Source organism: Nocardia sp. NPDC059154 (assembly GCF_042755705.1).
Classification (GTDB): Bacteria; Actinomycetota; Actinomycetes; order Mycobacteriales; family Mycobacteriaceae; genus Nocardia.
In genome coordinates, this window is sequence record NZ_JBHZCS010000029.1 from 56063 (window position 1) to 113733 (window position 57671).

The window sequence follows — 57671 nt, forward strand, 5'->3', positions numbered from 1 at the left end:
ACGGCACGGCCTCCACCCAGGAGATGGACCGGGCTCGCGCTGAGCTCACGGAGGTACTGCGCCGCCACGGCGTGGCCGGCAGCGCGCGCCTGCGGCTCACCCAAGGTGCCCGCGTCGACGGCACGTCGGTCGCGCAGGTCAACCTGTGCGTCGCCGGGAATCCGGTGCGTTGCCAGATCGACGGCCCCGGCACTCTCGTTGTCCGCTTCGCCGCCGAACGCCTCGGCCGCGCGCTGAATCGCCAACTGGCGCAAGCACCCCCGCGCTGGGCGCCCGACCCGGCCCGCGCGCCACTGGTCACAGTCGGCGCGGAACGCCCCATCGTCCGCCGCAAGCACTGCGTGCCACACCGGTGCGACCCGGCGGCCGCCGTCGCGACCATGGACGCCCTGGACTACGACGCCCACCTCTTCACCGACCTCGACACCGGCGAGGACGCCATCGTATATTGGGCCGGGCCCCTGGGCGTCCGGATGGCCCGCCAGCGCCGGGCATGCCCGCCTCGCGATTTCGAGCATCTCCCGCTGACCATGAACCCCCACCCGACCCGCATCCTCACCGAGTCGGCCGCCGCCCTCCGCCTGTGCGGCTACGGCCTGCCCTTCCTCTTCTTCACCGACGCCGAGGATGGCCGCGGCCGCCTGCTCTACCGCCGCTACGACGGCGACCTCGGCCTTGTGGTCGCGACGTCCGCTCTGCCGGTCTCGTAGCGGCGGCCCGCACCGGGTCGGGCCATCGATCACAGCGTCCTCTCAGCGCTGTTCCGCTAAACCTCGAGTACGGACTCGTAGGCTCACCGCCGACGTCACGACAGGAGAGTGCGGATCATCATGGGACCCACGACCATCAATGGGCTGCCGGCCCACGTTCTGTTCGTTCACGCTGTGGTCGTGCTGGTGCCGGTGACCGCATTACTCGTCGTGGCCGCGGTGCTGTGGCCCTCGGCGCGGCGCCGGATCGGCGTGCTGTTGCCGGTGGTCGCCTTCCTCACCCTGGTGTTCGTGCCGTTGACCACCCACTCCGGTGAATGGCTCGAACACCGCACGCCGCGAGATCCGCTGTTGCGCATCCACACTCACCTCGGTGACGATCTGCTCGTCTGGTCGGCGGCGACGTTCGTGTTCGCCACCGTGTGGTGGGCGATGCACAGTGAGCGCGCGCGGGACCTCCTGCGGCGGCGGGTGCCGCGGGTCGACGCTGTCTCCGGTCGCCGGGCGATCGCGGCCATGGTCGCGGTGGCTGCCCTCGCCGTGTCCATCGGATCCGTCGTGCAGGTCTATCGCATCGGGGACAGCGGGGCGAAGGCCGCCTGGCACGATCGAACCGCCTCCCAGGCCAGGTGATCCCCGGTGGCCCGGCATGTCAGGGGGCGACGCGGCCGAAGAGGACGGACTCCATGAGGCGGATCACCCACCGGCGCGGGTAGATTCGCTCGTCGTCGCCGAAGACGCGGCCGTAGTCGACAACCAGCCCGAGGGCGGCGTGCACGAGAATCTGCCCCTCGGCGCGACTGAGCTCGGGGCGGACCCGAGCCAGCAGGGTCGCCCACTCGGCGACGACCAGGCGTTGCACGACACGCAGTGTCGCGAGTTCGTCGTCGGGGACGTGGCCGAATTCGGCGAAGTAGACGAAGATCAGTTCGCGTTCGTCGAACGCTCCGGCCACGTACATGTCGACGAGTTTGGCCAGAGCGTCGGCGGGACCGGAGGATTCGGCCAGGGTCGGGCCGATGACCGCCGACATGCGGTCGGCGGCCCGGCGGAACGCGGCATTGAGCAGGTCGCTCTTGCCGCGGTAGTAGCGGTAGACCGCCGAGGGCGAGGGCAGGCCCGCCGCGGTGGCGATGTCCTCGACGCTGACATTCGGGTAGCCGCGCTCGTAGAACAGCCGGATCGCCCGATGCAGCAGCAGTTCGTGCTTGAGTATCGGCGGCACCTCCACCGCGCGCGGCGCGGCCGCCGGGAGTCCGGGCGCGGGCAGATCGGCCTCGACCAGCGCCCAGCAGGACGAATTCAGCAGGGCGGCCGTGGCTTTCGCGCCGAGGGCGATGCGGTGATCGCCCAGGCCGCTCGCGGTGCTGAAGACGCCCACCGCCCGGACCCGCCGCTCGTGATCGGACAGCTCGGGCCGCACCTCACCCATCAGACCGCCGAGCGCGGTGAGAGCAGTCGCGAAATGCCCGTCCACCGTGCGCTTGTCGGCGTCGTCGAGGTAGCGGAAATCCCAGCGCGCCAGCCCGACCGTGGTCCGGTTGGCGATGGTGCCCGCGATGATCCCGTCGATGGCGTGCCTGAGCCGCCGCCGGGCGGGCCAGGCCCCGGCCTCCGGCGGCAGGCGCACCGCGGCCACGGTCAGTGCGCCCAGCCGCAGCAGTTCGCTCGCGAACAGTGCGTACTTGCTCGGGTAGTGCCGGTACAGCGCCGTGGAGGTGATCCCGAGCCGGGCCGCGATATCCTCCATGCTCACCCGGTGATACCCGAGTGCGGCGAACTCGGCCGCGGACACCGCGGCGATCTGGGCCCGCCGGTTCTTGGGGCGTCGCCGCACCGCCCGCGCTCCCGGGTCGGAGGCGGGCGTGGTGGCGCGGTTCACGACTGCGGCTGTTGTGCCAGCGGCGAATTCACCTTGTTCACCAGCCACCGGTCGCCGGACCGCTCCAGCCGCATGACCATGGACAGCTGCCCGGGCGCGGGCTTGCCCTGGGTGCCGAGGCTGGTGATGGTCTGCCCGATCACCACGATGGCCTGGGCGGAATCGCGGTCGGCAGTGCGGACCGCGCACTGCACGTCGGTGGCCTTGGAAACCACCTGGCCCTGGGTGAGCACGTCCCGCAGATCCTTGCTGGTGGAATCGAATTGCTTGCGCCAGTCACCGGTCGCGCCGTCCAGGACAGCGGTGAAGTAGGCGTCGAGGTTCTTGGCGTCGTAGGTGGCCAGCAGCGGCGCGTACTTGCAGGCCGCGGCCCGGGCCTGCTCCTGGGCGGTGAGCAGATCGCGGTGGTGCGCGTCCTGCTGGTGGAAGACGATGCTCGAGCCGATCGACCCCGCGAGCGCGAGCACGACGGCGGCCCGGGCCACGATGCGGCCGCGCTTGCCCGGTGCGGGTACGGAGACTCGCGGCAGCCGCGACTTCTTCAGGCGCGCGGCGGCTTTCGGAGCGTCGACGGGCTCCTGCGTCGCCTCGGTCTCCGCAGGCCCGGCCTGCTCTGCTTCTACGGTGGCCTTGTCCGCAGCATCGCTGACGGTCTCGGTATCCGGTTCGATGGTCGCAGCGCTCGTTTGCGCGGCGTCGGTGCTCATTTCGACGTTCTCGGCGCTCGCCCGGTCGGCTTCCGCAGCCGTATTGTGCTGAATCATGTTCTCGCTCATGGGAAGTCTCCTATCGGGGGACAGGCTGGGACATTTCGTTGCCGGTGGCCCCCGGCGGCTTGGTCACCCCGTTGTCGGGCACGTCGGGCCGTGGCGCGTCGGCCGAGCCGCGGATCTGTAGTGCCGGATTCGAGGTGACGCAGTAGTTGTAGAGCCGGACCCGGGTATCGGCCTGGACATCGGTCGGCACCACCGGGATGGTGTCGTAGTCGCAACTCGGCCGGGGCCAGGGGTCGACCAGGGTGTTGTACGCGCCGTCGTGCGCGGGGATCCCGAGCGCCTCGGTGCCCACCCGCAGGGCGGGGAACAGCGCGGCGATGGCCGGAGCGCGCAGCTTGGCGGCCTTGGTGACGGCCACGAAGTTGGTCACCAGATTGGTGATCGGGTCCTGGGTCTGGGTGATGAACCCGCTGAGGGTGGCCAGCTGTCCCGGCCCGTGCTGGAGCAGTGTGCGCAATTCCTGGTCGGCGGAGGCGAACTGGTCGAACAGCACGCTGCCCGCCTTGGTCAGCGTGCCCAGGTCGGGCTGGGCGTGCTGGGTGGTGCCCGCGATGACCTCGAGGTTCTCGATGAGCTGGCGGGTCTGGGGGAGCAGGTCGTCGAGCCCGTTCATGGCCCGGCTGATGCCGGAGATCATGTTGCGCAGCCGATCCGGGCCGCCGGTCAGCGCCTTGTCGAGCTCGTCGATGATGGCGTCGAGCCGGTCCGGGTTCATGCCGCCGATCAGATCGCTGAGATTGGTGAACACCGACTGGATCGGCGCGGGCACGCTGGTGCGCGCCCGCTCGACCAGCGAGCCGTCGTGCAGATAGGGCCCGGTGTCGGAGTCGGGCCGGAAATCCAGGTACTGCTCGCCGGCCGCCGAGAGTCGCCCGACCGCGACGGTGCCGCCGATGGGAAGCTTGGCGCTGTCGTCGATCTCGGCGACCGCGGTCACACCGTCCCCGGCGACGTGCACGTCGGTGACCTTGCCGATCCGGCTGCCCCGGAAGGTGGCGTCATTGCCGGGCAGCAGCCCGCCCGAGGAAGCCAGCTCGACGGTCACCTTGTAGGTGTGCGGAATCGGGTTGAACCGCAGCACATATCCGCCGATATACCCCGACCCGAGCACCAGCACGACGACGAGCCCGATGTTCGCGAGGGCGATGCGATGCCGCACCACCCACTGCCACAGTGGCGGATTCATCGATCCCCTCCCTGCTGCGCCGGGCCGGGCTGCGCGTCGGGCTGCCCGGGTGGGCTGGTGAGCCGGCCGAACACCTTCTCCAGCACCTGCGCCAGGCTGCCGATGAACTGCCCGGCGTCGCCGAGTTCGGGCCAGCGGCTGCCGCTGGGGTCGGTGAGCGCGCCGACGCTCAGATACGACACGGTCGCCGCGACCGCCAGCGCGGGTCCGCGCAGGCTGGCCATGAGCGACGGGTAGATGGTGTGCAGCCCGTCCAGCGCCCCGGTCAGCTGATCGCTCTGCGCGAATCCGGACATGAGCGCCTGAATGCTGTTGAACAGGCTCACGAAATCCCCGCCGCTGGTGTCGGCGAAGTCGCCGAGCGCGTCGGTGGTGGTGGCCACCTTCGACAGCAGGTCCACGATCTGCTGATTGTTCTCGGTCAGCAGGGCGATCAGCGCGGGAAAGGTGTCGGCGGCGGCGCCGAGTTGCGCCTTGCGCCGGGCCAATTCGCCCGAGAGCGAGTTCATCCCGCCCAGCACCTGGTCGATATCCCCGGTGCGGGCATTGAGCGCTGCGATGGCGGCGGTCATCTCGGTGATCAGATGGGACAGCTCCGGCGCCCGGCCCGCGAACATGGAGTTCATCTCACCGGTGATCTTGGCGGCCTGATTGATGCCGCCGCCGTTGAGCAGCAGCGAGATCGACATCATGAGCTGCTCCACCGACGCGCCCGCCGCGGTGTGATCGGTGCCGATGGTGTCGCCGTCGCGCAGCGGATCCCCGGCCTCCTGCGCGGAGGGCAGCGTCATGGCCACGAACATGTCACCGAGCGGGGTCGCCTGCCGCAGCTCGACCGTGGTGCCCTTCGGGAGCCGGATGTCGTCGCGGATGAGCATCTGCACGTCGCCGATGAAGTTCGTGCTCTTGATCCTGGTGACCACGCCGATATCGGTGCCGCCGATCTTGACGTGCGCGTGGTCGGGCAGATTCAGCGCATCGGCGAAGGCCGCGTGAATCGTGTACCCGGGCGCGCCCAGGCCGGGCTTGGGCATGGGGAGCGTGTCCACCGTGACCGCGCACCCGGTGGTGGCGAGCAGGGTGGCGGCGGTGAGCAGTCCGCCGAGAGCTGTTGTGCGTAGTCTCATTTCAGGTTCGCGATTCCCAGTAGTGCGGCGGTGAGGCCGAAGTCGGGGCCGAAGTCCTGGACCTTGCCGGTGCGGCAGCCATCGAGGCGCATCTGGATGCGCTCGCAGAAGGTCGACAGGATCTCGCCGTCGAGCAGCGACTTGTCGAGCAGGCCGTGCAACCGCAGTGCCTGATCCTCCTTGCTGGTGGCCTTGGCGATGTTCTGGAACAGCAGCGGCCCGACGTCCACGATCTCGGTGAGGCCGCGGGCATTGGCGCGCATCTGATCGGTGATGGCCACGAAGCGGGTGAGCGCCCCGGCCAGCTGATCCCTGTTCTGCCCCACCAGGGTCGAGGTATTGGTGACGAAGTCGTCGAGCTGCCGCAGCACCGCGTCGATGCCGGGAGCCTGGTCGCCCATGAGGTTCACCAGCTCGGTGAGCCGCCCGCTGAAGTCCCGCACCGTCTGATCGTTGGCGGCGATGACCTGGGTGATGTCATTGAGTTCGATGATGGTGTTGGAGATCTGGTCCTTGTTGGCGAAGGTCACCTCGAAGGCCGAGGACAGCTGGTCGAGGGTTTCGCGCAGCTTGTCGCCATTGCCGTTGAGCAGCGGGAACAGCACCCGGCTGGCCATCGGGCCGGTGGTGTTGTCGCCCTTCAGCGCCTCGCCGAGCTGGGAGAAGGTCGCGAGGATGCGATCCAGTTCGACCGGAACCCTGGTGCGCTGCAACGGAATGTAGGCGCCATCGGTCAGGGTGGGGCCGTCGCCGGTGTAGGCCGGGGCCAGCTCCACGTGACGATTCGTGATCAGCTGCGGATTCACCAGTGCCGCAATCGCGTCGGCGGGAATCTTGACATCCCGGTCCAGCGACATGGTGACCTGGACGTAACTGCCCTTGGGCGTGACGGTTTCGACGGTCCCGACCGGAACCCCGAGCACCGCAACGTCATTGCCCGCGTACAGGCCCGCCACGTTCTCGAAGTCCGCGGTGACCTTCATCTGCCCGCCGAGATACTCCTTCGACAGCGAGGACACCGAATCGGGCAGCATGCCGCACGCCGAGGCGAGCAGGAGCGCGCCGCAGGCCGCGGCCAGCTTCATTCGTCCGCGAAGTGTCATCACTTGCACCCCTGCACGGCCTGCGCGAAGCACAGTCAGTTGTCCGGGAACAGCCACGGCGCGTACACATTTCCGTACGGGCCGTCGCCGAGCACATTGTTGAACTGCCGCAAGGTCACCGGCATGATCTGGTACAGCCGGTCGAGGTTGCCCTTGTTCTTCTCCAGGCCCTCCGACATGGTGTTCAGGTCGGTGATGAGCGGGCCGAGCTGGTTGTTGTTCTCCAACCCCATCTGCTGCAACAGCTTCGACAGCGACGCCACATTGTCCAGCAGCTGCTTCAGCAGCGTCTGGCGCTGCTGCACCGCGCTGCCGATGGCCTCCCCGCGGGTGAGCAGCAACAGCACGCTGTTCTGGTTGTCGGCGGTCAGCTGCGAGACGGTGTCCATGCTCTTCAGCAGGGTGTCCACCTCGTCGCGGCGGTCATTGATCACCTTCGCCAGCGCGCCCACACTGTCGAGTGCCTGCACGGTCAGCTCGGGGGAATTGCCCATCTGCTGATCCACCAGATCCAGCGCCTGCCGCAGCTTCTGCGGATCCAGCTTCTCGAGGCGCTCGAAGCTGTTCTTGTACTGCGGATCCTGGATGACCTTGCCCAGGTTGTAGGGCACCGAGGTGTGGTCGAGCTTGATCCGGTCGCCGGGCAGGGCCCGGCCGGCGCCGGGCGTCAGATCCACGTGCAACCGGCCCAGGATCGTCGACATCTTGATGGCCGCGCGCGCCTCGTCGCCGAGTCGGATGTCGCGGTGCACCCGCATGTCCACCACCACCTTGCCGTTGTCGAGCTCGACCGCGCTGACCTGACCGACCTCGATGCCCGACACGTCCACGGTCGCGCCCGGCCGCAACCCGGCGGCCTGGGCGAACTCGGCGTGAATCGTCTTGTCGCCCAGCTGCGCCTGCTCGATCAGGGTGGAGCCGACCAGCAGCAGCGCCACGAACGCCGAGGCGAGCAGACCCAGCCGCAGATAGCGGTTGCGCAGGAAGCCGGGATAGCGGATCGAGGGCCGGCGCAGCGCCGGAACGCGTGGCCTCCTCATCGGCACACCTCCGAATGGGATTGGCCGCCGATCTGATCGAACAGACCGGGCGGGAGCAGCACGCCCCACAGCGAGACGTCGAGGCTGCACAGGTAGGCATTGCCGTACGCGCCGTAGCTGCTGAAACGCGCGACGCCATTGAGCATGTCGGGCAGTTCGACGGCCGCCTTGTCCAGTGAGGCGCCGTTGAGCAGCAGCAGGGCGACACCGGCGGAGGCGTCGGTCTGGGCCTCGGCCGCGCCGGGCTTCACCTGGGCGAGCACGTTCACCAGCGAATTCGTCGCCGTCGCAACGCGTTCCACCGACGACTTCAGCGTGGAGCCCTGCGTGTACAGCGCCTCGGTGAGTGCCCGCGCCTGGGTGATCAGCGTTTCCAGCTCGTTGCTGCGGTGGGCCAGCCCGGAGATGACGCTGCTGAGATTGCCGACCACCTGTCCGAGAATCTCGTCGCGCTGGCCGAACGTACTGGCCAGCTGTGCGGACTGGGTCACCAGCGCGCTCAGCGAGACGCCATTGCCCTGCAGGGCCTGAATCAGGGTCTCCGACAGCGAATTCACCTGATCCGGTTGCAGCACGCTGAACAGCGGCTCGAAACCGGACAGCAGCGAGGAGACATCGAAGGAGGGTTCGGTGCGCTCGATCGGGATCTGCCCGCCCGGCGCCATCGGCTCACCGGCGTCCTTGCCGGGCATCAGCGCGATATAGCGCTGCCCGATGAGGTTCTGGTACCGCACCAGCGCCTTGGTCGTGGTGGTCGGATGCTGGTCGTCCTCGATGCGGAAGCCGACCCGGGCGCGGTAGCCGTCGGTGAACTCGATCTTGTCGACCCGGCCGACGCGCACCCCCGCCATGCGGATGTCGTCGCCGATCCGCAGCCCGAGGACATCGGAGAACACGGCGGAGTAGTCGTGTGTGCGGCCGGGCACCGAGCGCTGCAGCGTGGACCACATGGTGTAGGTCAGCACGATCGCCACCACGGCGAAAAGGCTGAATCCCGCCAGGGCTTTTCCGGATTTCACGAGGCGCCTCCGGTCTCGGCGGGAACCAGGGATCCACCGGCCAGAATGGGTGTGAGCAGCAGGACCTGTGCGGCATTGGGCCTTCCGCCGACCAGGGCGGCGATGGCGTCGGTGCCGCGCAGCCCGGCGGGCTGGGCCGCGGCCGGATTCGTCTCGGTGGCCGCGGCCGGTGCGGTGAGCCCCGGGATCGCCGGTAGACCGGGAATCGCGGGCAGGCCCGGCATCGCGGGCAGGCCGGGTGCCGCCGGCTGGGTGGCCTCGACGGGCGCGGGCCCCGCGGCCTCGAGTCGCTTGGGTATGAGCTGCCGCGGAAACTCCTGTGCGGGAGCGGTTTCCGGCACGGTCGCACCGCCGCAGCGGGGCCCGGCGAGGTCACCGTAGTGCGGGCAGTCCGCCGCGCTGTATTGCTGGAACGGCGTGAAGGTCACGTCCATCCGCCAGACCATCTGCTTCTTCGGGCCGAAGGTGAACGTGCCCTGCAGACGCTGCAGCGCCGTATCGAGATTGGCGATGGCGGTCGGAATCGCCTGCGGGTCCTGGGCCAGGCTGCCGAACAGCTGGTCGAGGCCCGACACCAGGAACTTGCCGGAGTCGGGATTGCGGGCGAAGAGCCCGTTCACCGTGTCCACGGCGGTGCCGCCGCTGGTGAGCAGGTCCATGAGCGCCGCGCGCTGCTCGGTGAGGGTGCGCGCGGTGGTCACCGACTTCGCCAGTGTCCCCACCAGATCCGGGGCCGACTCGCTCAGGGCGGTGGCCGCGCGACCGAGATTGCCCAGCAGATCCCCGATGCCCTCGATGCCGCGCACCTCGGTGATCCAGTGATCGAGCCGCTCCACGGTGGAACCGGGCACGCGCGCCGACGGATCCAGCGCCGCGGACAGCGTGGACAGCACGCGGCCCAGCTTCTCCGGCTGAATGTTGGTCAGCACCGTGCGCAGCACATTGAGCGTGGTCTGCAGCTGCACGGTCGCGCTGCTGGCGTCCTCGGGAATGGTCGCGCCCGCCCGCAGGGTGTCCCCGGTGGGCGTGGTGTCGACCAGCTCGACGGCGGTCACCCCGAACAGGTTGTCGGGAATGACCCGCGCCGCCACGGTCGCCGGAATCATGCCCGCCACTTGCGGTTTCAGCGCCAGCGCGGCCCGCTGCCGCTCACCCTTGGCCACCACCGACACCTCCTCGACGCGGCCGACGACCATGCCGCGGAATTTCACGTCGGCGTGGTCGGGCAGCCCGTCGCCGGTGCTGGTGAGTTCGGCGGTGACCGCCACCTTGGCCTCGAAGCGGCCGTTGTAACGCATCGCCAGCAGATACAGCAGCAGCGATACGGTGGCGATCAGGGCGAGTCCGGCCAGCGTGAGCTGCCGGGCCGTGGGACCCCGCCCGCTGGGATCGAGAATCATCGAAACACCTATCCCGAGATGCGGAAGCCGGGGTCGATACCCCAGATCGCAAGGGTCAGAAAGAGATTGACGAAGACCATGACGACGATGACCATCTTGATGGCCTGCCCGGCCGCCACCCCGACGCCCTCCGGCCCGCCGGTGGCGACGAAGCCGTAGTAGCACTGGATGAACGTCGAGATCATCACGAAGACCATGACCTTGAGCAGCGACCAGAACACGTCCGGTCCCAGCAGGAACTGGAAGAAGTAGTGGTCGTAGGTGCCGGCGGTGGTGCCGCCCAGGAACAGCACCGACAGCTTGGTCGCCAGGTACGCCACCGCCAGGCCCACGCTGTAGAGCGGGATGATGGTCAGCGTGGAGGCGATCATGCGGGTGCTGATCAGATACGGAAGCGGCCGGATGGCAAGGGATTCCAGCGCGTCGATCTCCTCGGAGATGCGCATGGCGCCCAGCTGCGCGGTGAACCGGCACCCGGCCTGAATGGCGAACGCCAGGGTGGCGATGACCGGCGCGATCTCGCGGGTGGTGGCGAAACCGGAGATGGCGCCGGTGAGCGGCGACATGGTGAGCAGGTTCAGCGCCGTGAACGACTCCATGCCGACGGTGATGCCGCCGAAGCCGCACAGCGCCACCACCACGCCGATGGTGCCGCCGCCCACCACCAGGGAGCCGTTGCCCCAGCCGATGTCCGCGGTCAGGCGCAGCACCTCCTGGCGATAGTGCCTGAGCGCGAACGGAATCGCGAGCACGGCCTGGAAGAAGGTGATGACCTGGTGGCCGAGGCGCTGATTGGCCCGCACCGGAACGGACACCACATTCGTGGCCATCCGCACGGGTTTGAGCGCCGGGGGAGTGTAGGTCGTGCCCACCTCACACCACCTTCGACGGCAGTAGCGTGTTGTAGAGCTGGGTGAGCACGATATTGGTGGCGAACAGCATGAGCGCCGAGCTCACCACCGCCGAGTTCACCGCATTGGCCACCCCGCCGGGGCCGCCGTGCGCGTGCAGGCCGATATCGCAGGCGATCACGGCGGTCAGCAGGCCGAAGACGGCCGCCTTCAGCACCGCGATGACCAGATCATCGGCCACCGCGAAGGACGCGAACGAGCCGATGAACGAGCCCGGCGTCCCCGACTGGGCGTAGACGTTGAACATGTAGGCGGTGGCGAAGCCGACGAAGACGATGAACCCGCACAGCAGCATGCTCACCAGCACCGCGGCCGCGATGCGCGGCGCGACCAGCCGCCGGACCGGGTCCACGCCCATGACCATCATGGCGTCGATCTCCTCGCGAATGGTCCGCGAGCCCAGGTCGGCGGTGATGGCCGACCCGACCGCGCCCGCGATCATCAGCGAGGTGACCAGCGGTGCGCCCTGGCGGATGATGCCGAGCCCGGCCACCGCGCCGATGAACGTGGTTGCGCCGACCTGGTTGACCAGCGCGCCCAGCTGAATCGACACCACCACCGAGATCGGAATGGCCACCAGCACCGTCGGCGCGGCCGACACGCTGGTCATGAACGCACACTGTTTGATGAACTCCTGATACGGGAACCGCCGGCGCAGGATCGACACCACCAGCTGCCGCAGCGCGTCGCGGCCCAGATCGACCTGTCGCCCAAGGGTTTCCAGCGAACGCTGCGGATGCCGCCGCCACAGCCCACGCACGCTCTCACCGATCAGCTCGAGCTCGGTGGATTCGGCATCCGCTGCGGCGGAAGGGTTTTCGAGTGTCGTCATCAGGCCCTGTCCTCGAGATAGCGCTGCAACAGGACCAGTAGATACCCGGCCACCGAGAGGCCAGCGGCCATGGTGCACAGCACGGCCACCCACAGCCCGAAACGCAGCACGGGATTGACTTCCGTACGCCCACCGAGGATCTTGATGCCGATCACCAGGATGTCGATGAGCCAGACCAGGGCCATCATCTACGTCATGCACACGTTCGAGAAGGTGAGCACGGGCCAGCACACGATGGATCCCAGGAACGAGATGATCACGTCGATGCCGTGCAGCTGCTTCAGATGCGAGGTGTGGGTCAGGGTCCAGATCACCCCGACCAGCCCGTAGGGGATGCCGAGAATGATGAGGGTCCCCAGGAACTCCGACACCTTCATCTCGTAGCTGAGTAGCCGATCCAATCGTTTCAGCATGTCGCGTATGTCCTTTCACTTCCCTGTCGGCCTCGGGCGCGGTGCGTGCCTCATTGCCGGTGCCGCGCTGTCCCCGCTGCCGGTGCGCCCCCGGGCCGCTTCGCGAGAGCTGCCCGCGGCAGCATATGTTACTAACAATTCTCAGATGTGGAAGCGGTTCAGATGATCTTTTCCGGTAAATATGCACTGTAGTAACGCAAGTATCAGCTCATTACTGCTGCGGATGAGGTTCTAAGTTATTTCAGATTCCTGCATCGAATGACTGCCCGGGAACGAGAATGATCAGTAACATAGCAGCCGTGCCGGGGTGCTCGGCGCAGGTTCGACGAGGAGTGTCCGATGCAGGCAGGGGTCGGGTACGCCGTGACCGCCACGGAGAGAGGGAACCCATATGACGACCGGGGCAGCGCAGCCGTCCGGCTGGAATGATGATGAGGCACAGTCGAATCCGGATCCGACAGGGGACCGGGGCAGACCCCGGGTCCGGCGGATCTCGGTGACGTCCGCACCGGCGACCGGGGGCGCGGCGACCCTGACCCTGGAGCAGACGCGCATCCACATCCCGGGCGTGCACCGCCCGGACACCAAGCGGCCGCCGAAACTCGAAGACGCGATGGACTTCTGGCAGTTCTCGGGGGCCGCCGCGAATGTCGCCATGCAGATGGCGCGACCCGGCGTCGGCCACGGGGTGGCCGACAGCAGGGTGGAATCCGGCGCGCTCATGGTGCATCCCTGGAAGCGGTTGCGCACCACGGCCTCCTATCTGGCGGTGGCCATCCTGGGCACGCCCGAGGAGAAGATCGCCTTCCGGGAGGCGGTCAATGTGGCGCACCGCCAGGTGAAGTCGGAACCCGGTGCCGCGGTGAAGTACAACGCCTTCGACCGCGACCTGCAGATGTGGGTCGCGGCCTGCCTCTACATCGGGTTCGAGGACTCCTACCAGCTGCTCAACGGCCGGATGAGTCCCGAACAGGCGGAGGCGTTCTACTCCACCGCCGCGCCGCTGGGCACCACGCTGCAGGTGACCGAGGAGATGTGGCCGGGGACCCGCGCCGAGTTCGACGAATACTGGGTCGAGGCGTGCCGTCAGGTGGCCGCCGACGACAGGATCCGCCGCTTCATCGAGGACCTACTGCACCTCCGCATGATCCACTGGTATTTCCGGGTCGTCTTCGGTGGACTGCTGCGCTTCCTGACCGTCGGCTACCTGCCGCCGTACTTCCGCGAGCAACTCGGTGTGCAGTGGACGGCCGCCGACCAACGCCGCTTCGAGCACCTGTTCCTGTTCGTCGGCTTCGTCAACCGCTTCATCCCGAAGTTCCTGCGCACCATGGGCACCCGCACCATGATGGCCGACGTGCGCCGGCGCATACACCGGCACAAGGCGCTGATCTGACCGCCGGTCCGATCGGTTCGATTGCACCCCCTGTGGCTGGGTCCAGCGGTCGATCACGCCCTGCATGGTGCGGGCCGAGATGGCCAAAAGCCGGACGACGTCGGCGATTTCGGTACCCACCTCGCACAGTGCCGCCGCCTCGGCGGGGCAGTCCATCGCGAAGCAGCGGGTGTACAGCGCGCGCAGCATCCGGTCCGTGTCGCCGGAGATCCGGTTCAGCTCCAGCCAATACGCCGGCATGGTCCGCGGTGACCGTACGAGCGCCAGGCCCTGGGAGGTCGCCCAGGCGGCGTGCGCAGCCGTTCGTGGGTCACGCACTCACCGGCTGGGACAGGTCGCAGACGGTGGTTCCGCCCACGGTGACGGTGGCGAAGTGGGACTTCACCCACTCGGTGATCTGGGCGGACGAAGAGTTCGAACCGCCCATGCCGAAGCCCGCCAGGAAGTACCGGACCTGACCGGCTGACACATAGTGCTGGAACTGCTCGAGCGTGGGAGAGGTGTCGCCGCCGGTGAAGCCACCGATGGCCATGACCGACCGGCCGGATTGCAGGGCGAGCGTAGCTGCGGAGCCCGCGCCCACGGTAGCGGCGGACCAGCGACTCTCGGTGTGCTCGAGCAGGGTGACAAGTTCGGCATTGTTCGAGAAGTCGGCACCGGGGCCACGGCCGCCCGGCGAGGTCGGCGTGCCGCCGTCGCTCGAAAATCCCTCGGGCCGTTGGTCGGACGTGCCCTCCGGCTGCGAGTCGGACGCACCGCCCGGTTGCCGGCCGGGGGTATCGCCGCCCGATTCTGGACTGCTGCCGGGGTTGCCCGAAGGCATCGGTCCGAACGCCTGACTGGTGGGTCCGGAGTTCGGATTGCCGCCGCTGTGGGACTGGCCCGCGGTGGCGACGGCCCAGGCTCCCGTACCGCCGAGCCCGAACAGCAGGCCTGCGGTCGCGAGGGCGACTGCGAAGCGGCGGGACTGTCGCGAGACCGCGATCAAGCCGATGGCGACCAGGATCGAGCCGGCCAGGACCGTCCAGCGCAGCCACGGCAGCCAGGCGGGCGTCCGGTCCAGCAGGGCGAATGACCAGGCGCCGGTCACGACGGCCATGGTCACGAGGGTCAGCCGCGCGGCGGGATGCGCTGCACGGGACCACAATTCACGCACCGCCAGGGCAACCAGCGCGCCGATGGCCGGGGCCAGGGCGACGGTGTAGTAGGGGTGCACGGTGCCGCTCATGTAGGAGAAGGTCAGGCCAGTGACCACGAGCCAGCCGCCCCACACGACGAAGGCCGCCCGCGTGCGGTCCGTGCGCGGGGCGCGGCGGGTCAGCCAGAGTCCGGCGACGAGTCCGATGAGCGCGGCGGGCAGCAGCCACGAGATCTCGCTGCCCATCTGGGAATTGAAGACCCGGGTGATGCCGGGTGACCCACTGAAACCGGGGAAGCCGTGCAGGCCTTCGGGTAGCTCGGCCTCGCCCCCGCCGCCGGAGCCCGGATTGCCGTGGCCGCCGAAGATCCGGCCCAGGCCGTTGTAGTCGACCGCCAGCTGCCAGAGGCTGTTGGTGGTGGAACCGCCGATATACGGCCGCGAATCCGCCGGCCACAGCTCCACCAGCGCGATGTACCAGCCCGCCGAGACCACCACGGCGACGCCGGCCAGGATCAGGCTCCAGATCCGCTGGCGCAGTGGCGCGTTGGCCGCGATCAGATACGCCAGGGCGAGTCCGGGTAGGATGAGGAACGCCTGCATCATCTTGGTGAGGAAGCCGAAACCGACTGCGACACCGGCCGATACCAGCCAGAGCGTCGGCGCGGAGAGCAGACGGTCCCCGGTGGCCGTGATCGCGCGGACCGTGCAGTAGGCGGCCGCGACCAGCAGCAGGACCAACAGCGCGTCCGGATTGTTGAATCGGAAGATCAGCACGGCCACCGGGGTCAGCGCGGCGATCGCCCCGGCCACCAGCCCCGCGCCCGGCCCGCTGAGCCGGCGCACGGTCGCGACCAGCAGCCCGGTCGAGGCGACACCCATCAGCGCCTGCGGCACCAGGACCGACCACTGGGAGAAGCCGAGCAGTCTGCCGGACAACCCCAGCACCCACAGCGCCGCCGGCGGCTTGTCCACGGTGATGGCATTGCCCGCGTCGAACGACCCGAACAGCAACGCCTTCCAGCTCTGCGACCCGGCCTGCGCGGCCGCCGAGTAGTACTCGTTGGCCCACCCCGAGTTCGTGAGGTCCCACAGATACAGCACCGTGGTCACGGCCAGCAGACCGAGCAGACCTGGCCGTGCCCACCGCGGTTGCTCCGGAGGCCCGAAAAACGCTCGCCCGAACCAGTTCTCACGATCCGATCCGCTGCGCTCGGTCAGCCGGTGCGCCCCGGCCACCCCCGGCCGCTGCGTCGTCGATGTCATCTCCACGTCCCTTCATTCACCGCGATGCCGTTGCTCCGGCGCGGTTCTCGCAGCCGATCCTGATCGACCGCCCTCGGGGGAATGTGGCGCGAACCTGGGAACCAGCTGGCAATGCCGCGTGAGCACCCTGCGCCTCCGCTGTGCCCGGAGTCCTGGCCGCAGCCGGAGCGGTGGTTCTCGAGTTGGCCAGAGGTTGGGCGGATACGGTCGGGGCGGTTCGGCGGTTGCGGGGCGGTGGAAGGAGTTCGGGTTGGTCAGGGAGCCGGAGGATGCGGGATGGGCGGACCGGCGTGGTGGTGCGGGGATCCGCGGGGGAGGGGCGGGGCTGTGTTTAGGTGGGTGGCGTGAGTGATCTGCCGGCCCGCGCGGCGACCGGAGGGGGTGGTGCGGCGCGGTGGGCGCGGGGTCTGCGGCGGTGGACCCTGCGGACGCGGCTGCTGGTGGCGGTCGTGGCGATCGCGGTGGTGGGGCTGACGGCGTTCGGGGTGCTGAGCGTGGCGGCGCTGGGTCGGTCGGAACTGGCGCGGATCGATGGGCAGTTGAATTCGGTGGCGGTGGATATGGCCGCCCAGAGCCATCCGCCTCCGCCGCCGCCGCGGCCAACCTCGACGGTCCAGGGATTGCCGTCGACGTTCCAGATCCAGTTCTTCGACAGCGCGGGGCAGCCGGTCGGGCAGATCGGGGTCGGCGCGAACGATCTGGCCCTGCCCGCGATGGACAGGTCTGCGGTCCAGGCGCGCGGGAGCAAGATTTTCGAGGTCGACGACGCGCACGGGACACCGTGGCGGGTGCGCACGGTCGCGCAACCGCCCAACGAAGACCAGCCGGACGGCGGGACGGCGGCGGTCGTCATGCCGCTGGACGGCTATTACGCGACGGCCCGTGAGCTGCGGACCATCGAACTGATCGCGGGCGCGGGACTCATCCTGGTGCTGGGCGGCGTGGCGGCCTGGCTGGTGCGCGTCGGATTGCTGCCGCTGTCGCGGATCGAGCACACGGCCGAGGCGATCGCGGCCGGTGATCTGGATCGCCGAGTCGAACACGCGGACACCCATACCGAGGTCGGGCGCCTGGGGACCGCGTTCAATGTGATGCTCGAGCGGTTGTCCACCACCATGCGCCGGCTCGAGGAATCCGAGTCGCGCATGCGGCTCTTCGTCGCCGACGCCTCGCACGAACTGCGCACTCCGCTGACCTCGATCCGCGGGTACGCCGAGCTGTACCGAATGGGCGGCGGCGCGGACCCGGCCCAGGTCGCCACCATGATGCGGCGCATCGAGGACGAGGCCGCACGCATGGGGGTTCTCGTCGACGATCTGCTCCTACTCGCGCGGCTCGATGAACAGCGCCCGCTGGATCTGACCGACGTGAATCTGTCCACCGTCGCCGACGAGGTGGTGCGGGACGCGCAGGTACGGAAGCCGGAACGCGTTGTGCGGCTTCGTCTTCCGGACGAACCCGTCCACCTCGTCGGCGACGAGCACCGGCTCCGTCAGGTGCTGACCAACCTGGTCGGCAACGCGCTCGTGCACACCCCCGCCGCGGCGGAGATCGATGTCCGGATCCGGTGGGGCGTGGTGACCGCCGAGACCGCGGGCGGACGGGCGGAGTTGCCCCGGACCGGGACGGCCGATGTCGAGCCGCGCGGCACCGGGGTGGTCGCGGCGGCCGGGGCGGAACTGCCCGCGGGCGCTGCGGCCGTGATCGCCGAGGTGTCGGACACCGGGCCCGGCATCCCGCTGGAGAAGGCCGAGCACGTGTTCGACCGCTTCTACCGGGTGGACGAATCCCGTTCGCGCGCCGGTGGTTCCGGCCTCGGCCTGGCGATCGTCGCGGCCGCGCTGACCGCGCACGGCGCACGGATCCAGCTGCTCACGGGTGCGGGCTCCGGCACCACGTTCCGGATCGTGTTCCCGATATCGGACACGCCCGGCGCCATCGGCCGGGGTTCACAGGAAACGCCCAGCTGACGCCGAGCTGGAGCGGTGGTGGCCGCAACCAGGATGACCGGTATGAATCGGTGCGGGACGCGGGTGCGCATAGGGTGGCGAGGGTGAGCGATCGCGCCCCGGCGGGGGCGGCGACCGTGCTGGTCGTCGACGATGAGCCCTACATTCTGGACCTGCTCTGTTCCGCGCTGCGGCTGAGCGGGTTCGAGGTGTGCTCGGCCGACACCGGGCGCGGCGCGCTGGAGGCGGCGACCCGGCGGCGACCCGATGTCATGGTCCTCGATGTCATGCTGCCGGACCTGGACGGATTCACCGTCGCCCGGCGGCTGCGCGCGGCCGGCAGCGAGGTGCCGGTGCTCTTCCTGACCGCCCGCGACGCCGTCGAGGACCGCATCGCCGGACTCAGCGCCGGCGGCGACGACTATGTGAGCAAGCCCTTCAGCCTCGAAGAGGTGGTCCTGCGGTTGCACGCGATCCTGCGCCGGACCCGGCCCGGCGACGAGGACGGACCCGGCCGGCTGCGCTTCACCGACCTGGAACTCGACGCCGGCACCCACCTGGTGTTCCGCGCCGGTGAACAGATCTGGCTGTCTGCCACCGAATTCAAGCTGCTGCACTACCTGATGCTCAATGCGGGCAAGGTGGTGAGCAAGCGCCAGATCCTCGATCGCGTCTGGCAGGCCGAGGAGGGCCGCGCCGACCGGGTGGTGGAGACCTTCGTCAGCCAGCTGCGCCGCAAGATCGACACCGGCCACCCGCCGCTCATCCACACCGTGCGCGGTGTCGGCTACACCCTCCGCGAATCCTCCTAGCGCGGACTCCGGCGATCACACCCGATCGAGGAAACCGTTGCCGTAGTCGATGTTCCGGGCATCACGCAGATCCGTGTCCGGGGTGAATCGCACCGTGTCGGTGCGATCCCACAGTTCCATTCCGGCTATGGCGGACTGGCAGTCGCGAATGCAGCGGCGGACGCCATTGCGGATTCTCGGCGGCAGCCGCAGCGCATCCATTTCTGCCGTAATTGCCTGGGCCGCGGCCTGATTGTCGGCGATCCGGATGTCTATCGCACGGCGGACTTCCGTGACCGCCTGCGGCAGTTCCATTCCCAGATGATGCTGCAGAGTCGTCACCAGATTGATGGTGTCCTCGGAATCGGTTTCGATTGCCAGCGAATGCAGATCATTGATCAGGCACATGATATCGGCGGTGGTGGCGATTATCTCCTGATACGCGGGACCGTAATACAGGGCATCGGGAATTTCGGTGTGCTCGATCACCTCCGCCAAATCCACGGTCGGCAAAACCGTGCACGCGTCCCGGCGCAGTCGCGGATATTCTTCCGGACTCGGCGACTTGCCCGCCTGACGAAATGCATTCTCGCGCGCGTGACCGACCAACCACAATTCCAGATTCAATGCGAATCGGCGCGCCCAGGCCTCGGAATTGCGCGGGAAGGTGCGGGTGCAGAGATTGGACAGAGCTGCGATGACGGGTGGCACCGGACCCGCGACCCCGCGCTCGTGCACCACCTGCAATGCGGCGTGCCGGAGGCGGTCGTAGTCGTCGAGCCGGCCCGTGGTGATGGCCAGATCCTGCAGATCGTCGAACACGAAGAATACGGTGATCCATTCGGCGACCAGGAGCATGTCCGCGAAAGACGAGGTGGGGCACCAATACGCCGAAAAACGCGCGTAGCCGAGCGATTCGAACTTGCGGGCCGCCGCCCGGTCCTGGAGCAATCCGAAACGCTGTGCCCAGATCTGAACTCTTTCCTGCGCTCGGTCGCTCATCGAATGCCGCTGTGGCAGGAACGGAAGCGGGATCTCCAGGTGCCGCAAGTCGTGTTCGTTCATCGGTAACACCTGGGTTCACTCGGGTGGAGGCGGGATCCCTCCGGCGCTCAGCGTAACCGACATTTCGGGCAGATATTCGCGGATTCGCAAGATCCGCAGAGCGGCAACCAATTTCGCCGGGACCGCGGACGGCCGCGCAACCACTGCCGGAGGTACGGTGAAGGGGTTCCCGTCTGGTCCGCAAACCCCTGCGAGTCATCGTGTACGAGGAATCCACCGCCGCGGTCCGCAAGCACGCCCTGATGTCGTTGTGGCAGTTGATCAGGGTCGTCGACGAGGACCCCGACGGCATGATCAGTGGGTCGCCCTACACCACGGCCGGCGTGGTCGGACGGCTGTGGCAAACACCCCGAGTGCTGCCCGCGACGTCGGCGCGGCTGGGGCTGAATGCGTTGGCGCGCACCCAGAACGGCGACGGCAGCTGGGGGAGTCCGCACGCCCCGGGGCGGTATCGGGTGCTGCCCACGCTGGCGGTGGTGTGCGCGCTGCGGGGGCTCGCCGCGGACGGGCCGATCGATCGTGAGTGGGTGCGCGGCGCGGCGCGGCGCGGGAGCGAGTTCCTCTTCGCGGATCCGGAAGTCTTTCTTCCAGAACGACTGCCCAGTCTCGAGGCGATCGAGTGCACGATTCCGGCACTGCTGGAACGACTCGCGAAGGTGTCCGATGCCGACGATCACTACCGCTCGCCCCTGCGCGTGGCCCGAATGTTCCAGCAGGCCAATGCCGAACACTGGGCACGCCTGCGGGCCCGCGCCGCGGCCGGTGATCGTGCCGCCTGGCGCGATGTCCCCCTCGAACTGCTCGAGGCCCCGCCTCGGGGCTGGACGGTCGACCCGCACGCCCATGACGGTGCGGTCGCGTGCTCGCCGGTGCTGACCGCGACGGCCCTCGGGTGGCGCGGCGCCGAATTCGCCGGAGCCGAGCGGTATCTCTGCCGCGAGGGCATCCGCCGACAGGGCCTGTGGCCGGTGCTCGCGCCCGCGGTCAATTTCGAACGAGCGACGGCGGCAGCACTTTTCGCACGCCTCGGCTTCCCGTTGCCGCCCGGATTCACCGCATCGCTGACCACCTCTCTGCGGTCGGCCCTCGGCGCGGAGGGCATGGCGTTCGCCCCCGGCCTGCCCCCGGACGCGGACGACACGGCGAAGGCCGTCTTCACCTTGAACTCCTGGGACGATCCGGTGGATCCCCGCTGCCTGCTGCGTTTTTCCGGCGCGGCATCGCCACTGGTCACCGCCCATCTCCTCGAGGCACTGACCACGGTGGCGAGGCGGGCGGGATGCGATTCGTACCGTGACAGACAGGTCGCCGCGGTGCGCCTGCTCGTCGAAACGCAAGAACTGGACGGTCATTGGGACGACCGAACGGTCGCCTCTCCGTATCCGCCGACCGCCGCCGCGGCCATGGCGCTGGTTCGCGCGATCGAATCGGAGTTCTCCGCCGATGCCTTGCTGGCGGTAGCCCGGGCGATCGCTTGGTTGCTCGCGACCCAGCGGCCGGGCGGATCCTGGGGCGTATGGCATCCCACCACGGAGGAGACGGCCTGCGCGGTGCACGCGCTGTGCGTCTGTGCGAACCCGTCGGCCGAGCGTTCGGTGGCCCGTGCATTGCGCCGGTCTCACATTTTCCTTGCCGATTGCTATGACGCCGCGACGGCCGATTCGACGCGAACTCCATTGTGGCACTACAAAGATCTCGGATCGCCGCTTAGAATCGAGCGTCTGTATACATTGACCGCCCTGCTCATGAGCGGTTCACCGCTGCGGTGAGGCCATGGTGGGGACCTTGGTCACCAACCACGGACGGAACTCGTTCGAAACGTGGTTGCTGAGGGATATGTGGTGGGAAGATTACCGACGTGGAGCAAGCCGTTTTCGGCGCTGTCGAGATCTCGTCGTCCTCGACCCTTTCGCCACGTCAGGCGTTCGAGCAGTGGGAAGCCCTGATGGCGGATGCGGTCGCACCGTCGGTGATCGAGCCATTGCGCACAGGTCACTGGCACGGACAAGTCGCCACAACTCAATTCGACGGATTCGCGGTGTCGCGCATGCAGGCCAGTGCGCAACGGGCATTGCGGACAAAAAAGATGGTGGCGCAGTCGACCGGTGAGTTCTTACTGGTGAATATCGTGCTCGAAGGAACGAATTGGACCGAGCAGCATGGCCAGACGGCCGAATGCAAGCCCGGCACCATCTCGTTCTTCGACAGCGGCGTGCCGCTGGAGAGCCGCACCACCGACAATTGCCTGTCGACGCTGGTACGCGCCCCGCTGCAGCTGGTGCTCGAGCACTCCGGCCTCACCCGCGACCAGCTACCCACCGCCACCGCCGTCCCCGCCACGGGGGCGCTGGGCGTGGTCGCCGGCTTCTTCCGCAATCTGGCCGAGCTACCGCCCGACGACATCGCGCGTGCGGTCACCGTCTTCGGCAGCGACGCCGCCGGCATGATGGCGTCGGCGTTGCTGCTGGCGAACGGCGAAAGTTCGTCCGGCCCATCGGATTCGCTCTACACGCGGCAGCAGGTGCTGGCCTACATCCGCAAGAACTTCACGAACTCGGACCTCACGGTCGACGAGATCGCGCATGCCTGCCTGATCTCGCGGCGCACGCTGTACCGGGTCTGCGAGGGCTTCGGCGAGCCGGGCGGGATCGTCCGCCGCACCCGGATCGCCCATGCCCGCCGCCTCATCCGCGCCGACCCCTCCCGATCCCTGGCCGCCGTCGCCGCCGCGTCCGGTTTCGCGACGGACCGCCACTTCTACCGGGCGTTCCGCGAGGAAACCGGGCTCACCCCGGGCCAATTCCGCGACCAGCTCGGGCCCCGCAACCGCACGCGCTGAGCCAGAACAGGATTGGGGAGCCGTCACCGGACCTGCGCTCGAATCCCGGTTCCTGATCAGGGACGGGGTCGGGTGAGGGTGAAGGTGTCGACCGGGGTGGGTTCGCTGCGGGGACCCACCAGGGCGTAGTAGGTGGCGGTGATGGTCGTATGTCCGCCGGGACTGCCGGGGTCGACGTCGAAGCAGCAGAAGCCGTAGGGATTGGTCATATCCCGGAAGGCGGACCAGGGCGCGGGCTCGGGGACCGTGGTGGGCAGGCGTTTCCCCAGCAGCGGGCCGACCTCGCCGAGACCGGTGATGACATTGCAGTGCGGGTCGGGCGAGAGCATGCCGGTGCTGGGGGCCGAGGTGCCGCCACCGCCGATCACCAGGTGCACGGTGCCCTTCGAGGTGTCGTACGGGCCGTGGCCGGTGTCGGTGGGGACCGGGGTGAGTGCGCCCGGCCCGCTGGTGCCGCGCACGGGATAGGTGCGTTCGTAGTGGTGTTCGTGCCCGCAGAGCACCAGGTCGACCTGGTATCGATCGAAGAGGGGCAGCCAGCTCTCGCGGATGCCGAGATCGGCGCCGTTGAAGTCGGAGATGGCGGTTGAGAAGGCGGTCTGGTGCATCACCACGATGACCCAGTCGATCTCGCGATCGGCGCGGGCGCTGCGCAATTGCTCCTCGAGCCAGCGTTGCTGGGCGCCCGAGGAATAGCCGCGCACATAGGTGTCGCCGCCGTCCTGATAGCAGACGTCGTCATTGGCCAGGGCGATGATGCGTGCGCCGGCGACGGTGAAGGCGTACCAGAGGCCGGTGAACTGCTCCTCGGCGCCGGAATCGGGGACGGTGAAATAGGTTCGGAAGGCGTCGTATCCGATCGGGCCGTTGCCGAGCTCGTTCTCGTGATTGCCGGGCGCGGGCATCCACGGCCGATTCCGTGCGGAGCGGCCATTGCTGGTGAACCAGTCGTTCCAGGTCCGCACCCGGTCCTGCGCCAGGGCGGCGTAGCAGAGATCGCCGTTGACGAGGTTGAACAGGGGTTCCATCCGCTCCACCGCATCGGTGATGTCACCGGCCACCTGGGTGCCGAGATTGTCGCTCTGTGCGACGAGCAGTCCCTTCAGTAGTGGATTGGGCGGGGCGGCAACGGTTTTGCCGACAGTTGGCGTGCCCTGGTCGCCGAAACTGGTGAACCGGAACTTCGCACGGCCCGCCGGGGCGGTGCGCAGGGTACCCAGCTCCGGTGTCGCGCCGTCGTGTGCGGCGGCATAGATATAGGTGGTGTCGGGTGTGAGCCCGGTCAGCCGGGCGTGGTGTACCTGAACCTCGATGCCGGACTTGGCATCCCGGTAGGTGCGGGTCCGCGCTGCCACACTGGTGCCGAGCCCGCCCTCCGGCGTGCCGTACCGCACCCGCGGTGCGGTGACCGACACCGTCGTATGCCACGACACCACCGCCTCCCGCGCCGCGTCCGCACCATACTGCAGATGCACCCCGCAGACCGCGGGAGCCTCCGAATCCGTTGGCTTCCGCCATAATTCGGCCGCTCCGCTCCCGCCCTCGGAGCGCAACGCCACCGTGCCCGTGGCTCGGCGCCGGTGCGGTCATCGCGGCACTGTCGGAGCACGGAGCCGGGCCCTTGTCGCCGGAGTCGATGCCCGCACGGGCTGGTTACTCGGGCATCCCCGACGTGCCCGCGTTGATCGGTGACTGCGCCTCCGGGCGGGAGCTGGCCGCCATCGGATTCGGCGACGATGTGGCGATCGCGGTCGAGATCGACAGCAGCGCAGTGGTTCCCATGCGGATCGGCGACAGCTTCGCCGACGCCGCGGCCTGACCCTTACCCGTCGTGGTGAGATTCCGTGCGGCCGAAGAGAATGCCACGCCGACGGATCAGAGTTGGTAGCTGTCGATATCGAGGTCGGCCGGGGTCTCGCCGCCGGCGCGGGTGAAGGCCGTCAAGGCGCGGATCAGTCCGGAGCGGTCGGCTTTGGGCATCTGCTCCACGACGGCGGCGAGCTCGCGGCGGCGGTGCGCGGTCACCGCGTCGACGACTTCGCGTCCGTGCCCGGTCAATTCGATGATGAGCTCGCGGCGGGAGTCCGGATTCGGTTTGCGGTCCACCAGTCCCGCGCCGACGAGCCGGTCCACCATGCGGGCCGCGGTCGAGGGCTGCACATCCAGTGCGGTGGCCAGCGTGACGACCTTCGACGGCCCCCGGGTCGAGAGGATCATCAGGGTGCGGAACTGCGGGATGGTGATGGAGTCGTCGACCAGTGCCAGCGAGCGCGCCGAGAGCGCAACGAGCAATCGCGACGCGCCCAGCAGGGCATCGGTGATCTCGTCCACCGACTCCGCGGCCACCGCGTCCTTTGCCGCCACCACTACCTCCGCACGTTCTGCCGCTGCCTGATTGCTCTTATCCTGCCGGTTGCTCCGTGCGCGTGTGCAGCGGCATGGGCTTCGTGATGGAATCGAACTCACGCACATAGCAACTGTTGCATACTGCTTGTGTCGGGTAGGGTCTCCGAATCGTGGGAAATCGTGTTGCACTCCGTCTGCGAACCGACGGGTGCCGGTGGGGAATGGTCACGGTGATCGGCGTGGTCGCGGGGTATGCGTCGGTGCTGCTGGCCAATCCCCGCCACTTCTATACCGATGACACCGAATCGCAGTACGCCCCGATGTGGGTGATGCTGGGACGGCATCTGCACGACGGGCGCTTCCCGGCGCTGGTGCCGTGGGAATGGATGTCGGGCAACTACTCCATGGAGGAGGCGGGCCTCTACAACCCGCCGCAGCTGTTGGTCGACTGGTTCGCGCCCACGGTGGACAATCTTGCGCTCTACGTGACTATCGTGAAGCTGATCTTCTCGATCATCGCGGCGCTCGGCGTGTTCCGGGTGTGCCTCGCCTACGGGGCGCGCGGATCGTGGGCTGCGCTGGCGGCCATCGCCTTTCCGCTGTCGGGCTGGTTCCTGTTCTTCGACGAAGCCAGCTGGGCGACCTCGCTGACCGGTACCGCGTGGATGCTGCACGCGTGGGCCTCCGCCATCCGGTACACCCGCACGCCGGCGGACGAGCGGCGCTGGACCACCGGGCCGATACCGGTTTTCGTGTACCTCTACCTCGCCATCTCGGTCCAATATGTCTTTCCCGCAGTCGAATCCGCGCTGATGATCGGCGCGGTGGCGGTCGGCGAGGTGGTGCGGCAGCGCACCTGGCGGCCCGCGCTGCGGCTGCTGGCGGTGGCGGCCTGCGCGGGGGCGGTGGGGCTCGAGACGTATCTGCCGGGGATGCTGTCCTCACCGGTAACCTGGCGTGGCAACGAACGCATTCTGTCCGAGGACTTCCTGACCGTGCCGTGGTCGGAGTCGCTGAATGCCAGCCTGCCCAGTACGGTTCCGGCGTTCACCGGCTGGTGGGGATACGTGCAGCCGATCCCGATGGTCTACATCGCCTGGTTCCTGATTCCGTTGCTGGCCTTCATCGATTGGGGTGCGGTGCGGCGGTCGGCGCGCGAGTACACCGGACCGGTGTTGTTCGCGGTCATCTTCCTGATGTGGACCGCCGGACCCGGGCGGATCGGCCCGCTGCGCTGGCCCGCGCGGGTCCTGCCCATGCTGGCGGTCGGCTCGCTGGTGCTGGTGTGCCTGTGGCTGAGCCGCCACGGACGTTTCGGGGTCCGGCGCCGTGGCGTGGCGGCGGCGGTGCTGCTCGGACTGCTGTTCATCCGATCGTTCTGTGCCGCACGGCATCTGGTGGTCCGGCATCTGATCGCGGTGGCGACGGTGGCCGCCCTGACCGCCGCGTTCGTGTGGCTGATCCGCACCCGCGGGCCGGCGGCGGCCGGTGCGCTGGCGATCGTGGCGATGTTCCCCATCGCCTACAGTCAGGTGCGCCTGCAAGCGCCCACACCCATGTCGTATCACTTTCCGGAGCGGCGATCGCAGATGACCGCGGCCTTCCCGCATTTCGACGGCGTCACCCTCCAACTCGCCGACCGCGCCCTGGTGCCGCCGGACGAGCAGAGCACCGCCGCGGCCTGGAGTTCCCTGGCATTCGGCAACTACGCCAAGAACCTGCGCCTGAACTATGTGAACGCCTACACGCCGATCGGGTACCGGGAGTTCAGCAGGCTGCTGTGCATGGGCTGGGACGGGAGCACCTGCCCGGCCGCGTTCGGCGCGGCCTTCGCCGTCGAACCCGCCACGGGGCGACCGTATGTCGACCTGATGAAGGTGGATCGCGTTGTGCTGCAACGCGCCCAGTACCCCGATGCGGGCGAGCAGCCCGCGCCGCCGGGCTGGAAGTGGGTGGACTATCCGGGCCACGAGCGCTACATCTGGGTGCTCGAACGCGAGAACGGCCCGATCTCCACCACACCAGGCCCCTCCGATGCGCGCGATGTCACCGCCACCCAGATCGGGCGCGACAGTGTCAGCAGCCACCTGCGCGTCACCTCGCCCGACGGTGGCCGCCTGGTCTTCGCGCGCCTGGCGTGGCCCGGCTACCGCGTCACCCTCGACGGCCACGACATCGGTTTCCACACGGTCGCGAATACCTTTGTGGCCGTGGATATCCCGCCGGGCACCCGGGATGCCGACCTGGTGGTCGCCTGGCGTCCACCGGGCTGGAAGATCGGCATCGCCACCGCACTGGCCGGATTCCTGGGACTGGCCCTGCTGGATTGGCTGTACCGCCGTGAGCGCCGAGACGACGACCTCGAAACTGGGCTGCCCGCAGACGATTTCGACCCGCTCACCGAGCCGCTGACACCGGTCCTGGTCTGATCGGCACGTGGCCCGCGTGGCGGGTGCGCGGGTGTGACCGGTTTCGCCTCGACGTCCGGTGCATGGCCGTGATCACACTTGCCCGTTGTGCCCGAATGTTCGCTGTGCGCGAAGCCGTTCGACGAGCGGTGCCGGGCCGGGGTTTGATGGTTGCGTACCGGTAGCGGTTGCCTATCACCGCGAGCTGGTGGCGTTTCGCGGTCCAGCGGCGACCAGAGGACAGGGATAGGCTGAACAACGTGCAGAGGGAGCGATCGTGAACGAGACATCCGGCGCCGCCCTGCCTTCCACCGCTGCTGATGCGGACCGGATGATCCCGGAGGAGGCCTCGGAACGGCTGACGGCGGAATTCGGGTCGGTGGTGGACGCCACCACCGTCACACGCATCCTCGACAACTCTTTCGCGCACCTCGACGCCATCGGCATCGACCGCGCCCGACTGGCCGGGGTCGCCGAGCGGTTCGCGCGAGAACGGTTGACGGCCTTGGCCCGCGTCGAGGGACGCGCCATCCGCACCGGTCCGGCCGTGGTGTTCGTGTGCACGCACAATGCGGGACGTTCGCAGATGGCGCTCGGATTCTTCAACCGGCTGGCCGGCGACCGGGCGTCGGCGTGGTCGTGTGGCTCGGCGCCGAACACTGCGGTCAATCCGCTCGTCGTCGCCGCCATGGCCGAGCGCGGGGTCGACATCGCCGACGAATTCCCGAAGCCGTGGGCCGATGAGCTGATGCGGGCCGCCGACGTGGTCGTCGACATGGGCTGCGGTGATACCGATCCGATCATCGCCGGGCACCGCTTCGAGCAATGGCCCCTGCCCGATCCGGCCGGCGGGGGCATCGAGGAGATCCGCGGCATTCGCGACGCGATCGAACTCCGGGTTCGCCGCCTGGTCGCCAACCTCGGTCTGGCTGCCTGACCTGCGGGTACTGCTGCCGGCCGGGTACCGCCTGGCGGGGACCGCGCGCACCACCCCGATGCGGCTGTCGGAACTGGCGAAGGAGACGTGGACGCGGGCTGCCCGCAGTGCCGGGGACACCTCGTCGACGCCTGCGCGGACGCGGGATTCCATCCGGACATCGCCTATGCCACCGAGAATCCGGGCGCGGTCGCCGGGCCATTAGCGGGGCTTTCACCCCCTATTACAGATGCTTGGGAAATATCGCCCCAGGTCACACTGGGAAACCCTGATCGCGGCTAGCGTCGAAGGTGCCCTGCTCCGCTTCGCGAGCCTGAACCGGAAGGACACCGAGATGGCTGTGACCCAGGACGACACGGTCGACGAGACCGACATCGACCGCTCCGACCCGGAGCACCGGAGCTGGCTGCGCGAGGCCGTACGCAAGGTGCAGGCCGACGGCAACCGCTCCGCCGACACCCACCTGCTCACCATCCCGCTACCGCCGGAATGGGGCATCGACCTCTACCTCAAGGACGAATCCACCCATCCCACCGGCAGTCTCAAGCATCGGCTGGCGCGGTCGCTGTTCCTGTACGCGCTGTGCAACGGCTGGCTGCGGCCGGGCCGCCCGGTGGTGGAGGCGTCCAGTGGATCCACCGCGGTGTCGGAGGCGTACTTCGCCAAGCTGATCGGCGTGCCGTTCATCGCCGTCATGGCGCGCTCCACCGTGCGGTCCAAGATCGACCTCATCGAATTCCACGGCGGCGCCTGCCATCTCGTCGACGACCCCAGCGAGGTGTACGAGGTCGCGGCCCGGCTCGCCCGGGAACGGGGCGGCCACTACATGGACCAGTTCACCTACGCCGAGCGCGCCACCGACTGGCGGGGCAACAACAATATCGCCGAATCGATCTTCCGCCAGCTCGAACAGGAGCGTTACCCCGAGCCGAGCTGGATCGTCGCCACCGCGGGTACCGGCGGCACCTCCGCCACCCTGGCCCGCTACGTCCACTACACCCAGCGCGACACCGGCATCTGCGTCGCCGACCCCGAAAACTCGGCGTTCCTGGAAGGCTGGCGCACCCTCGACCGAAACACCACCTCCGCCAAGGGATCCCGCATCGAGGGCATCGGCCGCCAGCGCATCGAACCCAGCTTCCTCCCGCACGCCATCGACCGCATGATCCGCGTCCCCGACGCCGCCTCGGTCGCCACCGTCCACCTCCTGCAGCGCCTGCTCGGCCGCCGCTGCGGCGCCTCCACCGGCACCGGGGTCTGGGCCGCCTTCGCCGTCATCTCCGGCATGCTCGCCCGGGGCGACCGGGGCAGCGTCGTCACTCTCCTCTGCGACCCGGGCGAACGCTATCTCGACAAGTACTACAGCGAGGCCTGGCTCGCGGGACAGGGCATCGATCCGACGCCGTATTCTGTTCGGCTGGAACAGTTTCTGCTCACGGGTGAGCTCTCCCGTTGATGCATCGGTTCGTTGCCGCCGGTTCCCCTACCAATACTGATGGCGCTTTCCGTCGGTATCGGCGATGAAGACGACCGCGGCCGCGCCGGACAGGTCGGCGGGGGTGAGCGGGATGTGGCCGGGCACAATCGGTGTGCTCGTGGCGGTGGACGGGGAGAGTGCGGCGCGCAGGGCGGGCGCCGGGAAGAGGGTGCGGTGGGGTGTGGCTGCCGCCAGTGAGTGCTGAAGGGTGTTCGGGCCGGGGTCGGGGCTGGCGTCGGTTGCCACGAACAGGTAGCGGTCCGCCAGCCTCATGTGGACGAGTGCACCGGCATTCCCCCAGCTCTTGGCGTCATCCTGGGCGGGGCTCAGGTGGGCATTGTGGGCGAAGACCAGGGACGGGCCCCGGTGTTGCTCCTGAGCGACAATGGCGAGGAGATTGTCGGCCATCATTTCGGCGCGGACACTGAGGACGGTGTCGATGCGGTCGGGAGTGTCGGTGGCCATGGCGGCGTGGTAGCGGAGCAGGCCCTGGGCGGTGCGGGCGTAGGACACGGCTCGGTCGTAGGCGGCGGGGTCGGCGGGGCGCAGGCCGGGGGAGGCGCGGTGCAGTGCGCCGGCGAGATCGTCGGCGAGGAGGCGGAGGGCATGGGCTCGGGGGGAGTTGCCGATGGATGCCGCCGGGTCGTACATGGCGGCGGGATTGGTCCAGTCGGCGTCCTCACCGGCCAATTCGTCGAGTTTGCTTGCTGATTCTGGACGCAGGGCGGCGGGCAGGCAGTCGGCGGCCCGGGCGAGAGCATGGCGTGGGCCGGGGGCGCCGGCGTATTCCACCGGGGCATCGAAGCCGTGGAAATGCACCCGATCCTCGGGCGCGCGGGCGGTGTTGTGCGCGCGGAGCCATTCGACGAGGTCGCGATTGCCCGGCACCGCGCCGAAACCGTGGCTGAACCCGGTGGCGAGCACGGTGTCGATCTCGGTGGACGCGCCGCACACGTAGTCGTCGACAATGGACGCGGCGAAGTAGTCGGACTCCAAAACGATTGACCGGTAACCCCGTTCGACGAGGTGACCGAGAACGTCGTTGCGCAGCAGCGGGAATGCGGCGATGCCATGTGTCGGCTCGCCGAGCGCGAACAGGGCGGGCGGTTCGGTGTGGGTGGCGAGCAACTCGTCGAGGGCGCGGCCCAGGTTTTCCGGATCGTCGATCGGGCGGCCGATTGACCGCAATGCGGTGGCAGTGGACATGGAGACCCCTTCCAGAAGGAACTGCCTTCGACACTATCGTTGAAGGTTCGTATGAAACTTGCCCGAGCGTGACCAGGTATCAGGTGTTAGAACCCTCAAACGGAGGTGCGATCTGCGACCCATCGATCTCGCGCGGGAGCACGGATTGTCCGCACAGGCCATCCGGAATTACGACGAGGCAGGCGTCCTCCCGCCCACCGAACGCAGCGACACGGGCTACCGGCTCTATACACCCCTGCACGCCCAGGCCCTGCGCGCCTTCCTGGCGCTACGCCGTGGCCACGGCCATCAGCCGGCCACCGACATCATGCGCGCAATCAACCGGGGCGACACCGAAGCCGCCTACCGGCTCATCGACGCCACCCACCTCGCCCTGCACACCGAACGCGCCACCCGAGCCGACGTCGCGAGGGCCCTCCACAGCCTGTCCACCCCGATCCCGCCGGATACCCCGCGCAGGCCGCTGACCGTGGGAGAACTCGCCCGCCGCCTCGACCTGCACCCGGCGACCCTGCGCACCTGGGAAACCGAAGGCATCCTGCATCCCGACCGCGATCGCGCCACCGGCTACCGCCACTACGGCCCGGACTGCGTGCGCGACGCCGAAATCGCCCGCCAACTGCGCCGCGGCAACTACCGGCTGTCCCAGATCACCCAATTCCTCGACGCACTCCGAACCGCAGGCGGCACAGCAGCTCTGACCGTCTTCCTCGACGCCTGGCAAGAACGCCTGACCACCCGCAGCCGCGACCTCCTCACCGGCGCAGCCCAACTCGACGCCTACCTCACTCTGCTCGATCAGGGCGGCCCCGAGGCGATTCGGGATCGGTGATGGCCATGTTCCCGACGAGGGCATCCGCTCGTCCGCGGTGGGTCAGGGCAGGGGCGCGGTCCAGTGGACCCGGGTGCCGCCGGATTCGCCCGCCTCGATACCGAAACTGCCACCGCGTCGGCGGGCGCGGACCTCGAGATTCGCCAGACCGCTGCGCCGGGCGGAACCCTGGTCCAGGCCCGCGCCATTGTCGGTGATCTCGACGCTCACACCGTCGGCGACACTCAGCGCGATCGTGATGGCGTCGGCGCCCGCGTGGCGGACCACATTGCTGAGCGCCTCACGCAGGACCGCTTCGACATCGTCGGCCAGCGACAGGGGGACCACCGACAGCGGACCGGAGACGTGAACAGTGGTGCGCAGCTTGGTTTCCGCCGTCATCTCCGAGACCAGATCGTGCAGGCCCTGATGCAGCGGCACCTGGCCGATGCCGGGTCCGTGCAGGTCGAAGATGGACTGGCGGATGTCCTGGACGATGGACTGCAGATCGTCGAGGCTCTGATACAGGCGGTCCCGGATCTCCGGCGAGCGAATGCGCTGCGCGGTGCCCTGCACGGCCAGCCCGGTGGCGAACAGACGCTGGATGACCCGGTCGTGCAGATTGCGGGCGATCCGGTCGCGCTCGGAGAGGACATCGAGTTCGCGCATGCGGAACTGATTGTCCGCCAAGCGTAATGCCAGCGCCGCCTGACCCGCGAAGACCGTCATCATGGCGATGGCGGAGGCGTCGAAATCCGGTTCGCCGGGCGCGCGCAGCACGCCCAGCACACCGAGCATGGAGCGGCGGGCCCGCAGGGGGAGCAGCAGCACCGGGCCGAACTCCGTCCGCAACTCCGGAAACGGGTTGAGCGCCAACCCTTCCGTGGCCACGCATTCGGCGGTGCGGAATACGGTGCCGGTGTGCGACCCCTCGATCGGGATGCGGCGCGACAGCAGCGCGGACGCGGGCACTCCCGCACCCGCGGACACGATCAGCTCGGTCACCGCGTCAGCGGAGAGCTCCAGATCCTCGGGCAGCGCCACGAACGTGCACACCGAATCCGTCAGTGTCAGAGCGCGATCGGCGATCAGCTCGATCACCTCGGCCGGGTCGCCGCCGCCCAGCAGCTCGGTGGCCACGTCGCGGATCGACTCCAGCCACAGCTGTCGCAGTTGCGACTGCGCGTAGAGCCGGGAGTCCGCCACCGCGATACCGGCCGCGGCGGCCAGCGCTCGCACCACCACCTCGTCGTCCTCGGTGAACTCCTGGCCGTTCACCTTCTCGGTGAGATAGAGGCTGCCGAACACCTCGTTGCGCACCTTCACCGGCACGCCCAGGAAACTGTGCATGGGCGGGTGATGCTCCGGAAACCCGATCGAGGCCGGATGGTGGGAAAGATCCTTCAGCCGTAGCGGTTTCGGCTCCTCGATGAGCAGGCCCAGCACCCCGCACCCGCGCGGCAGATCGCCGATGAGCACCCGGGTGCGATCGTCGATCCCCTCGTAGACGAACTCCGAGAGATTGTCGCCGCTGCTGCGCGTCTCCCGCACGCCCAGCGCCCCGTAGCGCGCGTCGACCAGTTCGATGGCGGTGTGCACGATGGTGCGCAGCGTCTCGTCCAGATCCAGGCCGGAGGTGATGACGAGCATGGCGTCGATGAGCCGATCCATGCGGTCGTGCACATCCACCACCTGCGCGATGCGCTCCTGCACCTCGGCGAGAAGTTCACGTAGCCGCCACTCGGACAGGGCCTCCACCATCGGAGTTCTATCGCCTGGATAAGGCATCGGACCGCCCGACATGCGGGGGATTCTTCCACTCCGGCGATTTCGCACGCGACCAAAGCGCAAACATCCCAAGCGGTTCGGGGAGCGAGCGCCTCGGGTTTGCCGGAGCGTCAGGGATGGAGGGGTTGCCGGCGCGGGACGACGCGGCGATGCCTGATGCGCCAGCCGGAATCGGTGCGGACGACGATGTCCTCGTAGGTGACGCTGGCCGTGGTGCCGTCGGTCGCGACCGCGAGGCCCTTCGACAGGGCCTGCACGGTATCGGATGTGGTGGGCGACACCACGATATTGGTGACGTGATGGCCCAGCGGGTTGCCGTCGCCCAGTCGGAGCGCCATCTCGCGCAGGGCGTCCCGGCCGGTGACCACGCCCGCGCCGTAGGCGGTCAGGTCGTAGGCGATGTCCCCGGTGAAGACCTCCCCGAAGCGGTCGAAGGCGCCGACATCGCTGAGATGTCCGTGCAGGGCGAGCAATTCGTGAATGGCCAGCCGGTCGGCCGTGGAGATCGACATAGCACGCAGTGATACGCGGCCGCGGGCGCGATCGCCAGTCGGTTTTCGGATCAGGGCAGGGACAGTGACGCGGCGGTGAAACGCCAAAGGCGTTCGGCGGCAAGGTCGACGGGCGGACGGGGGTGCACGCGCAGCTGCTGGGCGATGCCGTGGCGCAGGCCGCCGATGACGTACGCGCCGGCGCTATCAGGGTCGAGATCGGCGGGGATCTCGCCGGTGGCCTGCCCGCGGCGGATATTCGTGGCGGCCGCGTCGCCGAGATTGCGGATGTAAACAGCCTCGATCTCGGTGAGGCCCGGATCGGGCGCCGCGCGGTTGAGCAGCAGCGCCGCGAGCGGGTGCTCGAAGTGGAAGGCCACGAAACAGCGGGTGCGGGCGCGCTCGCGGGTGGCCCAGTCGCCGTCGGCCGGGAGCCGGTCGTCGGCGATGGCCCGGCTCAGGCCCTCGTAGAAGTCGTCCCAGATGGCCGCCAGCAGACCGACTTTGGAGCCGAAGTGGTGGTAGAGCGCGCCGGTGCTCAGGCCCGTACGGCGGGTCAGCGCGCTCAGCTCCAGGGTGCCGTTGGCGTGGACCAGTTCGTCGCGGGCGGCGTCGAGTAGTTGTTGACGTCCGATCGGTGCTCGTGCCACAGTCGAACAATAACAGAACTCAGTTATGCAAAGGATGGCGGGATGAGCGCGAAGGTGACATCGCTACGCGATCTGGACGGCGATCTGGCCGGAACCTACCGGCGCACCCAGAGCAGCGGCGCGAGCGTGGATCCGGCGGTGGCCGAGGCCGATCTGGCCGCCGTCGAGCGGGACGGCTATGTGATCCTGCACGACATGCTGACTCCGGCCGAGCTCGACCGGATCCGGGAAAGTGTTGTGCCACTGCTGGATCGGATCGGCCGGAACAATTTCGAGGGGCACTCGACACAGCGCATCTACAGCGTGCTGAACAAGACTCGCGCCTGCGACCGCATCGCCGACCACCCGCGGGTGCTGGCCCTGCTGGACCGGCTGTTCCTGCCGAACTACCTGCTGTCCATGCTGCAGGTGATCAACATCCTGCCCGGCGAGCAGGCGCAGATGCTGCACACCGACGACGGCTTCTACCCGCTGCCGCGGCCGCGAAAGGGGTTGGGGGCGGCCACCATCTGGGCCATCGACGACTTCACCGCCGAGAACGGCGCGACCGACATCATTCCGGGCAGCCACCTGTGGGGCGACCGCCTGCCCGGGGAATCCGACCGTCGGGAACCGGTGGTAATGCCGGCGGGTAGCTGCGTATTCTTCGTCGGCACCCTGTGGCACGGCGGCGGCGCGAATCGCTCCCCGAATCCCCGCCTCGCGCTCACCGCCCAATACTGCGAACCGTGGCTGCGCCCCCAGGAAGCGTTCACGCTCTCCATGACCCGCGATACGGTCCGCGCGGTGTCCGAGGATATTCGCCGAATGCTCGGCTACAGCATCCACCCGCCGTTCATCGGACAGGTCGACGGCATGCACCCCAAGCGGCTCCTGGAACCCGGGGCACCCGCCCTGTAGTGCTCAGCCGGCCAGTTCCCGGGCCAGCTGCACGGCCGCTTTCATATCCGGCGCGTACCCCACCCGCCACTGCAGCCGATCGATCGGCGTCACCGAGACCCGATAGCGATTCTCGACCCGTTCGATTTTGACGATGACCCGCTCACTCAATGGGGCGTCGGTCTTCATGACTTGCTCTCCTGACCCCTGTCAAAGCGTCCGGGACGACAGATGAGAATTCACGAGGTAAGAGCGGGTAGCTGCTTGCTATCCAATAACTGTAGAAAGAACCGCGCCCGCTAGATACGGGCAAATGTCACATTCTGGACGCACTCTCCCGGGCGCCGCCGCGCCGCGGGCGCACCGGTGAGGTGGCCGCGGCGGCGGTCGGTGAGGGTGTCAGTTGCCGCGACGACGGCGAGGGGCGCTGTCGGTGCGCTGGGATGCGGTCCGGCCGGAGGTGCCGCGGGTACGCGGTTCGGCGGGGGCACCCTGCCGCGCGTTGGCCGTGCCGCGGCGCTCGGTCCGGCCGCGGGTGCCCTGGTTCTCGTCGCGGGTGACGCCGGTGCGCGGGTTGTGGCCGTTCGAGGTGCTCGTGGCCGAGGCGCGAGGCTTTCCGCCGGCGCGGCCTCCCGCGCGGCGGGCGGGCCGGCCGTCGGTGGCGGTGTCGGGCTTCCGGGCCGCGGGGCGGTCGGGGGTGCGCGCATCGTCGGTGTTCTGGGAGCCCTGCCTGCGGCGGTTCCGAGGTGCGGTCTGCTTCGCGTCGGTCGCGGCCGGGCGGGTCCGCTTCTTGGGCTGGCGGGCTCCCCGTGCGGGGGAGGCGGCCGACGTATCCACGCGGTGCGGTGCGGCGGCCGCAGGGAGGGCGACCAGCGGGGCCACCTCGCCGATCAGCTGCGTGACCGCCGGGGAGTCGGCGGTGACCGACTGCGGGGTGGCGGTGATCTTGGCCTTGCGCATGAGGGCGGCGAGGTCGGTGCGCTGGTCGGGCAGGACCAGGGTGATGACGTCGCCGTGGTTGCCGGCGCGGGCGGTGCGGCCGGAGCGGTGCAGATAGGCCTTGTGCTCGGCGGGCGGATCCACGTGGACCACGAGTTCGACGCCGTCGACGTGGACGCCGCGGGCCGCGACGTCGGTGGCGACCAGGACCTTGGCGGTGCCGGCGGCGAAGGCGGCGAGGTTGCGATCGCGGGCCGGCTGGGTGAGATTGCCGTGCAGGTCGACGGCCGGGATGCCGGCGGTGGTGAGCTGGCGGGCCAGCTTGCGGGCCTGATGTTTGGTGCGGGTGAACAGGATTCGGCGTTCGGACCCGGAGGCCAGGCGGTGCACGACCGCGCGCTTGGCCTCCGTGGTCGGCACCTCGAACACATGGTGGGTCATGGCGGCGACCGGCGAATTCGCTTCATCCACAGCGTGTTTCACGGCATCGGGGAGGAACCGCTGGACCAGCTTGTTGACCCCGTTGTCCAGGGTGGCCGAGAACAGCAGGCGCTGACCGTCTTCGGGCGTCGCGGCCAGGATGCGGGTGACGCCGGGCAGGAAGCCCAGATCGGCCATGTGGTCGGCCTCGTCGATGATGGTGATCTCGACCGAGTCCAGGCTGATCAGGTCCTGCCGCATCAGATCCTCGAGGCGGCCGGGACAGGCGATGACGATGTCCACGCCCCGCTTCAGTGCCTGCACCTGGCGATGCTGCGAGACGCCGCCGAAGACGGTGGTCACCGACATGCGGTAGGCGGCCGCGAGCGGCTCCAGGGTGGCCGCGATCTGGGTCGCCAGTTCCCGGGTCGGCGCGAGCACCAGCCCGGCCGGGTGATTCGGCGCACACCGCTGCGCGCGCTCGCCGAGGCGATCCACCATCGGAATGGAGAACGCCAGGGTCTTTCCGCTGCCGGTCCTTCCGCGCCCGAGCACATCGCGCCCGGCCAGCGAATCGGGCAGGGTGTCGGCCTGGATGGGGAAGGGCTCGGTGATGCCGGCGTTGGTGAGCGCACGGACCAGGGGGTCGCGGACGCCGAGCGCGGCAAAGGAGGCAGGGGCAGAAGTCATCGGTGTTGCAGTGCCTTTCGGGCATCGGGGTGTGCCCGAGCCGTGCTGCGGATCTCGGATCCGCGCCGGGGGCACAAGGTGGCGAGATTGCCAGTGGGCAAAATCGATCGCCGTAAGGAAAGCTAAGCCGCGCAGTGGGGGCTGCTTGGAAGTTCGTAGCGATCTACGACGCTGATGTGACCGTGCGTGTGTCTGGGCCACATCCATGATCAACAACGTGTCGCTGCGAGTCTACCCGGTATCGGAATTGGCCCCGAACGCGGGGAGCGCGGGTAGTTGGGGCAGGGGCCGGGCGTGTAGCCAGCTGTCCCAGAGTGATCGCAGTGACCTGGTGCTGTAATGCCCTGCCAGGTCGGTGAATTCCTCGGTGGTGATCGAGGCGTGGCGATACCGCGCGGTCCACTCGCGCAGCAGATCGAAGAAGGCGGGATCACCGAGTGTGAGCCGCAACGCATGCAGTGTGAGCGCACCGCGCTTGTAGACCCGGTCGTCGAACATGTGGTCCGGTCCGGGGTCGGCGAGCAGGAGGTCCTGCGGCAGTCGCGCCAGATTCCGGTGCGCGGTGCGCGCCAGCTGGTCCGCGCTCGGCCCGCCGGCCGCCTCCGACCAGATCCATTCCGCGTAACAGGCGAAGCCTTCGTGCAGCCAGATGTCGCGCCACTGCGCGATGGTCAGGCTGTTGCCGAACCACTGGTGGGCCAGCTCGTGCGCGACCAGCCGTTCGTAGCCGCGCCGCCCGTCGCAGTGGTTCGCCCCGAAGACCGAAATGCCCTGCGCCTCAATGGGAATCTCGAGTTCGTCATCGGTGACCACCACCGTGTACGCCTCGAACGGGTACGGCCCGAACTTCTCGGCGAAGACCTCCATCATGCGCGGCTGCCGCGCGAAGTCGTGCTCGAAGGCGGTGCGCAGCCGCGGCGGCAGCACCGCCTGCATGGGCACCGCGCCGCGCGGCGCGTCGACCCGCTGCTTGCGGTAGTGGCCGATCTGGATGGTGGCCAAGTAGGTGGACATCGGCTCGGGCTGCTCGTACACCCAGGTGGTCTGGCTGGCCTTGGTCTGCTTGCGCACCAGGGTGCCGTTGGCCTGCGCGTAGTACGGCGAGTCGGTGGTGATCGAAATCCGGTAGCTGGCCTTGGAACTCGGGTGATCGTCACACGGGAACCAGGAGGCCGCGCCATTGGGCTGGCTGGCCACCAGCACGCCGTCGGTGAGCTCCTCCCACCCGACCTCGCCCCACGGACTGCGCAACGGCCGAGGTGGGCCCGCGTACTGCACGGTGAGCGCCAGCACCCCGCCCGCCGGAATCCGCTGCCGCGGCGTGATCACCAATTTGCCGCGCTGATGGGTGAATTTGGCGGGCTTGGCCCCGTTCACGAACACCTTGGACACCGCCAGCGCCTGAGACAGGTCCAGCGCGAACCGATCTCGCACCCCGGTGGTGACCGCGGTGATGTCGGCCCGCCCGGCCAGCCGGTTACTGGCGACTTTGTACACCAACTCCAGCTCGTAGCGGGAGACCCGGTAGCCGCGATTCCCGTTCTGCGGCAGGTAATCGTCGATGGGCCGGTCGAGCTGGTCGGGCATCAGCGGCCGCCCTCCGGCCAGGGCGCGATGGGGTTGCCCCACCAGCGGGTGGACGGCGGCACGCTGTCGCCGCGCATGACCAGCGAGGCCGGTCCGATGGTCGCGCCCGCGCCGATCACGCTGGCGGGCAGGGCGACACAGTGCGGTCCGAGGGTGGCGCCCGCGCCGAGGGTGACGGTGTCCATGGCCATGATGCGGTCGTGGAACAGATGGGTCTGCACCACGCAGCCGCGTTCCACGGTCGCGCCGTCACCGAGTGTCACCAGGTCAGCCTCCGGAAGCCAATAGGATTCGCACCATACCCCGCGGCCGATGGTGGCGCCGAGTCCACGCAACCAGACATTCAGCACGGGCGTACCGGTCGCGGCGCGCGCGAACCACGGTGCGGCGACATGCTCCACGAAGGTGTCGGCGACCTCGTTGCGCCATACGAACGAACTCCACAGCGGATGCTCCTCGGTGCGAATCCGGCCCACCAGCAGCCATTTCGCCAGCACCGAGGCCGCGCCCGCCGCCGCGCCCGCCGCCAGCAGCACCACACCGCTGAGCAGTGCGGCGGGCAGGTGGCCGAGGGTCCGGGCCAGCCAGGCCAGGGCGAACAGCACGGCGAGGCCGATCGCGAAGCTCACGAACACCGGGATCAACCGGCAGGTCTCCACCACCGCGCGGGCCACGCGCAGCCGGAACGGCGGATCGAAGGTGCGTGCGGTGTCACCGGATTCGGCGGCGCGGCGCAGGCGGGTCGGCGGGCTGCCCAGCCACGACGAGCCGGCCTTCGCCTTGGACGGTGCGGCCGACAGCACGGCGACCAGGCCGTTCTTGGGCACCCGCCGCCCGGGCGCGGTCATGCCGGAGTTGCCGAGGAAGGCGCGCTTGCCGACCTTGGCCTCGCCGATGCGCAGCCAGCCGCCGCCGAGTTCGTAACTGGCGACCATGGTGTCGTCGGCCAGGAACGCGCCGTCGGCGACCACGGTGAACTTCGGCAGCAGCAGGACCGTCGAAACCTCCACGCGCTTGCCGACCTTCGCGCCCAGCAGGCGCAGCCACACCGGGGTCAGCAGGCTGGCGTAGAGCGGGAACAGGAAGGTGCGCGCGGAATCCAGCAGCCGTTCGGTGGCCCACGCCTGCCAGCCCGGGCGGCTGCGCACGGGGTGATGGCCCTCGGTCAGCCCGATGCCGAGCAGTCGCACGGCCACGATGGTGACCGCCGCGTACACGGCCAGCACCAGCAGCATGGCCACCGGGAGGACGGCGAAGGCGCGTTCGAATCCGGCTGCCAGCGTCCGGGTGTCGCGAATCCACCAGGCGATCAGCAGACCGCCGGTGCCCAGCGCGAAGATCGGCACCGAGGCCAGCACCATGGAGGTGATGCCGAAGATCGCCACCCAGTGCGCGGCCCGTGCGGGCGTCTCGTCGGGCCAGCGGTGCTGTGCCCGGCCGACTTTCACGGCGGGGGAGCCCGCCCACTCCTGTTCGGCCTTCACCTTGCCCGATACCGAGGAGCCGGGCGCGATCTCGGCATTGCGGCCGATCCTGGTGCCGGGCAGCAGGATCGAGCGGGCGCCGACCACCGCGCCCGGCCCGATCTCGATCGGCCCGATGTGCACGAGATCGCCGTCGATCCAGAAACCGGACAGGTCCACCTCGGGTTCGACGCTGCAGCCGTCGCCCAGTTCCAGCATGCCTGTGACCGGCGGCAGCGTGTGCAGGTCGACGCCCCGGCCCACCTTCGCGCCCAGCGCCCGCGCGAAGGGCACCATCCACGGTGCGCCCGACAGGTTCTCGGCGCCGCTGGCCTCGGACAGTCGCACGGCCGTCCACAGCCGCAGGTGCACCCACCCGCCACGCGGGTAGGTGCCCGCGCGCACGCCGCGCAGCAGCAGCCGGGAACCGGCCACGCACAGTGCCATCCGGCCGGGCGGGGAGATGAACAGCAGGAACGCCACCAGCATCCACCACCACGACAGGTGCGGCAGCCACGGCAGCGAACCCGACCAGGCGGCGACATTGCCGACGATCGCCAGCCAGGTCAGCCATTGCAGACCGGTCAGGGTGGTGAGCGGAATCGTCGCCAGCAGCTGGAACAGCTGCGCCGACCGGGGCACCGGCCGGACCAGTCGCTCCTCGACCGCGGCGGTCGGCGCGAAGCCGTCGAGCAGGGCGGCCAGGGCGCCCAGCCGCGGATGGTCGTAGAGGTCCGCGACGGCGATGCGCGGCTGCCGTTCCCGCAGCGCCGCCACCAGCTGGGCGGCCGCCAGCGAGCCGCCGCCCAGATCGAAGAAGTCGGCGTCCGGGTCGGTGACCTCCGCGCCGAGAATCGAATCCCACAGTCCCGCGACCCACCGCTCGGTCTCGGACAGACCGCTCTCGGGGGTGGCGGCGATGGCCTTGGGCAGCGGCCAGGGCAGCGCGTCGCGGTCGACCTTGCCGGAGGTACGGGTGGGCAGCTCCCCGACCACGGCCAGTCGCGGCACCAGCGGGGCCGGAAGCTGTTCGGCGAGAATGGTTCTCGCGGCGATGAGGTCGTACTCGGCGCCGGGTCCGGTCAGGTAGCCGACCAGGATCTTGTTGCCCGCCTTGGTGGTCCGGATCGCGGCGGCCGCGCCCGTCACACCCGGCAGATGCTGCAGCGCATTGTCGATCTCGCCGAGCTCGATGCGGCGGCCACCCAGTTTGATCTGATCGTCGGCCCGGCCCAGGAAGACCAGTCCCTCGCGATCGTTGCGCACCAGATCGCCACTGCGGTAGGCGCGTTCCCAGCCGACCGACGGCAGCGACGCGTACTTCTCGGCGTCCTTGGCCGGGTCGAGATAGCGCGCCAGCCCGACGCCGCCGATGACCAGCTCACCGGATTCGCCCTCGCCCACCGGATCTCCGGCCGCATCGACGACGGTCAGGTCCCAGCCGTCCAGCGGCAGCCCGATCCGGATGGGGAAGCCGCCGTCCAGCAACGCGGCGCAGGCCACCACGGTGGCCTCGGTGGGGCCGTAGGTGTTCCACACCTCGCGCTCGGAATCCTGGTTGCCGGCAAGCCGTTCGGCCAGCTCGGGCGGCACCGCCTCACCGCCGAAGATGAGCAGCCGCACGGGTTCGAGCGCCTCGGCGGGCCAGGTGGCCGCCAGCGTGGGCACGGTCGAGACGATGCTGATCTCCCGGCGGACCAGCCACGGCCCCAGATCGGCGCCGGTCCGCACCAGCGCGCGCGGCGCCGGGACCAGGCAGGCGCCGTTGCGCCACGCCAGCCACATCTCCTCGCACGAGGCGTCGAAGGCGACCGACAGTCCGGCCAGCACCCGATCCCCGGGCCCGATCGGCGCGTCCTGGAGGAACAGCCGCGCCTCGGCATCGACGAACGCCGCGGCATTGCGATGGGTCACCGCAACACCTTTCGGTGTTCCGGTGGAGCCGGAGGTGAAAATGATCCACGCGTCGTCGGCGGGCGTGGGCGCGGCCGTCGACGTCACCTGGTCGCCGGATTCCCTTGCCACTCCGGTGGATTCGATCCCGGCCGCGGTCACGATGGCCGAGACCCGGGCCTCCCCGAACACCAGCCGGGCGCGTTCGTCGGGATCATCGGCGTCCACCGGCACGTACGCGGCTCCGGCGTGCAGGACCGCCAGGATCGTGATGTACAGGCCGCGCGTGCCAGACGGCATCCGCACCCCGACCCGGTCGCCCGCCCGCACCCCGGCGGCGGCCAGGCGCTCGACCTCGAGCGCGATCTCCGCGAGCAGCTCCGCGTATCCGAGCTCCACCTCACCGTCGTCGAGAGCGGGTGCGTCGGGGTACGCCGCGGCGGTGGCGGCGAGAATATCGACCAGCGTGCGGGCCGGCGGTGCGAGGGCGGCCCGCAGCATCGGGTTCGCGACTATCTCGGTATCGGCCTGCTGTTGCGGCATTAGGTGCTGCCCACCTCTCGTGGAACCATCCGGCGCTTGTGCGTTGGTTGTTTCATACGAGAGTTACCGACAGGCAAACTGTGAGGCGGCCATTGGTCCACGGTACCGGTACGTCCTGGTCGTCCCGTGTTCACCTGGCGGCTGCGCGTGGATTCACCGGGCGGCTAGGCGTGGAACTGTGCGAAGAATTGCCAGATCACGTCGGTGGCATCGAACTGGTGGGTGACCTTGCCGACAATCACCTGCGGCAGGTACTGCGGGCCGTCCGGCCAGGTGTGGCCGCCCTCGGCGATCGAATAGAGCTGAACCTTGGCGCCGTTCGCGCAGTCGGAGGACTGGACGGTCACGGTGGTGCCGTCGTCGGTGCGCTGCGGGAGCGTGGTCGTGGTGGCCGCGTTACAGGAGTTCTTCTCCCGCCACAGCTGCTGGGTGGCATCGACCGAGAGCACCGGGCTCGAGCCCGCGCCGTGGTGGCCGGAGGTGACGCGCACGACACCGCCGCCGTAGGGGACGATCGGGTCGGAGGTGCCGTGGATCTCCAGGACCGGCAGGGAATGGGTTGGGGTGCAAGCGGATACGTCGGCCTGGGGGAGCGGGCCCGCCACCGGGGCGATGGCCGCCAGCTTCCCGGACAGGCGGCAGCCGAGGTCCTCGGTGAACATGCCGCCATTGGACATGCCGGTGGCGTAGACGCGGGTGGGGTCGACGGAGTCGTTCGCGATGATCCGGTCGATCACGGCCGCAACGAAACCCACGTCGTCGATATTCGCGGCGCCGGCATTGGTGTCGTCGCCGCGGCCGTCGTTCCAGGACTTCTCGTAGCCGTTCGGGTAGACGGCGATGAAACCGTCGGCGTCGGAGGCCTTGTCGAAGCCGAAGGAACCGGCCATGTTCTCGGCATTGCCGCCGCCACCGTGGAAGGCGAGCACGGCGGGCAGCAGGCCCTGGGGTCGGTTGGCGGGGTAGTGGACGAGGTATTGCCGCTGCAGTCCACCGTATTCGAGGGTGACGGTGGTGTCGCCGGCAGCGCGGGCCTGCGGGTGCCCGCACCCGGCGGCCATGAAGGCGGTGGACAGCAGGATCGCTGCGGCGAATCTCGGTGCGTTCACGCGAGTGATCGTAGAGAGGCAGCCTGAAGCTGAGCTGAAGCTTGGTGTCAGCTGTGAGCGTGGATGGCGGCCAGTGCCGCGGCGGCGACTTCGTGTGGGGGAGGGCCGATTTCGATGCTGAGAATATGCTCGTCGGGACCCGGCGCCTCCAGGGTGCCGAGCTGGGAATCGAGCAGGCCCGGCGGCATGAAATGGTCCATGCGCGCGGTGAGGCGGCGCTGCAACTCGTCCCGGGATCCCGTGAGATGCAGGAAGGTCAGCACCGCGCCGGGGTGCCCGACGAGGCTGCGGCGCAGCACGTCCCGGTAGGAGCGCTTCAAGGCCGAGCAGGTCACGACCGCCGAGCGGCCCGCCGTGAACTCGTCGGACATCCAGGCCGCGATGGCCTCCAGCCACGGCTCCCGATCGGCGTCGGTGAGCGCGTGGCCCGCCGCCATCTTGGCGATATTGGCGGGCGGGTGCAGGTCGTCGCCCTCCAGGAGATCCCAGCCCAGGCTGCTGACCAGCATGCCCGCGACCGTGGATTTCCCGGATCCGGAGACGCCCATGAGCACCACGATCTGTGGTCGTGCGGGGGTTGCCATCGCTCCTCCTAGACGACCGCGCTCAGGGCGAGCACGCCCGCCAGCCCGGCCAGTGAGATCACGCATTCCATCAGGCTCCACGACTTCAGCGTCTGCACGACGTCCAGGCGCAGATACTCCTTGACCATCCAGAACCCGGCGTCATTGACGTGCGACAGGAACAGCGAGCCCGAGCCGATCGCCAGCACCATGAGCGACACGTGGGAGGTGCTGAGCCCGGCCGCGACCGGAGCGAGAATGCCCGACGCCGTCACCGTCGCGACGGTGGCCGACCCGGTGGCGACCCGGATCAGCGCGGCCACGAACCAGGCCAGCAGCAGCACCGGCAGGCTGCTGTCGCGAATCGCGTCGGCAATGGTGCCGGCGATGCCGGTGTCGACCAGCACCTGTTTGAAGCCGCCACCCGCGCCGACGATCAGCAGAATGCCCGCGACCGGCGGCAGCGCGCTGTTCATGGTGTCCGCCAGGGCGTCCCGCGTCATGCGGCCGCCACGGCCGAGCACGATCATGCCCACGATCAGCGCGATACCCAGCGCGACGACCGGGGTGCCGAGCACATCCAGGACCTTCTTCACCTGGGACCCGGACTTCGGCGAGACCACGTCGAAGACCGCGCTGCCCAGCATCAGCACGACCGGCAGCAGGATGGTGGCCAGCGTGGCTGCGAAACTCGGCCGCGGCCCCTTCTCCGCGGCGGGCCGCCCGGCGGGCTCACCGGTCGAGAACAGTTCCGGCACCGGCACATTCACCCAGCGCGCGGCCAGCTTGCCGAACAGCGGACCCGCGATGATCACCGTCGGCACCGCCACCAGCACACCCAGGCCCAGCGTCAGTCCGAGATCGGCCTTGAGCGCCGCCACCGCGACCAGCGGACCCGGGTGCGGCGGCACCAGCCCGTGCATGGCCGACAGGCCCGCCAGCGCCGGAATCGCCACCGCCATCAGGGGTAGTCGCGACCGGTTGGCGACCAGCAGGATGACCGGCATCAGCAGCACCACGCCGATCTCGAAGAACATGGGCAGGCCGATGATTGCGCCCACCAGGCCCATCACCCACGGCAGCGCCCGCGGCCCGGCCCGGTTCACCAGGGTGTCGACCACCTGATCTGCGCCGCCGGAATCGGCGAGCAGCTTGCCGAACATGGCGCCGAAGCCGATCAGGATGCCGACGCTGCCCATGGTCGAGCCGAAGCCCTTGACGAAGGAGGCCACGGTGTCGGCCGCGCCCAGCCGGGCGACGAGCCCGACCGCGACCGCGCCGATGGCCAGCGCCAGGAACGGATGCATTTTCAGCCAGGTGATGAGACCGACGATGAGCGCGACACCGAGCACGGCCGCGGTGATGAGCTGGGCGCTGCCGGTGTGCCGGGTGGCCGCGTCGGCCAGGTTCGCGACAGCGAGGGATTCGAGGTTGGGCATGACGCTTCTTCGAGTCGAGGTGGAGTGATCCAGGGCACAGAGCCTAATATGGAGGACTATATCAAGCCGTACCACGAATAAGTACTACGTATTCCCCTATGGATGCCGATAGATATGCCTCGGATGTGTGACACTGAAGCCATGGTCGACCGAGCCGAGTCCTTGCCCCTGCACGAATCGGTGCTGGATCGGCTCGGCTCCGACATCGCCTCCGGCGGCATCGTGCCCGGCACGCGCATCTCCTCCGATGAGATCGCCACCCGCTTCGACGTCTCCCGCACCGTCGCCCGGGAGGTCGTGCGCGTGCTGGAATCCCTGGGCATGGTCAGCATCCGGCGGCGTGCGGGCATCACCGTCCTCGACCCCGCGCACTGGCAGGCGCTGGACCCCAAGCTGATCCGCTGGCAGCTCGCCGGCCCCCACCGCTTCGCCCAGCTGGCCTGGCTGGCCGAACTCCGTTCCGGCATCGAACCACTGGCCGCCCGCGGGGCCGCCGCGCACGCGACGCCGGAGCAGTGCGCGGCCCTGACCGCGGCGGTGATGGGCATGTCGGCCACGGCCCGTGCCGCCAACACCGCCGCCTATCTCGACCACGACATCGCCTTCCACGCCACCCTGCTGGCCGCGTCCGGCAATCCACTGCTGCAGGTCTTCGCCCCGATCATTCGCGAAGTCCTCACCGGCAGAACCGAACACGAGCTCATGCCGGTGCAGGCCAATCCGCAGGCCCTGCAGCTGCACGCCGCCGTCGCCGCGGCGATCCAGTCCGGTGACGGCCCCGGCGCCGAATCCGCCATGCGCGAGATCGTGTCCGAATCCGCCACCGCGATCGCCTGTCTGCGGCCGGCGACGCCCGAATAGCGCTGCGGTCAGGCACACAGCGCTCGCTCAGGGCACACAGCGCTCGCTCAGGGCACGATCAGATACCACTCCGCCCACGGGCCCTGCAGCGGCCAGCTGTTGGCGACCAGCTTGGCCAGTCCCATCCCGACCCACAGGTCGACCGTCTGGGTCTCACCCGGACCAGCACCGGTGCGGACATGGACATCCCGCGAGCCGCCGCCCGCGGACCCCAGCCAGCCCAGCACGATGTGATTACCGCACGGCCCACCCAGATACCCCAGCGGTGTCACGTGCGCGGTCACATGGCCGGGCATGCCGTGCGCGGCCTCGAGACCCACCGCGATCTGCCCCGCACAGAAATTCGCGTCCCCGAAGGTGAACACCGTGGTGCCGAACGGCGCCCACTGCGGCAGCCAATCCGCCTGCGCCGGGGCCGCGCCCACCCCTCCGACGCCCAACGCGAGCCCGGCGGCCGCGATCACCCCCGCCAGCATCCGTACAGTCCTCATCATCGGATGTCCTTCCGGCCGGCCGAATTCCACGACCGCACAGCCCGGCTCCCGCCATCCGGCCCGAGACGACCCCCGACGACCCGCCTCGTTGCGCGCGGAAGCCGTTCCCCTCCAGCGTATCCAATCCGCACACCCCGTTTACCCCCATTTCGTGCCCGATGCCGGGCCGCGGAACCGGTTGGGGCGGGCGGCGGACTCGGCCCCGGGTGCCCGGTATTGTCTGCGGTGCACGTGGATCGGGAGGATTTGGTTGGCTGAGCAGCTCCGAACCGGCGTGGTCTTCGCCGGATATCGGGTCGAGCGACTACTCGGTGCCGGTGGGATGGGTGAGGTATATCTGGCCCACGATCGGGACCTACCCAGGTTCGTCGCATTGAAGCTGCTCAATCGCGTGGCCAGCGATGACGACGAGACCCGGCAGCGTTTCCTGCGGGAGGCGAACATCATTGCCCGGCTGTCGCATCCGAACATCGTCACCATCTACGCCCGCGGCGAGGAACAGGGCCGGCTGTGGCTGGCCATGGCCTACGTCGACGGCTCCGATCTGGCCGCCGAACTGCTCGACGGGCCCCTGGAGCCCGCCCGCGCCGCCGCCATCACCGCCGACCTGGCGCGCGCGCTGGACTACGCCCACGAGGCGGGCGTGCTGCACCGCGACGTCAAACCCGCCAATGTGCTGCTGACCGCCCAGCCGCGAGAGTGGGCGCTGCTCACCGATTTCGGCATCGCCGAGTCCCGGCACGAGGTGCGCGGCATCACCGAGAACGGTGAGGTGGTGGCCAGTTTCCAGTACACCGCGCCGGAGCGTTTCAGCGGCGAGGCCCGGGTCGACCGCCGCGCCGACATCTACTCCCTCGGCTGCACGCTGTTCGAAATGCTCACCGGTGCACCGCCGTTTGCCGACACGGATCTGCCGCGGCTGATCTACCAGCACGTGCGGGCCCCGGTGCCCTCGGTGCGGGAACGGAATCCGGCGCTGCCCGCCGCCCTGGATCCGGTGCTGGCCCGGGCGATGGCGAAGAATCCCCGGGCCCGATTCGCCACCTGCACCGAGCTGTCGGTCGCGGTGAGCGCGGCGATCGAGGGCGCGCGGCCTCGGACACCGGCGCCGCCGCCTCGGGAGACGCACAGCCACAAGGCGATTCCATCGTCGCGCCAGTGGACCCGCTCGCGCACCCTGCTGGTGTTCCTGGCCGTGGCGCTGCTGGCCGGAGCGGCGGCCGCCGCCGTCGGAATCCTGACTACGCTCGCCGACTCCGGCCCGCACAGTGCGGCCGGGGCCCCGACCAGCTCCACGGCGGCAGTACCCACCCGCCGCAGCACGAGCGTCGTCCCCACCTCGATCACCACCTCCGCGGGCGCGGGCGCGGCCGCCGACGGGTGCCAGTCCCGCCGCACCCCCGACGGGGTGACCGGCACCGATCCGGGCGGTATCGCCAGCGGCCCCGACGCTGTCCTCGCCTTCGAGTACGCCTACTACGTGCTCCGCTCCGGCAGCGTCGCACGGGAATTCGTGGCCGAGAACGCGGCGAATGTCGCGGACGCGGCCAAGATCCAGAGCGGCATCGACTCGCTGCCCATCGGCACCCGCTACTGCGTGCAGGTCAGCCGGATCGCCGCCGCCGACGACGACCACTGGGCGGTGAAGGTCGCCCAGCAGCGTCCCGGCGAACTCCAGGACGTCTTCACCCAGACCGTCACCACCCGTACCGTCGGCAGCCGCACGCTCATCACCTCGATTGTCGAGGAGTAGGACCGGCGGTTGCCGTTTCACAAAGGGGGTGGGTGTGCTGCGAGGCTGCTAGGGTTCGAAGCGTTGACTCGACGGGGACGACCCGGTGGGTCCGGTGAAAGTCGTTCGTCGGTAGGGAGTTTCGGACTTGGAGTCGACAGGATCGTGGGGCGTGGTCTCGGGAGCTGGGGGATGCCCGGTACGTGGCGGGTCGCCCGTCGGCGTGGCAGAGCCCCCGATGCTGTTGGGAACACCGGAATTCGCGGCCGATCCGCATCGCGCCTATCGCGAGATGCGCCGACGGCACGGCTCCATGGTGCCCATCGAGCTCGCGCCCGGGGTGCCCGCGACGCTGGTGGTGAGCTATCGGACAGCGCTGCGAATCCTCAATGATCCCGAGCACTTTCCGGCCGATCCGCGGGTCTGGCAGGAGGGCATCCCCGAGGATTCGCCCATCCGGCCGATGATGCAGTGGTACCCCAACGCGCTGCGCAACGCGGGCGCCGAGCACACCCGCTACCGGCAGGCCTACACCGCCGGTATCGACGGGATCGACCTGCACGCCGTGCATTACACGGTCGAGGAGATCGCGGGCCGGCTCATCGCGGGCCTGGCCGCCGAGGGCGGCGCGGACCTGGTGTCGCAGTACGCGCTGCCGCTGGTGTTCGAGGTGCTCAACCAATTGGTCGGCTGCTCAGCGGATATCGGCCAGCGGGTGGCCACCGGCATGGCCGCGCTGTTCGACACCGTCAATGCCGCGTGGGGCATGCAGACCCTGGCCGAGGCGCTCATGGAGCTCATCGCCATGCGCCGCGCCGAGCCCGGCGACGACGTCACCTCGCGCATGGCCCACCACTCGGCCGCGCTGAACGACGAGGAGATGCTGTACCAGCTGGTCAGCTTCTACGGCGCGGGCCTCGAGCCCATGCAGAACCTGATCAGTAACACCCTGCTGCTCATGCTCACCGACGACCGTTTCGGCGGTGACATGCTGGGCGGCAGCCTATCCACCCGCGACGCACTCGACGAGGTGCTCTTCAACGACCCGCCGATGGCCAACTTCTCCATCAGCTACCCGCGTCAGCCCATCCTCATCGACACCACCTGGCTGCCCGCCCATCAGCCGGTCCTGATCAGCCTCGCCGCCTGCAACAACGATCCCGAGATCGCGGGCGGCGACCGCACCGGCAACCGGTCGCACCTGGCCTGGAGCGCGGGCCCGCACGCCTGCCCGGCCCGATCGGTGGCCTACCTGGTCGCGCAGACCGCCATCGACCAGTTGCTGGACGCGGTGCCGGACCTGACGCTGGCCGTCCCGAAACACGACATCTCCTGGCGGCCCGGCCCGTTCCACCGCGCCATGGTGGCACTGCCGGTCGAATTCCCGATCAGTCCCGCGCTGCGCGCGGTGTAAGGAGCGCTCCATGTCCCAGAGCCCGATCGTGCTGGATGTCACCGGCACCGACATCCAGGGCGAATCCGCCCGGATCCGCGAGCAGGGCCCCGTCACGCTGGTCGAGCTGCCCGGCGGCGTGACGGCGTGGTCGGTCACCGACCAGGCCGTGCTCAAGACCCTGCTGGCCGATGCCCGCGTCTCCAAGGATCCGCGCCAGCACTGGTCCGCGTTCATCAACGGCGAGATCACCGAGGCCTGGCCGCTGCTGCCCTGGGTGGCCGTGGAGAACATGTTCACCGCCTACGGCGCCGACCACCGCCGGCTGCGAAAGCTGGTGTCCCCGGCCTTCACCCACCGCCGCACCACCGCCATGGGCGAACGCATCGAGGCCATTGTCGCCGAGCTGCTCGACGAGCTGGCCGCGCTCCCGGCGGGCTCGGTCGCCGACCTGCGCTCGCTCTACGCCTACCCGGTGCCGATCCGCGTTATCAGCGGCCTCATGGGGGTGCCCGAGCACCTCGACGCCGCCATCCACAAGTGCGTCGACGGCTTCTTCGACGGGTCCCTGTCCGCCGAGGAGTCCATGGCCAACTTCCTCGAAATGTACGAGCGCGTGGGCGAACTCGTCGCCTACCGCCGCGACAACCCGGGCGACGACATCACCAGCGCCATGATCGCCGCCCGCGACGACGAGGACGGCTCGCAACTGGCCGACAAGGAACTCGTCGAAACCCTCATGCTCGTCATCAATGCCGGGCACGAGACCACCGTGAACCTGCTCGACCAGGCCATCGTCGCCCTGCTCACCCACCCGGAGCAGCTGGCCGCGGTCGTCGCCGAGCAGGCGTCGTGGAACGACGTCATCGAGGAGACCCTGCGGTTCCAGTCGCCGGTGGCGCACCTGCCGCTGCGATACGCGGTGGAGGACATCGAGATCGACGGCTTCACCATCCCCAAGGGCGAGGCCATCCTGGCCTCCTACGCCGGCGCCAGCCGCGACCCGCGGATCCACGGTGCGACCGCCGACAGCTTCGACATCCACCGCGACACCAAGGACCAGCACGTCGCCTTCGGCCACGGCGCCCACCACTGCCTGGGCGCCCCGCTGGCCCGGCTGGAGGCCGCCATCGCGCTGCCCGCCCTGTTCGAGCGCTTCCCGAACCTCCGGCTGGCCACGGACGCAACGGAATTGACCCCGCTGGGCAGCTTCATCTCCAACGGGCACACCAGCCTGCCGGTGCGGCTGGACGGCGAGTAGACACGACCGTTCGCGGGCCGGGTTCGCGCCCGGCCCGCGAACCCGGCTCCGCGGCGGCGCTCGACAGTGGCTCCGCCTCGGGCTTCGAGAGTGAATCAGCCTCCGGCGATGGGCGGCCGTACGGTGCCGAATCCGGTGGCCTGCTCGAAGGCGTGCCCGACCTCCAGAACCAGGCGGTCGGCACGATGCGGTCCGACGATCTGCAAGCCCACCGGCAGCCACGCGGTGGTGAATCCGGCGGGCACCGACAGGGCCGGACATCCGGTGGCACTGATGAAATACGCCGACCGCATCCAATCCAGATAGGTGTACATCGGCTCGCCGTCCACCGTGTCCGGATACTCGAGCGCCACATCGAACGGCGGTACCTGGCTCACCGGCAGCAGCAGTACGTCATAGCGTTCGAAGAACTCCCGCATCCGATGGAACAGCATCGTGTGCAGCACTTCGGCGTCGGCGATGTCGCGCCCGCTCAGCGCCAGCCCCTGCTCGATGTTCCACACCAGCGACGGCTTGACCAGATCCCGGTGCGCCAGTAGCGGTTCCAGCGCCAGCGCGAACAGCCACGCGCGCAGCGTCCGGAAGACCTGTTCTGCCCCCGACAGATCCGGGCAGTCCTCGGTCACGACCGCACCGAGTTCGGAGAACACCCGGACCGCGGGTTCGAGCACGTCCCGCACCGCCCGATCGACCGGCACCGCGCCGCCCAGATCCGGCGACCACGCCACCCGCAGTCCGCGCAGATCCCGGTCCAGGGATCCGGTGAAGATCGAGCCGGGTTCGGTGATCGCGATGGGACTGCGCGGATCCGGGCCCGCCAGCACCGACAGCAGCAGCGCCGCATCGGCCACCGTGCGCGCCATCGGTCCCTGCACCGTCAGCGTTCCCCACGCGTAGGGATCCGGCCAGGTCGGCACGCGGCCCGGCGATGGTCGGAAGCCCACCACATTGCAGAACGATGCCGGATTGCGCAGCGACCCGCCCATATCGCTGCCGTCGGCCAGCGGCTGCAGACCGCACGCCAGCGCGGCCGCGGCGCCGCCGCTGCTGCCACCCGCCGACTTGCCGAGATCGTAGGGATTGCGGGTGGCGCCGAAGATCGGATTCACGGTGTGCGAGCCGGCCCCGAACTCCGGCACATTGGTCTTGCCCACCGTGATGACCCCGGCCGCGTGCAGCCGCTCGATCAGCAGCTCGTCGCGCTCGGGGATCTGCTGCGCCAGCAGCGGGCTGCCGTAGGTGGTGCGGATGCCCGCGGTGTCGTGGGTGTCCTTGTGCGCCATCGGAATTCCGTGCAGGGGACCCGGTTCGGCCCCGGCGGCCACCCGCTCGTCGGCGGCGCGGGCGGCGTCGAGCGCCTGCTCGCCGACCAGGGTGACGATGGCATTGACCTTGGGATTGATCCGCTCGATCCGATCCAGGTGGGCGCGCACCACCTCGACGGCCGAGACCTGGCGGGCGCGCAGCCAGCCGGCCAACTCCCGCGCGGACGCGTAACAGATGTCGGAATCCACCGGCGCTCCTCATGATCCGGATGCGATTGCCTCGGCTCTCATAGTGACGCTCGCAGCCCGAATCCTCGACCCCTGTCGTGCACCCGGATGCCCGGCTCGATGGCTGCCGCGTGGTTGCGGGGTGGATGCGGGACTCGCCGCGCGGTGCGGTTCCCCCCGCTTCCCGGGGGCCGCCGGTTGGACGCTGGAGCTTCGGCGCGATACTGGCCGGGCGTCTTTCCACGTGTGTTCAGCGATCCAGATCCGTCACACAGGAGGAACGAAAACATGGTCATCATTCGGAACCGTCACCGCTCGTCCGTCACCGCGGCTGTCGTCGCGGCCCTGGGCGCGGGGGTGCTGCTCGCCGCGGCGCCCGCGCTGGCCGCCAACTCCATCACGGTCGAGTCGGCGGGAGCCTCGTCGATCGGCATCGACTACATGTGCGAGGCGTCCGCGGGCGTCGCCGGCATCCTGGCCATGGTCGGCGATCCGAACGCGGACCGGCCGGCCGCCACCGGCGAGCAGGACTCGTTCACCTGCGACGGCTCCCAGCACGCCGCGACCATCGCGCTCGCCCCGGTGGCGGGGGAGACGCCGCTGGTATCGGGCGCCCCCGTGCAGGTCCGGGTCGCGCTGGTCGATCAGAGCCAGACCGTCGTCTCCGGGACTGCGAGGTTGCTCACCCTCGGCTGAGCCTTCGGTGCGCAAGCTGTTTTCTGCCCGACAACATTCGGAAACCTGCCGTTAGAAAGCGGCTGCCAGACTCGCCGCCGCGCGCCCGATGAGCATCCCGTCGGGCCGCGGACGGCCGTCGCCGTCGGAGCAGAACAGTCGCCAGGTCAAGCGCGCCGGCGGCACGCGAGAACCAGGACCCCGGACGTGCGATACCGCTCGATGATTTGCAGCATGGCAGTAATGGCTGCGGCGGGGCTCGTCTCGCTGTCCTCGACCCCCTTCGATCCCGCGGCGCGCGCCCAACCGGATGTGATGACGCCCGCCGGTCCGGGGACCGCGCCGGGGGCGCCGGACGGTTCGGCCATTGTCGGCATCCGGCGCGTCGACGATCGGCACCTGGAACTCACCGTGCACTCCGCCGCCATGAACCTCGACTTTCCGGTGGATGTGCAGTTGCCCGCCGACCGGTCCGCGCCCCGACCGGTGCTCTACATGCTCAGCGGCGGCAGCGGCGGCAAGGGCGCGGCCTCCTGGGATCGCCGCACCAATGCCTTCGACTTCCTGGCCGACAAGGACGTCAATGTCGTGCAGCCCATCGGCGGCGCGGCGTCCTATTACGCCGATTGGCGGCAGCCGGATCCGCGGCTGGGCGTCATGAAGTGGACGACCTACCTCACCGAGGAGCTGCCCCCGCTCATCGATGCCGCGCTGGGCACCAGTGGCGTGAACGGTCTTGTCGGAGTATCGATGTCGGGGACGTCGGTCCTGCAGTTGCCGATCGCCAAACCCGGCCTGTACCGCTCGGTGGCGGCGTTCAGCGGCTGCGCGCGGATCGCCGATCCGGTGGGCGAGATGTATGTCCGGATCACGGTCGGGTTCGGCGGCGGCGACGCCGGCAATATGTACGGCCCGTCCGGTGACCCGATGTGGGCGGCCAACGATCCCTACCTGCACGCCGAGGCACTGCGCGGGCTCGACCTGTACCTGTCCAGCGGCAATGGCATGCCCGGGCCGCACGACAAGGCGGGGGACCGCCACTTCGCCGGTGCCGGAGACAGTCTCGCGAATCAGATCCTGGTGGGCGGCATTCTCGAGGCCGCCGTCGACCAGTGCACGCACGCCATGGCCGACCGGCTCGCGGATCTGGGCATCCCGGCCACCGTGGAACTGCACCCCTACGGCACACACTCCTGGGGTTACTGGGACGACGAGCTGCCCGCCTCCTGGCCGGTGCTGGCCCACGGGCTCGGGTTGTAGCGCGAGCCGGTCAATCCTGTTCCGGCGGTAGTTGTTCCAGCGCCCATCGGGCCCAGTCCCTGTTCATGGCGGTGGCCCGGGCGCCGTATTCGAGCGCGAGGTGGCCGTAATGCGACAGGTTACTGTCGGTCCAGTCGATGTTCTGCTCGAGTTCGCCCAGTTCGGCGTGGGCGTGTTCGGCGCGTTCCGCGATGCCGGCCAGGTAGGCGCGGGCCTGTTCGGGCGGCAGGATGCCGAGGAAGAACACGCGCAATAACGTGTCATTGCGCGTCACCTGTTTCGGCCGAGTGGTGGTGAGCCAGGTGCGGAGGTCGTCGAGCCCGGCGTCGGTGATGGTGTATTCCTTGCGGCCGCGCGGTCCTTCGTCGCTGACGGCGATGAATCCGGTGTCGGCGAGTTTGGTGAGCTCGGTGTAGATCTGGCTCTGTGTCGCGGGCCAGACATTGGCCAGCGAGTGCTTGAAGGTCCGCAGCAGGTCGTAGCCGCTGGCGGGACCATCGGACAGCAGCCCGAGCAGGGCGTACCGGAGACTCATGCCCCCTACCTTACATTCCAGTATTGACATGTCGAGTATGGAGGCTCAGGCTTGGACATGTCAGAATTGGAATGTCGCGACGTCGAGGAGCCCGGCTCCTCCGGCAGGCAGGTATCGAACATGACCACACCTCCCCACCTCACCGGCAACTACGCGCCCGTCGCCGACGAGCTCACCACCCACGACCTACCCTGCACCGGAACGATTCCCGAGGAACTCACCGGCTGGTACCTGCGCAACGGGCCCAACCCGCACGCGGCGGCCTCCAAACACTGGTTCCTCGGCGACGGCATGGTGCACGGCGTGCGGATCGAAGGCGGGCGCGCGGTGTCCTATCGCAATCGGTGGGTGCGCACCAGCACCTTCACCGACGGCGCCCGGGGCATCGACGAGCAGGGCCGGCGGGATTTCACTGCGGGCGTGGCGAATACACACGTCATCCGGCACGCCGGACGCACGTTCGCGCTCGTCGAATCCTCGTTTCCCTACGAATTGACCTGCGATCTGGACACTCTGGGACCGCACGATTTCGACGGCAAGCTCACCACCGCCATGACCGCGCACCCGAAGACCTGCCCGGTCACGGGGGAGCTGCACTTCTTCGGCTACGACTTCTTCGAGCCCTACCTGACCTATCACCGCGCCGACGCGGCCGGCACGCTCGAGCTCAGCCGCCAGATCGACGTCCCGGCCGCGACCATGCACCACGACTTCGCGCTCACCGCGAACCATGTCGTATTCATGGATCTGCCGGTGGTTTTCGACCTGCAGACCGCCATGACCGGTGCCGGCATGCCGTTCCGGTGGAACGACGACTACCAGGCCCGCCTCGGAGTACTGCGCCGCGACGACCCGCACGGTGAGGTGCGCTGGTTCGCCATCGAACCCTGCTACGTCTTCCACACCCTCAACGCGCACGAGGAAGACGGCCGGATCGTGCTGCACGCCATGCGCTATCGGAGCATGTGGCGCTCCGACTCCCGCGACTTCGACGAGGGCGCGACACTGTGGCGCTGGACCATCGACCTCGCCACCGGGGCGGTCCGCGAGGACCAACTCGACGACCGCATCGCCGAATTCCCGCGCATCGACGACCGCCTCGCGGGCCTGAACGCCCGCCACGGCCACGTCTCGGTCTCCGACGGCGGCGTCGGCGCGCTGCTGCGCTACGACCTCCACACCGGCTCGAGCATCGCCCACACCTTCGGCCCCGGCCGCCTCCCCGCCGAGGCATCCTTCGCCCCCGCCGACGAAACCCCGGGCGGCGCAGGCTATCTCATGTCCTACGTCTACGACTCCGCCGAGGACCGCAGCGACCTCGTCATCCTCGACGCCACCGACCTGGCAGCCGCACCGGTGGCCACCATCCACCTGCCCCGCCGGATCCCGTACGGCTTCCACGGCAACTGGCTGCCCGACCACTGAGACGCTCGAGTAGGCGGCCGCTACCGATCGTGGCTTCCCGCATGCCTTTCTGGATCTGCC

The 57671-nt window shown here is 69.1% G+C and carries 50 protein-coding genes (1 of these 50 cut by a window edge); 20 read left to right on the forward strand and 30 right to left on the reverse strand.

Translation table 11 applies throughout. From position 1 onward, the window contains the following. Together ACFXN1_RS24640 and ACFXN1_RS24645 are read left to right on the forward strand one after the other, a co-directional pair. On the forward strand, positions 1-710 hold the 3' portion of the coding sequence (locus ACFXN1_RS24640) for a sigma 54 modulation/S30EA ribosomal C-terminal domain-containing protein (RefSeq protein ID WP_379446674.1). 55 nt of this gene lie to the left of the window's left edge; the window shows 710 of its 765 coding nt (coding positions 56-765); its start codon lies beyond the left edge, outside the window; it ends in the stop codon at positions 708-710. 120 nt (positions 711-830) lie between these two features. Beyond that, positions 831-1343, forward strand: coding sequence for a DUF2231 domain-containing protein (locus tag ACFXN1_RS24645; protein WP_379446673.1), 513 nt, complete (start codon positions 831-833; stop codon positions 1341-1343). 19 nt (positions 1344-1362) lie between these two features. On the opposite strand, the gene ACFXN1_RS24650 is transcribed toward ACFXN1_RS24645, so the two are convergent. The 12 genes from ACFXN1_RS24650 to ACFXN1_RS24705 are packed head-to-tail and all read right to left on the reverse strand — an operon-like array spanning position 1363 to position 12399. Beyond that, positions 1363-2592, reverse strand: coding sequence for a TetR/AcrR family transcriptional regulator (locus ACFXN1_RS24650; protein WP_379463680.1), 1230 nt, complete (start codon positions 2590-2592; stop codon positions 1363-1365). Further along, the gene (locus ACFXN1_RS24655; protein WP_379439167.1) at positions 2589-3368 is read right to left on the reverse strand and encodes a hypothetical protein; all 780 of its coding nucleotides are present in this window, start codon (positions 3366-3368) and stop codon (positions 2589-2591) included. Before ACFXN1_RS24655 ends, ACFXN1_RS24650 begins: the two co-directional genes overlap by 4 nt. A gap of 10 nt (positions 3369-3378) precedes the next feature. Continuing rightward, positions 3379-4554: an MCE family protein gene (locus ACFXN1_RS24660; protein WP_379439169.1), complete on the reverse strand. Its 1176-nt coding sequence runs from the start codon at positions 4552-4554 to the stop codon at positions 3379-3381. After that, complete coding sequence (locus ACFXN1_RS24665; RefSeq protein ID WP_379439170.1) at positions 4551-5681, reverse strand: MCE family protein; 1131 nt, start codon at positions 5679-5681, stop codon at positions 4551-4553. The genes ACFXN1_RS24660 and ACFXN1_RS24665 overlap by 4 nt, the downstream gene beginning before the upstream one ends. Continuing rightward, the gene (locus ACFXN1_RS24670) at positions 5678-6784 is read right to left on the reverse strand and encodes an MCE family protein (RefSeq protein WP_379439172.1); all 1107 of its coding nucleotides are present in this window, start codon (positions 6782-6784) and stop codon (positions 5678-5680) included. Before ACFXN1_RS24670 ends, ACFXN1_RS24665 begins: the two co-directional genes overlap by 4 nt. Positions 6785-6819: 35 nt before the next feature. Continuing rightward, complete coding sequence (locus tag ACFXN1_RS24675; RefSeq protein WP_379439173.1) at positions 6820-7824, reverse strand: MlaD family protein; 1005 nt, start codon at positions 7822-7824, stop codon at positions 6820-6822. Further along, positions 7821-8843: an MCE family protein gene (locus ACFXN1_RS24680; RefSeq protein ID WP_379439175.1), complete on the reverse strand. Its 1023-nt coding sequence runs from the start codon at positions 8841-8843 to the stop codon at positions 7821-7823. The genes ACFXN1_RS24675 and ACFXN1_RS24680 overlap by 4 nt, the downstream gene beginning before the upstream one ends. Continuing rightward, positions 8840-10243, reverse strand: coding sequence for an MCE family protein (locus ACFXN1_RS24685; protein WP_379439176.1), 1404 nt, complete (start codon positions 10241-10243; stop codon positions 8840-8842). The genes ACFXN1_RS24680 and ACFXN1_RS24685 overlap by 4 nt, the downstream gene beginning before the upstream one ends. Before the next feature lie 8 nt (positions 10244-10251). Further along, positions 10252-11115: an ABC transporter permease gene (locus ACFXN1_RS24690; protein ID WP_379439178.1), complete on the reverse strand. Its 864-nt coding sequence runs from the start codon at positions 11113-11115 to the stop codon at positions 10252-10254. 1 nt (position 11116) lies between these two features. Then, entirely contained in the window at positions 11117-11986 is an 870-nt protein-coding gene (locus tag ACFXN1_RS24695; protein WP_379439179.1) for an MlaE family ABC transporter permease, read from the reverse strand. Continuing rightward, entirely contained in the window at positions 11986-12174 is a 189-nt protein-coding gene (locus ACFXN1_RS24700) for a hypothetical protein (protein WP_379439181.1), read from the reverse strand. Before ACFXN1_RS24700 ends, ACFXN1_RS24695 begins: the two co-directional genes overlap by 1 nt. After that, a complete protein-coding gene (locus ACFXN1_RS24705) occupies positions 12175-12399 on the reverse strand; it encodes a hypothetical protein (RefSeq protein ID WP_354845474.1) in 225 nt (74 codons plus the stop codon). It abuts the gene before it with no gap. 496 nt (positions 12400-12895) lie between these two features. Between ACFXN1_RS24705 and ACFXN1_RS24710 the strand changes: the two genes are divergently transcribed. After that, entirely contained in the window at positions 12896-13795 is a 900-nt protein-coding gene (locus ACFXN1_RS24710; RefSeq protein WP_379439182.1) for an oxygenase MpaB family protein, read from the forward strand. Between the two features lie 310 nt (positions 13796-14105). On the opposite strand, the gene ACFXN1_RS24715 is transcribed toward ACFXN1_RS24710, so the two are convergent. Beyond that, on the reverse strand, positions 14106-16199 hold the full coding sequence (locus ACFXN1_RS24715) for a glycosyltransferase family 39 protein (protein WP_379439184.1): 2094 nt from the start codon (positions 16197-16199) through the stop codon (positions 14106-14108). A 344-nt stretch (positions 16200-16543) separates the two neighbouring features. Here ACFXN1_RS24715 and ACFXN1_RS24720 point away from each other — a divergent pair, with 344 nt between their 5' ends. Then, positions 16544-18169, forward strand: coding sequence for an ATP-binding protein (locus ACFXN1_RS24720; protein ID WP_379439185.1), 1626 nt, complete (start codon positions 16544-16546; stop codon positions 18167-18169). 83 nt (positions 18170-18252) lie between these two features. Beyond that, positions 18253-18960, forward strand: a complete 708-nt coding sequence (locus ACFXN1_RS24725) for a response regulator transcription factor (RefSeq protein WP_379439187.1) — start codon at positions 18253-18255, stop codon at positions 18958-18960. Positions 18961-18975: 15 nt separating this feature from the next. Here the strand turns inward: ACFXN1_RS24725 and ACFXN1_RS24730 are convergent, their stop codons facing one another. Then, on the reverse strand, positions 18976-20004 hold the full coding sequence (locus tag ACFXN1_RS24730; RefSeq protein ID WP_379439188.1) for a hypothetical protein: 1029 nt from the start codon (positions 20002-20004) through the stop codon (positions 18976-18978). 200 nt (positions 20005-20204) lie between these two features. On the opposite strand from ACFXN1_RS24730, the gene ACFXN1_RS24735 reads away from it, so the two are divergent. Beyond that, positions 20205-21773 carry a hypothetical protein gene (locus tag ACFXN1_RS24735; protein WP_379439190.1) on the forward strand — a complete coding sequence of 523 codons (1569 nt, stop codon included), beginning with the start codon at positions 20205-20207 and terminating at the stop codon, positions 21771-21773. An 89-nt stretch (positions 21774-21862) separates the two neighbouring features. Next, positions 21863-22843 carry an AraC family transcriptional regulator gene (locus ACFXN1_RS24740; protein ID WP_379439191.1) on the forward strand — a complete coding sequence of 327 codons (981 nt, stop codon included), beginning with the start codon at positions 21863-21865 and terminating at the stop codon, positions 22841-22843. Positions 22844-22899: 56 nt separating this feature from the next. On the opposite strand, the gene ACFXN1_RS24745 is transcribed toward ACFXN1_RS24740, so the two are convergent. After that, positions 22900-24402 carry a fibronectin type III domain-containing protein gene (locus ACFXN1_RS24745; protein ID WP_379439193.1) on the reverse strand — a complete coding sequence of 501 codons (1503 nt, stop codon included), beginning with the start codon at positions 24400-24402 and terminating at the stop codon, positions 22900-22902. Between the two features lie 77 nt (positions 24403-24479). On the opposite strand from ACFXN1_RS24745, the gene ACFXN1_RS24750 reads away from it, so the two are divergent. Then, positions 24480-24662 (forward strand): hypothetical protein, encoded by a 183-nt coding sequence (locus ACFXN1_RS24750; RefSeq protein WP_379439195.1) that lies wholly within the window; start codon positions 24480-24482, stop codon positions 24660-24662. 56 nt (positions 24663-24718) lie between these two features. On the opposite strand, the gene ACFXN1_RS24755 is transcribed toward ACFXN1_RS24750, so the two are convergent. Next, positions 24719-25207: a MarR family winged helix-turn-helix transcriptional regulator gene (locus tag ACFXN1_RS24755; RefSeq protein ID WP_379439196.1), complete on the reverse strand. Its 489-nt coding sequence runs from the start codon at positions 25205-25207 to the stop codon at positions 24719-24721. Between the two features lie 203 nt (positions 25208-25410). Between ACFXN1_RS24755 and ACFXN1_RS24760 the strand changes: the two genes are divergently transcribed. From ACFXN1_RS24760 to ACFXN1_RS24770, 3 genes are all read left to right on the forward strand, one after another. Next, the gene (locus tag ACFXN1_RS24760; protein ID WP_379463681.1) at positions 25411-27618 is read left to right on the forward strand and encodes a hypothetical protein; all 2208 of its coding nucleotides are present in this window, start codon (positions 25411-25413) and stop codon (positions 27616-27618) included. Between the two features lie 256 nt (positions 27619-27874). Further along, positions 27875-28534 (forward strand): arsenate reductase ArsC, encoded by a 660-nt coding sequence (locus ACFXN1_RS24765; protein WP_379395869.1) that lies wholly within the window; start codon positions 27875-27877, stop codon positions 28532-28534. A 334-nt stretch (positions 28535-28868) separates the two neighbouring features. Beyond that, positions 28869-29990: a PLP-dependent cysteine synthase family protein gene (locus tag ACFXN1_RS24770; RefSeq protein ID WP_379439199.1), complete on the forward strand. Its 1122-nt coding sequence runs from the start codon at positions 28869-28871 to the stop codon at positions 29988-29990. A 27-nt stretch (positions 29991-30017) separates the two neighbouring features. Here the strand turns inward: ACFXN1_RS24770 and ACFXN1_RS24775 are convergent, their stop codons facing one another. Continuing rightward, complete coding sequence (locus ACFXN1_RS24775) at positions 30018-31217, reverse strand: erythromycin esterase family protein (protein WP_379439201.1); 1200 nt, start codon at positions 31215-31217, stop codon at positions 30018-30020. 112 nt (positions 31218-31329) lie between these two features. Between ACFXN1_RS24775 and ACFXN1_RS24780 the strand changes: the two genes are divergently transcribed. After that, a complete protein-coding gene (locus ACFXN1_RS24780; protein ID WP_379439265.1) occupies positions 31330-32049 on the forward strand; it encodes a MerR family transcriptional regulator in 720 nt (239 codons plus the stop codon). Positions 32050-32091: 42 nt separating this feature from the next. Here ACFXN1_RS24780 and ACFXN1_RS24785 read toward each other — a convergent pair whose 3' ends face one another. The 3 genes from ACFXN1_RS24785 to ACFXN1_RS24795 form a co-directional block, all read right to left on the reverse strand. Next, complete coding sequence (locus ACFXN1_RS24785; protein WP_379439202.1) at positions 32092-33789, reverse strand: GAF domain-containing sensor histidine kinase; 1698 nt, start codon at positions 33787-33789, stop codon at positions 32092-32094. A 137-nt stretch (positions 33790-33926) separates the two neighbouring features. After that, entirely contained in the window at positions 33927-34328 is a 402-nt protein-coding gene (locus ACFXN1_RS24790; protein WP_379439204.1) for a nuclear transport factor 2 family protein, read from the reverse strand. Between the two features lie 50 nt (positions 34329-34378). Beyond that, on the reverse strand, positions 34379-34957 hold the full coding sequence (locus tag ACFXN1_RS24795) for a TetR/AcrR family transcriptional regulator (RefSeq protein WP_379439206.1): 579 nt from the start codon (positions 34955-34957) through the stop codon (positions 34379-34381). 42 nt (positions 34958-34999) lie between these two features. Between ACFXN1_RS24795 and ACFXN1_RS24800 the strand changes: the two genes are divergently transcribed. Next, a complete protein-coding gene (locus ACFXN1_RS24800; RefSeq protein WP_379439207.1) occupies positions 35000-35857 on the forward strand; it encodes a phytanoyl-CoA dioxygenase family protein in 858 nt (285 codons plus the stop codon). Positions 35858-35860: 3 nt separating this feature from the next. Here ACFXN1_RS24800 and ACFXN1_RS24805 read toward each other — a convergent pair whose 3' ends face one another. The 7 genes from ACFXN1_RS24805 to ACFXN1_RS24835 form a co-directional block, all read right to left on the reverse strand. Beyond that, the gene (locus ACFXN1_RS24805) at positions 35861-36025 is read right to left on the reverse strand and encodes a hypothetical protein (protein ID WP_379395857.1); all 165 of its coding nucleotides are present in this window, start codon (positions 36023-36025) and stop codon (positions 35861-35863) included. A 210-nt stretch (positions 36026-36235) separates the two neighbouring features. Then, positions 36236-37885 (reverse strand): DEAD/DEAH box helicase, encoded by a 1650-nt coding sequence (locus ACFXN1_RS24810; RefSeq protein ID WP_379439209.1) that lies wholly within the window; start codon positions 37883-37885, stop codon positions 36236-36238. Between the two features lie 231 nt (positions 37886-38116). Beyond that, on the reverse strand, positions 38117-39472 hold the full coding sequence (locus tag ACFXN1_RS24815) for a M1 family metallopeptidase (RefSeq protein WP_379439210.1): 1356 nt from the start codon (positions 39470-39472) through the stop codon (positions 38117-38119). After that, on the reverse strand, positions 39472-43371 hold the full coding sequence (locus tag ACFXN1_RS24820) for a Pls/PosA family non-ribosomal peptide synthetase (protein ID WP_379439212.1): 3900 nt from the start codon (positions 43369-43371) through the stop codon (positions 39472-39474). The genes ACFXN1_RS24815 and ACFXN1_RS24820 overlap by 1 nt, the downstream gene beginning before the upstream one ends. A gap of 164 nt (positions 43372-43535) precedes the next feature. Next, positions 43536-44480 carry an alpha/beta hydrolase family esterase gene (locus tag ACFXN1_RS24825; RefSeq protein ID WP_379439213.1) on the reverse strand — a complete coding sequence of 315 codons (945 nt, stop codon included), beginning with the start codon at positions 44478-44480 and terminating at the stop codon, positions 43536-43538. Between the two features lie 47 nt (positions 44481-44527). Next, the gene (locus tag ACFXN1_RS24830; RefSeq protein ID WP_379439214.1) at positions 44528-45064 is read right to left on the reverse strand and encodes a gluconokinase; all 537 of its coding nucleotides are present in this window, start codon (positions 45062-45064) and stop codon (positions 44528-44530) included. Between the two features lie 8 nt (positions 45065-45072). Next, positions 45073-46482, reverse strand: a complete 1410-nt coding sequence (locus ACFXN1_RS24835) for a GntP family permease (RefSeq protein ID WP_379439215.1) — start codon at positions 46480-46482, stop codon at positions 45073-45075. 141 nt (positions 46483-46623) lie between these two features. Between ACFXN1_RS24835 and ACFXN1_RS24840 the strand changes: the two genes are divergently transcribed. Further along, on the forward strand, positions 46624-47343 hold the full coding sequence (locus tag ACFXN1_RS24840; protein WP_379439217.1) for a FadR/GntR family transcriptional regulator: 720 nt from the start codon (positions 46624-46626) through the stop codon (positions 47341-47343). Positions 47344-47390: 47 nt separating this feature from the next. Here ACFXN1_RS24840 and ACFXN1_RS24845 read toward each other — a convergent pair whose 3' ends face one another. After that, positions 47391-47837, reverse strand: coding sequence for a hypothetical protein (locus ACFXN1_RS24845; RefSeq protein WP_379395841.1), 447 nt, complete (start codon positions 47835-47837; stop codon positions 47391-47393). A gap of 250 nt (positions 47838-48087) precedes the next feature. Here ACFXN1_RS24845 and ACFXN1_RS24850 point away from each other — a divergent pair, with 250 nt between their 5' ends. The 3 genes from ACFXN1_RS24850 (at position 48088) to ACFXN1_RS24860 (ending at position 52223) form a co-directional block, all read left to right on the forward strand. Continuing rightward, positions 48088-49590 carry a serine/threonine-protein kinase gene (locus ACFXN1_RS24850; RefSeq protein WP_379439218.1) on the forward strand — a complete coding sequence of 501 codons (1503 nt, stop codon included), beginning with the start codon at positions 48088-48090 and terminating at the stop codon, positions 49588-49590. Positions 49591-49807: 217 nt separating this feature from the next. Further along, a complete protein-coding gene (locus ACFXN1_RS24855) occupies positions 49808-50983 on the forward strand; it encodes a cytochrome P450 (protein WP_379439219.1) in 1176 nt (391 codons plus the stop codon). A 10-nt stretch (positions 50984-50993) separates the two neighbouring features. Then, on the forward strand, positions 50994-52223 hold the full coding sequence (locus ACFXN1_RS24860) for a cytochrome P450 (protein ID WP_379439221.1): 1230 nt from the start codon (positions 50994-50996) through the stop codon (positions 52221-52223). 95 nt (positions 52224-52318) lie between these two features. Here the strand turns inward: ACFXN1_RS24860 and ACFXN1_RS24865 are convergent, their stop codons facing one another. Next, entirely contained in the window at positions 52319-53737 is a 1419-nt protein-coding gene (locus ACFXN1_RS24865; protein WP_379439222.1) for an amidase, read from the reverse strand. Between the two features lie 267 nt (positions 53738-54004). Here ACFXN1_RS24865 and ACFXN1_RS24870 point away from each other — a divergent pair, with 267 nt between their 5' ends. Together ACFXN1_RS24870 and ACFXN1_RS24875 are read left to right on the forward strand one after the other, a co-directional pair. Continuing rightward, positions 54005-54412 carry a hypothetical protein gene (locus tag ACFXN1_RS24870; protein ID WP_379439224.1) on the forward strand — a complete coding sequence of 136 codons (408 nt, stop codon included), beginning with the start codon at positions 54005-54007 and terminating at the stop codon, positions 54410-54412. 213 nt (positions 54413-54625) lie between these two features. Continuing rightward, a complete protein-coding gene (locus ACFXN1_RS24875; protein WP_379439225.1) occupies positions 54626-55651 on the forward strand; it encodes an alpha/beta hydrolase in 1026 nt (341 codons plus the stop codon). Between the two features lie 10 nt (positions 55652-55661). Here ACFXN1_RS24875 and ACFXN1_RS24880 read toward each other — a convergent pair whose 3' ends face one another. Beyond that, on the reverse strand, positions 55662-56186 hold the full coding sequence (locus tag ACFXN1_RS24880) for a PadR family transcriptional regulator (protein WP_379388318.1): 525 nt from the start codon (positions 56184-56186) through the stop codon (positions 55662-55664). A 120-nt stretch (positions 56187-56306) separates the two neighbouring features. Between ACFXN1_RS24880 and ACFXN1_RS24885 the strand changes: the two genes are divergently transcribed. Beyond that, positions 56307-57611: a carotenoid oxygenase family protein gene (locus ACFXN1_RS24885; RefSeq protein WP_379439226.1), complete on the forward strand. Its 1305-nt coding sequence runs from the start codon at positions 56307-56309 to the stop codon at positions 57609-57611. Positions 57612-57671: the final 60 nt, after the last annotated feature.

Coding starts and splice junctions, on each gene's coding strand:
- ACFXN1_RS24645 (WP_379446673.1), top strand. CDS start 831: ATGGGACCCACGACCATCAATGGGCTGCCGGCCCACGTTCTGTTCGTT.
- ACFXN1_RS24655 (WP_379439167.1), bottom strand. CDS start 3,368: ATGAGCGAGAACATGATTCAGCACAATACGGCTGCGGAAGCCGACCGG.
- ACFXN1_RS24660 (WP_379439169.1), bottom strand. CDS start 4,554: ATGAATCCGCCACTGTGGCAGTGGGTGGTGCGGCATCGCATCGCCCTC.
- ACFXN1_RS24665 (WP_379439170.1), bottom strand. CDS start 5,681: ATGAGACTACGCACAACAGCTCTCGGCGGACTGCTCACCGCCGCCACC.
- ACFXN1_RS24670 (WP_379439172.1), bottom strand. CDS start 6,784: ATGACACTTCGCGGACGAATGAAGCTGGCCGCGGCCTGCGGCGCGCTC.
- ACFXN1_RS24675 (WP_379439173.1), bottom strand. CDS start 7,824: ATGAGGAGGCCACGCGTTCCGGCGCTGCGCCGGCCCTCGATCCGCTAT.
- ACFXN1_RS24685 (WP_379439176.1), bottom strand. CDS start 10,243: ATGATTCTCGATCCCAGCGGGCGGGGTCCCACGGCCCGGCAGCTCACG.
- ACFXN1_RS24695 (WP_379439179.1), bottom strand. CDS start 11,986: ATGACGACACTCGAAAACCCTTCCGCCGCAGCGGATGCCGAATCCACC.
- ACFXN1_RS24700 (WP_379439181.1), bottom strand. CDS start 12,174: ATGATGGCCCTGGTCTGGCTCATCGACATCCTGGTGATCGGCATCAAG.
- ACFXN1_RS24705 (WP_354845474.1), bottom strand. CDS start 12,399: ATGCTGAAACGATTGGATCGGCTACTCAGCTACGAGATGAAGGTGTCG.
- ACFXN1_RS24715 (WP_379439184.1), bottom strand. CDS start 16,199: ATGACATCGACGACGCAGCGGCCGGGGGTGGCCGGGGCGCACCGGCTG.
- ACFXN1_RS24730 (WP_379439188.1), bottom strand. CDS start 20,004: ATGAACGAACACGACTTGCGGCACCTGGAGATCCCGCTTCCGTTCCTG.
- ACFXN1_RS24750 (WP_379439195.1), top strand. CDS start 24,480: ATGCCCGCACGGGCTGGTTACTCGGGCATCCCCGACGTGCCCGCGTTG.
- ACFXN1_RS24760 (WP_379463681.1), top strand. CDS start 25,411: ATGGTCACGGTGATCGGCGTGGTCGCGGGGTATGCGTCGGTGCTGCTG.
- ACFXN1_RS24770 (WP_379439199.1), top strand. CDS start 28,869: ATGGCTGTGACCCAGGACGACACGGTCGACGAGACCGACATCGACCGC.
- ACFXN1_RS24775 (WP_379439201.1), bottom strand. CDS start 31,217: ATGTCCACTGCCACCGCATTGCGGTCAATCGGCCGCCCGATCGACGAT.
- ACFXN1_RS24785 (WP_379439202.1), bottom strand. CDS start 33,789: ATGGTGGAGGCCCTGTCCGAGTGGCGGCTACGTGAACTTCTCGCCGAG.
- ACFXN1_RS24790 (WP_379439204.1), bottom strand. CDS start 34,328: ATGTCGATCTCCACGGCCGACCGGCTGGCCATTCACGAATTGCTCGCC.
- ACFXN1_RS24800 (WP_379439207.1), top strand. CDS start 35,000: ATGAGCGCGAAGGTGACATCGCTACGCGATCTGGACGGCGATCTGGCC.
- ACFXN1_RS24805 (WP_379395857.1), bottom strand. CDS start 36,025: ATGAAGACCGACGCCCCATTGAGTGAGCGGGTCATCGTCAAAATCGAA.
- ACFXN1_RS24810 (WP_379439209.1), bottom strand. CDS start 37,885: ATGACTTCTGCCCCTGCCTCCTTTGCCGCGCTCGGCGTCCGCGACCCC.
- ACFXN1_RS24815 (WP_379439210.1), bottom strand. CDS start 39,472: ATGCCCGACCAGCTCGACCGGCCCATCGACGATTACCTGCCGCAGAAC.
- ACFXN1_RS24820 (WP_379439212.1), bottom strand. CDS start 43,371: ATGCCGCAACAGCAGGCCGATACCGAGATAGTCGCGAACCCGATGCTG.
- ACFXN1_RS24830 (WP_379439214.1), bottom strand. CDS start 45,064: ATGGCAACCCCCGCACGACCACAGATCGTGGTGCTCATGGGCGTCTCC.
- ACFXN1_RS24835 (WP_379439215.1), bottom strand. CDS start 46,482: ATGCCCAACCTCGAATCCCTCGCTGTCGCGAACCTGGCCGACGCGGCC.
- ACFXN1_RS24840 (WP_379439217.1), top strand. CDS start 46,624: ATGGTCGACCGAGCCGAGTCCTTGCCCCTGCACGAATCGGTGCTGGAT.
- ACFXN1_RS24845 (WP_379395841.1), bottom strand. CDS start 47,837: ATGATGAGGACTGTACGGATGCTGGCGGGGGTGATCGCGGCCGCCGGG.
- ACFXN1_RS24855 (WP_379439219.1), top strand. CDS start 49,808: ATGCTGTTGGGAACACCGGAATTCGCGGCCGATCCGCATCGCGCCTAT.
- ACFXN1_RS24860 (WP_379439221.1), top strand. CDS start 50,994: ATGTCCCAGAGCCCGATCGTGCTGGATGTCACCGGCACCGACATCCAG.
- ACFXN1_RS24870 (WP_379439224.1), top strand. CDS start 54,005: ATGGTCATCATTCGGAACCGTCACCGCTCGTCCGTCACCGCGGCTGTC.
- ACFXN1_RS24875 (WP_379439225.1), top strand. CDS start 54,626: ATGGCAGTAATGGCTGCGGCGGGGCTCGTCTCGCTGTCCTCGACCCCC.
- ACFXN1_RS24880 (WP_379388318.1), bottom strand. CDS start 56,186: ATGAGTCTCCGGTACGCCCTGCTCGGGCTGCTGTCCGATGGTCCCGCC.
- ACFXN1_RS24885 (WP_379439226.1), top strand. CDS start 56,307: ATGACCACACCTCCCCACCTCACCGGCAACTACGCGCCCGTCGCCGAC.